Genomic DNA, 49,330 nt, shown 5'->3' with positions numbered 1-49,330 from the left:
CATACCATACTTTTGAGGACCTTGAGAAGGACATCCAGGCATATATTCATTTTTATAACTATGAACGATTACAAGCTAAATTAAACGGCCTTAGTCCAATGGAATTCAGATCTAAGGCCGCCTAATTAATTTTATTTATTTGTACTGTCTACTTGACGGGGTGCAGTTCACCTATTGGGACAGCCCTTTTCCAATTTAGATGTGGTTATCTACGGTGAAGACGGTGCTTCTTTCACGGTAACCTTATACGGTGCAGGAACGTAGGCTTCCGCCGTCGCCTCTGAAATCACCTGAGGATACATTTTGTCTGGATCCGGCGGAGTGACCGAGTAATACACCACCGCTTCCCAATCACTTACGAACTCTATAGAGGATACCATAAGGCCGTAACCAGGATGCGGCATATCGCTTTTCGTAATGACTACCTTGTTCACATTCTCGTCCACCTTGATTACATCGCTGGAGACCTGATCTCCTCCCTCACCAGGCGGAATTTCAACAGGCGGCTTCTCATTCGGAAAGCCATTCAGAAAGTCCCTTGCGGCATGGACCATTTGGGCGGCTTCCATACGCGTTAAGGTTTCCTTCGGCTGAAACTCATCCTTGTCATTCAGATCAGCCATGTTCGTAATGAGCAGAAATTGCACCGCGCCCCGGAATTCTTCGGAGATCTTTTCCTCATCGGCAACCTCTATATGGATCGCGATAATCGGATAATCACCGGTAGACTGTACAGCGGCATGAAGCAATCCGGCAAAGGTCTCCCGGTTGATTGGCTTATTCCACGCCATCTCGTTCGTGACCGGCAGCCCGTGCATCGCTGCAATGTTCACTGCTTCACTGAACCAGGCACCGTCCGGCACTGAGCTGAACGATTGACCGCTGAAATTCGGAAATACCTGAAGCTCTGTCGCATTCACGATCATTTGCACCGCTTGTGCGGCCGTAAGAGACTGGTTCGGAGCAAATCGGTCCTCTGAAATCCCATTAATCACTCCGGCGCGCTGCAGATCCTTCACAATGGCGAGCTGGCTGCTATCCTCCACATCGGAAAAAGCAAACGCAGAAGCTGACATACTGCCCACCAGAGCGGATGACATAAGTAACGCTGAGATCATCTTGGTTGATTTTTTCATAATATGCACCTCCTATACCTTACAGACGCCATTCGGCAGCCAGATGTTTCAGTTTATCGCGTTTTTGTTTCCCGGCTGCAGCTAAGACGGACTTGACTCATCCTGCCGATCCCCGTCCAAACCGAGCTTGATATACATTTCTCCCGAATAGCCTTGAAGCTTCTGCTCCAGAGCCTGCGCCTGATCCTTGAAGGCATTCAGCTCTCGAATCATCCGGGAACGGCCCGCCGGACTAAACGTATCATGAATTCGTTCTTTAAAATAATCATGGACAATATAATTGCGCTGTTTCCATACTTCTTTCAGCTGAACCGTCTCTTCCTCGGAAAAGGGAAAATAGTGCTGTATTTCCTGAACGAGCTGACCTAGCGAGCTACTTAGCTTACGCTGATACAGCTGCGTAAAATCTTCTTCCGAAGGCACCTGACCCTTGGACAGCTTGATGAGCATGAGCAAATTCGCCAGCTGCTGCTCCAGAGCCTGGGAATAATAGACCGCCAAACCGAAATAGGTTAACAGCTCTTTGGAGTGTTCGCTGTCCAGCAAACGTGTCTGATTCATAGAGTCCTCCTATACATCGCTGCTATTTCGTGTTTATCGTGTTCACCTTCTATGGTATAGGAAGATTCCCCCTCCTTCAATCACAAAAAAACCTAAACCCGTCCATTGGCCATGACAAGTTCAGGTTGTGAAGCTTTAGATGATGAAGTTAATTTGTGAATTAGGCGACACAGCACATCTCGCGGCATACCTCCACGCAGCGACGGCAAGCGGCTGCACAGTCCTGGCAATGCTGATGCGGATGCTTCTCACACTCTGCAGCGCAGGCTTCACAAATCTGGATCGTCAGGCTGCAAATGTTCGAGGCAAACGGGCTCATCCGGCTCATGGCATCCGCGGCAAACGAACAAATATCTGAACACTCCCGAGTCAGTTCAATACATTCACGCAGCATGGCAATATCATATTCCTTCAGGCAGGAAACATAGCAGACGTTGCTGGCATTCACGGCTTCAAAACAAGCCTCAATACAATCTTTATACTGTAATTCTTGACTCATGTATGTTTACCTCCCATGATAATGTCTGATGAAAATGTATTAAACGAAAATCCAAGCCGCTGAATCAAGTTGGCTCTGACAGTTTTTGCAGCTGCTGCTTCAATGCTGTACGATCAAACTGTTCCCCGATAAAGACCAGCACATCTCGCAGCTCCACCTCCTGTGGCAGCCGGGTGTAATCCGTCTCGCGGAAGGCATATTGGAACAGGTAACGGCTCGCCGTATCCTGAAACGTCAGGATGCCCTTGGCCCGGTATATATCACGCGGTAGCTCGCGAATCCATGCCTCGAATTTGCGGCTATCCAGCGGACCTTGAAGATGATGGGTATAGGACATGACATGAGCATGAGTGTCATGAGAAGCTGCTCCGGCTTTGAAGCTGCGCCCTGGTGTATTCAATATTTCATCATCCACCGCTCCCTCAGGTACAGCAGCACTTTGTTCTGAACGGCTAACCGCACTCAGCATCGGCTCCAGATCGACATGACATCGAACAGCCTCGAAGGCAGCTGCAGACCGGTTCCACTTCTCCACAATCTCTGTGACCTCTGACAATTCGTCCTGGCTTAGCCGGTCTGCCTTGTTCAGGATTAACACATTGGCGCAGCGAATTTGTTCCTGCATCAGCCGATAGGTTTTGGCCCGCTGCTCCCGGTGAAGGTGAAGAAGATGCGGAGTATCTACAACCGTAATCATCTGCTGAAGCTCAATATTTAAATAGAGGGAAGCCTCGGCGACACCGTCGAGGATCTCCATCGGATTCGCGGCTCCGGTCGCCTCCACCACGATGACATCCGGACGATCGCGCTGCAGCAGCATGCCGAGCTCCGCGGCAAAATCCGCCCGGATGGTACAGCACACACACCCGCTGAGCAGCTCAGAGGTAGGGACGTCTGCCCCGGCCGCCAGGCTGTCGATGTTCACCTCGCCAATCTCATTCATAACGACGGCAGGCTTTAGGCCCTCCTGCTTCCAATGCTGCAGCAGCCGAGTCAGCAGAGTCGTTTTACCGCTCCCTAGAAAACCTGATAATATGTATACAGGAGTCATCTTGTTTCGCATATTGTTCTCTTTCCTTTCCACACGTTCTGTTAGCGAGTGTACTATAAGTGAAAGACGAAGAGCAACCAAGGATTCATATTTTTAATGTTTGATTCAAGAAAGGAGTACATACCATGAACTCAGTAGAAGAACATCGTAAAGAGGCACCGGCCTCGGTCAGCTGTATGGTTATTACCGTCTCGGACACCCGTACATTAGAAACAGATCAGAGCGGTCGGTTGATATGTGAGCTCCTGGAGACTCAAGGTTATATCGTGGCTGGACGAACAATCGTAAAGGATGATTATGAACAAGTCCGCGAGCTGCTATATGACGCTTCCAGCCGTCTTGACATTGACGCCGTCTTGCTTACTGGCGGTACAGGTATCTCCGGAAGAGATACAACGTATGAAGCCGTGGCTTCCATGCTGAGTAAGGAGCTCGCCGGATTCGGGGAGGTTTTTCGTTTCCTCAGCTATCAGGAGATCGGTTCCGCAGCGATTTTGAGCCGCGCTGTGGGTGGGTCGATCGGGGACACGGCTATCTTCTCCATGCCGGGCTCGGTCAATGCCGTTAGACTCGCTATGGACAAGATTTTGCTGCCCGAGCTCAGACACGTTGTGCGAGAGCTGAAAAAGCCGGTATCATAAGCTCATAAGCTGAATACCCAAGCATATCTGCATTCCTGTATTTCTCACTTAACACAACAACGCTCCGGTGCATACCGGAGCGTTGTTGTGGTGTTATTATTTGTTATCATCCGACTCATTCATATGGTCCCCTGCGTGAAGCTCATTGGATTTCAACAGCTCGGACGCAATCCTTTTGATTTGTTCCTCATACTGGCCTTGATTCTCACCGGAAGACAAGTAGACGAAGGCTGAGGATTTCTCTTCGACAAGTACGGCGTCCAAGCCTTCACCGTCTTCTTCCACAGCTCCGCCATACAGCTCCTTCATCTGAGCCATACGTGTCTCTTCATCCGGATAAACGAACAGCTTGATCTGCTGATCCTCTGCATCCTTAATCAGATACTGATACTGGATGCTTCCATCCTGAGCTTCAGTAAACGATTCTTTCGTCAGCTCCATGCCTTCATCCTGAAAGCGCTCCTTCATGATCGTCAGGAACTTCCCATTCAATCCGCGTCCTTCTTGCGCTGCTTCCTGCGTTCCTTCCTCGAAGGCTTGTCCGTTATATTGCTCCACCTCGCGCTCAACAACGTCCTGGCTGCAGCCTGCAATTCCAAAGGCCAATAAACCTGCCGCTGCCGCTTTACCCCAAGATTTCATCATTTTAGGCATCCTCCTTCTATGACATCGAAACCACCGTTCTTCCGACGGCCTGACCCTGCAAAATCTGCCCCAGGGTGGCTGGCAGCTCTGCAAGACCTACTTCGCGAATTCCCTCAGCCAGCACACTTTCCGGCTTCCATGGTCCTGCCAGCAGAGACCAGACATCCTTTCTTACAGACATCGGGCAATAGACCGAGTCAATGCCGAGCAGTCGGATATTTCGAAGGATGAACGGATATACCGTACCGGGGAAATCGGTTCCTCCCGTCAAGCCGGATAATGCTGCAGAGCCTCCATACTTCAGCTGCTTCAAAATATCTGCCAGCCTCTCGCCGCCAACCGGATCAATAGCACCTGCCCATCGTTCAGCGGAAATCGGTCCTGGTTTCTCCGGGGGAAGCTCGTCTCTGGAGATGACCTGATGCGCTCCGAGAGCTTTCAGCCAGGCCTCCTCCTTCTCTTTTTTACCCGTGGATGCCACAATTTCATAACCAAGCCGCGATAGGATAGACACTGCGAAGCTGCCTACTCCCCCGGTTGCACCCGTCACTAGGACCGGACCATGCTCCGGCTTCAGTCCATTATGAATCAGAGCATGAACCGACAGTGCCGCAGTGAAGCCCGCCGTACCGATGCCCATAGCTTCCTTCGCTGACAAGCCGGCCGGCAGCTTCACCAGCCAATCGCCGTTCAGACGCGCATATTCGCTGAAGCCTCCTTCATGGCTGACTCCAAGGTCATAGCCTGTGCAAAGCACATGATCGCCTACTTCATATTCAGGATGACTGGACTGCACCACCGTCCCCGCCAAATCAATGCCTGGAATGAACGGATAGCGCCGCACAATTCTTCCATCTGGTATAGAAGCAAGGCCGTCTTTGTAATTGACGCTGCTGTAGGAAACCTGGATTGATACATCACCCTCCGGCAGCTGCTCCGGACCCAGCTGTGTCACGCCAGCCCGAAATCCTTGTTCATCCTTATTTACCACATACGCTTGAAAAGCTTCAGGTATCCCCATGTCTAATTCCTCCTGACCATTTGCTTTCATTTTTAATATACCCATTGTAGTACAGTTCTTCTCAAGATGGTAATTTAGATGTCATCACTGTATGACTTCGACTGAAAAAACACCCTCAAGTGCAAGCTGGATGCTGGTGCACTTAAGAGTGTTCTCAAATTTTAAGCATATCGTTGAGACTTTTGCAGTATGGCTTGCGCAACGGCCCACCATGTAATGCCAGCAATGAGGGTCAGGAGCAGCTTACGATCCCATGAATAGTCGTCTGGCAATTCTCCTCGAAAATAATAAATATTCAATAAAGGCACCAGGCTTCCTCTAGACAGGATTTGTGTGAAGCAATAGCCCATAATGACGAATAATGCCCACCCTATTTGACGCACAAGGACCATAGACAATAAACCCAATCCGCACATAAAAAAAGTCTGAACGGCAATTTGGATAAAATACGCTAGCAGCTGTTTGTAGTCGGCATACTGTACAATGAAATGAAACGAAATAAATACAATTATGATATATAGGATATAAAAGACAGTTGCTCTGTAAGCACCATAATAAAATCTAGACACAGGGTAGGTAAATAAGGTTTCACTCCCCTCCTCTTCTAAGATATTGTAAAAAATACAAATCGTCCACCAGACTCCCGCTGCAGGAATGATATATTCCATTGCCGGTAAATAATAGGCTTCATTATGGTGAGTTAACACAGCATATATCATAGTTACACAAAGGCAAAAAACAGGGATAACAGCGTTGAACCCTAAAGCCATCACGTCAAAACGAAATAATTTCATCATGTTCATGAGTTTGTTTGTTTTCCCATCAGATAAAGATACCCTTCTTCAAGCCCGGCGTTAACCTGGTAAGCCCCTTCCACAGGTTTGTCTGACAGAAACTTAATGATGAATTTTCCACCTTCAGACTCTGTTGAGATGACTTCAATATGTTCAGATTCACGATAATACGTCTCCTTGTCCAGTTCCTTCTTCCAAACTTTTCCTTGAGCTATAGCTGCAACATTATTAATTTCACCCGTTACGAGAAGCTTACCTTTATGAAGAACCGCGACCTCGTCACATACTGCGACAACATCCTCCACAATATGGGTGGAAATGATCACTATATTATCTTTAGACAATCCTCTTAATAACCTTCTAAACCGGATTCGTTCTTCAGGATCTAATCCTGCTGTCGGTTCATCGACAATTAATATTCGGGGATTTCCTAACAAAGCTTGAGCAATGCCTAATCTCCTGAGCATTCCTCCCGAGAGAGCACCGACCTTCTTGTGGAGCTGCTCTGTAAGATTGACATGCTCACTGATTTCTATTATTTTGCGCTTATAATCCTCAACCTGTTTAAGAATTGCAATATGCTGAAGCAGTTCCATAACCTTCACATTCTTGAACAATGAAAAATGCTGTGGCAAGTATCCGATCAATCTTTGAACCTCGCGTTTATTGCTCCATCTGATCTCATTGTATGACACTGTGCCTTCGCTACAGTCAATTAATGTAGCTAAAATTCGCATGAGTGTAGATTTACCGGCTCCGTTCGGCCCCAGAAGTCCAAACATGCCTGGCTTTATTTGAAGTGAAACATCTGATAATGCCTGATTATTTCCATACTGTTTAGAAATATGCTCAATAGATAACAGCATGCTCACACCTGCCCTTCTTCCATTTTATCCGCGATAAATTGTTTAATTTGTCCTTCGTTGGCTCCTTTTTCGATCATGACGAGCCATTGTCTAAAAAATGTTCTCATCTCTTCCCGATACTCTGAATTTTTCTCTATCCACAATTTAAATTCGGGGTCTATATATCCATAGTCAACAAATCGAGCCAGTGAGCTTTTCTCATCGATATTGTGCTGTAGATAATACCAATGTTCATAAGCCACAAGCATCAAATCCTCATTAGCTGCATTCATAGAGATTTCGGGTGAGCGCAGCAGGCTACTCGTGATTCCTGCCACATTTAAAGCTTCATAGTTTAGAATGTCATGATTTAGATGGCTCTGAGTCGATACAATCCAATAGTCTCCGAGATCCCATGTTGATTTAAATACTTTGGCTGCTTCAATGGGAAGGGGGAGAAAAAATATTTTTGTCAATTGTGGCTTTTGAATACCAAAATCATCTAAAATCTTAGGGCGAATCTGCTGTATAGCATCAATATAATTTCTTATGGACTCTTCTGCTTTATAATTGGATAACGAATCGAATACCGTCATTTGATCCATCCTTTGTGATTTGACCATTCCCGCGACGACGGTTATGCCGCTGCTCGTTTCCCCTTTCCAAATTCCTGGACTGCTCTGGGTCAAATTCGTAAAAATATGTTTATCACCTGAGTATCGCAGCTCATAGCTTATGGGAGTGTCAATCAAACTGCTTGGCACCTGCACTAATCGGTAGCCGTCTTGATTAATCATAGATGGGTAATAACCCGGAGACGGGAGCCAGTTAAAGTATGCAGGAAGTAAAACGGCCTGTTCATTCGCGTAAAAATAAGGAGAGCTTATCCCGCTATATGTTATACGCAGATGAACCGACTCCCCCTTCACAACATTCTTTGCAAGTATAATCTCTAATCTGTCTTGATTCCGGTGAAATTGAAGATTATTTCCTGTCTCGTCTTGTATATGTTCAATATGAAAATTATGGTATAGGCTAAAAGTAAGCTTATCTACATTCTTCCCCATCCGTAAATCTAAATCTGCTTGTACTTGCAATGACCTTTTTACATCCAGTTTCACTTGATACGATTGAACTTGGAATTCAATGGGCTCTTTAGCTTTCTGATCAACAACCATCTCGGAATAAAAATTTTTGTCATAAAGCTCTTTCGAATCCTTCTCGCTTAGTGTATGAATCACTTGGCTGGGCTGCAAAATGATATATTGATTGATAATAATCAAGGCCATGCAAACTATAGCACCTGCAATTGCACTCGGCATTTTGATCTCTTGTTTCATCTTTAATTTAAGAATCATCATGATTACAAGTAAGGCGAGCCACTGCAGCTTTATAAGCCAGCGGTTTAATTCTAATGGAAATCCGTATATGGGATCATATAACAGATGAATATCGGACTGGCCTAAATTGAGGATGGATAGTAATGGATATAGATTGATATTTAGAACAGCCATCAAATTCGTAAGGATTAAGGTATTCATCGGCCCCGCAAAAATATTGAACAGCAATAATCCCAGCAATGAGGCTTTGAACTTCCCACTCCCTCCCAGCAAACATCCTAGCCAGGCAGAGATCCAAAACGGCAGCACATAATAAAGCATGATGTATAATACGGTTTTGATATAAATCTCAAATGGAACTCCAAACCTATTGAAGAATAACAAAATGATAGACAGAGAAAGGAGAGCATAGCCCACAATCAGGAAAACAACACAGACAAATTTGGAAATGAATTTATGTAAGTATCCCATTGAGATCGTATTCACAAGTTCAGACATCTGGTTAGTGTTATCTTGACGGACCATGTAGAACCCGATGATCGAAAAATACAACATAAACAACATACCAATCTGCACGACTGCTGCACTGGAGGTTAATGCTCCCCCTGCGTCACCAGACACTAACCGAAACCACACAATGTACAGTAAACCTATGATTAATAGAATGAAAGAAATCCAGAAAAACCATCTACGCAGTAAAATCATTAGATCAAATTTTATACTGTTCATCACTTTGTTGACCATATCAAGTTTTCTCTCCTAGACTTACGTTTTATTTGCACCCTGTATACTACAATACCAAATTTTCAATATTATGGCATGCCATTTATGATAATTCTTTATTGTGTCTTTTGAGTCTAAGATGTAGAGAACAACTGGAAATAGCCTCCCCTTGTCGAATTGCATGTAAAGCTCCCGAGAAATGACGTCTTCTGCGCTTTCCCGAGAAATAATGATCTACATGCCGCTGCTTTAAAAGCCTTTACGCAAAAAAAAAGACCTGCCTCAGCAGGTCCCTCCTCATCTACCATTAATCCTCATCCTGTTGATCCTGTCCCAGCTCCTCCATATACTCCGCGATCAAGCGCTGCTTCAGCTCCCATACCTGCTCGCTTAAATTAATACGATAGATTTCGGGGTTCAGCTTGCGGAGATATTCTGGCCAGAACTGCTGCAGCTGTCCATTATGATGCTCACGGATCTCCTCCAGTGTCGGCAGCTCATACACGAGCTGGCCTTGGTCAAATATAGGCGTCAGCATCGGCACCGCCTGAAAGTCCCGGACATTCTTGCGCATGTAAGGATGTAGCGGATTAAACAGCTTCAGCTTGCCTCCCTCCGGCGGCATGCTCTCTTCAGGGAAGCAGATGTAATCTGCAATGGCTTTCCCGCTTCCTTTGGAGATAATTCGGTACACTTCCTTTTTGCCAGGGGTGGACACCTTCTCCGGATTGGCAGAAATTTTAATGGTGGCTTTCATGGCTCCATCTACTTCCCGCTCCACCAGTTTGTATACGCCGCCCAGAGCAGGCTGATCCGCTGCCGTTATCAGCTGGGTGCCTACGCCCCAAATATCAATCTTGGCACCTTGTGCCTTCAAATCCAGAATTGTATTCTCATCCAGATCATTGGAGGCGACAATCTTGACATAAGATAGGCCCGCATCATCCAGCATTTGACGCGCCTTGATGGATAGATACGCAAGATCTCCGCTGTCCAGGCGGATAGCGTTCATTCGTTTCCCTTGAGCCTCCAGCTTCTTCGCCGTCCGGATTGCGTTCGGCACACCGCTGGACAAAGTATCGTAGGTATCAACCAGCAGCGTCACCTGATCAGGCATAACCCGGGCAAAAATATCGAATGCCTCCTGCTCATTATGAAACGTCTGCACCCAGGAATGCGCGTGCGTGCCCTTCGTTGGAATGCCGAACTGCTCACCGGCCAGCATATTGGAGGTAGCATGAAATCCCGAAATATATGCAGCCCTGGCTCCCCATACGGCAGCATCTGCTTCCTGCGCACGGCGGGTTCCGAACTCCAGCAGGGTATCCCCGCTCGCAACCTGGCGGATCCGGGAAGCTTTAGTTGCAATCAGCGTCTGAAAATTCATAAAGTTCAAGATGGCTGTCTCCACCAGCTGCGTTTCCATAATGCGTCCCTCTACCCGGATTAAAGGCTCGTTGGCGAAGACCAGTGAGCCTTCCTTCATGGCGTGTATCGTTCCTTGAAACCGGAAATGACGCAGCTCCTCCAGAAAGGCAGGCTCGTACTGCTCCTCCTGCTTGGCTAAGTAAGCGATATCCTCTTCACTGAATTGCAATTGATTAATATAGTTAACAATTCGCTCCAGGCCGGCAAACACAGCATACCCGTTGCCGAAGGGAAGCTTGCGGAAATAAGCCTCGAATACGGCCCGAGTCTCGTGAGAGCCGTTAACCCAATGTGCGTACATCATATTGATCTGATATTTATCCGTATGCAAAGCCAGTCCAGCCTTCATGTGATGCTCCTCCTTCGTCCGCTGCCCGGTGCCTCGTTCAAGAGCCGGTCCCCGGGTTTTAGTTGCTGTTTATTACCCTCGCGCCCAGAGTTCCTTCAAAATGTGTTAAGGCCCAATCATGTCCTGCAGCATTAAAGCTGGCTACTGCATCCTTATATACCGTGATGTTATAGCCCAGATTGTAAGCATCCACAGCCGTGTGCAGCACACAAATGTCTGTACAGACACCGATCAGGCTGATTTCCCGAATGCCTCGCTCTCTCAGCTTGACATCCAGATCCGTTCCGCAAAAAGCACTGTATCGGCTCTTGTCCATCCAGTAAATCTGTTCCTTATTCTCTTTATATGCCGATTCCAGTGCACCAAAGAGATTTCTGCCTTCAGTCCCGCGAAGGTTATGCGGCGGAAACAGCTTGGCTTCAGGGTGGTAGGCTTCGTTCTCTTCATGCAAATCTACGGCCATGACGACAAAATCCTGCTGCTCCACATAGCGGCGGGTTAGCTCAGCCACGGTATGCTGGATCGCGACAGCTGCTTCTCCTACCGGGAGCTTGCCGTTTACGAAATCATGGGTAAAATCAATTACGATTAATGCCTTCATGTCTATACACACTCCTTATTCACCTTATTTCAAAGCACTTTGCTTCTGCGCAGGCTCGCTGCAAGATATAGCGATCCCTCAGCACGTTTCAGTTTCCCGAGATTAAGTGTACATGGATAGCAGTGGTGTATGGTCTGTGAATCGGTACAGCTGTGCCGGACGCTGGGAATACTGATTGGAGCTCACCGGCTTTCCGTCCTCATTCCGCACCTCCTCCAGAATTCCCTGGCGGCTGCGTGTGGATGTGATCTTACGGATAAAATTCGGCTCCTTAAATTCCGGCACGACCGTCTGAATGACCTGATACAGCTCGCTTAACGTAAACTCCTCCGGCAGGAACTGCTTGGCAATCGTCGTCTGCAGCATTTGCTGCTGAATTTGGCGGTAAGCATCCAGAATGATGCGTCGGTGGTCAAAGGCGAGCTCCAGCTCATCCAGAGCCTGGCTCACGGTGAAAAGTCCGACCTCTTCCGCATCATCCGCAGCCTGCCGGTGCTCCAGCATCCATTCCTCGACTAAGGCGTAAAAGGCATGGCTGATAATCCATCCGCGTGGATCCCGCCCAGGGTCACTATATACGCCAAGGTATTCCAGATGGCCGCCATCGACTCCGGTTTCTTCCTTAAGCTCTCGTGTTGCAGCATCATATATAGATTCGCTTTCCCGGCAGAATCCTCCAGGCAGCGCCCACATACCGGCACAAGGCCAGGATTTACGGCGGATCAGCATCACCTTGAGCTCACGAATCGGCAGGGTCTTGGTGACGGTCTTTCGCTCCCGCTTCGTCAGGGTAAACATTACAATATCGGCCGGTACGCCATCGGGAGTCCGGTAGCGCTTCGTAGTAGATTGAGATGGATCTGCATTTTGCGTCATGTGATCACCATTACTTTTAATTTGATAATATCATTATGACATACTAATCTGGACTGTCAAGCCCTTCCTGAGAATTCCTTGCTCCTTACGATACCCTTAGATATTACATTTCATGTTGTTAAGGAAAGACAGAGAAAAGGTGCGGACCCCAGGTCCGCACCTTTTCTAGCCGCAGCTGCTCGGTGGCGCTTCTTTACCTGTCTCGACATTTACCTTCTGCGAGACGGTATCATGAATGACTGACATCACGAGCTGCAGCAAATAGTTAATATCGCTTTGGCTCTGTTGAAACTCCGACACAACAGGAATAGCGTCAATTTCATCCTGAAGCTCATCAATTTCACGTTCGATTTTGGTTACCATGTCCTGGTTCTGGAAGGTTTCAAACGCCACGATTTCCTTCTGCTTCTTCTTGATCGTTTGAATCAGCTTCTGCACATGCTCATGACTGCGGATTTTCTCCTCCGCCTGCTGAAACATTTTGACTTCCTCACTTGTCGAAATGAGCTCTGCCAGCTCTTTCGTTTTCTTCATAATATCTTCCCGGATTACCAGGTCGCGGCTGTCGAAGGAAGCCATTCCGTATTTATTTACACGCTGTTCCTGAGTCACGTTCATCGCTCCAATTCATAGTATTATCAATCCACACTTGCACAACCTAAACCGCATCGCTTGCAGGAATGACAGGCTCCATCATCTCGCCCTTGATATACCAGGTCATTGGATCAGTGATACGAACATGCACCAAACTGCCAATCAGATCCTCGGTGCCTTCAAAATGGACCAGCTTATTGCTGCGCGTTCTCCCGGACAGCATATGATCCTTGTTCTTGCTGACCCCTTCAACCAGAACCTCCACAATGGCATCCTTCATCCGGTCATTGCTCTTGCGGCTGTATTCATGAATTGCATCGTTCAATAGCTGCAGACGCTGCTTCTTGACAGCCATCGGAACATTATCCTCCATAACCGCTGCAGGCGTTCCTTCCCGCGGAGAATAGATAAAGGTATAGGCGAAATCAAAGCCTACTTCACGGACCAGGGAGAGCGTCTCTTCGAACTGCTCATCACTTTCGCCCGGGAAGCCCACAATGATATCCGTAGTCAGAACAACGTCCGGAATGGCTCGCTTAATCTTACCGACCAGCTCCAGATAAACCTCCCGCGAATACTTGCGGCTCATCTTCTTCAGGATCTCACTGCTGCCGGATTGAACCGGGAGATGAATATGCTCCACCAGATTGCCCCGCTTCGCCAGCACCTCAATCAGATGATCGTCAAAGTCCCGCGGATGAGAGGTCGTAAAGCGCACTCGAGGTATATCAATTTTGCGGATTTCATCCATCAGGTCTCCGAAACCGTACTGAATATCCGTAAAATCCTTCCCGTAGGCGTTCACATTCTGGCCCAGCAGCGTAATTTCCTTAAAGCCCTGTCTGGCCAGCTCACGCACCTCGGCAATCACATCATCCGGCCGGCGGCTCCGTTCTTTACCACGGGTGTAAGGCACGATGCAATAGGTACAGAATTTGTCGCAGCCGTACATGATGTTAACCCAGCCGCGCAGACCTTCTCTTTTCTTGGGCAGATTCTCGACGATGTCGCCTTCCTTGGACCATACCTCCACAACGAGCTCTTTGCTGAGCAGAGCCTCCTGAATGAGGTGTGGCAGGCGATGAATATTATGTGTGCCGAAGACCAGATCCACAAAGCCATGCTTTTGCAAAATCCGCTTGACTACGCCTTCCTCCTGCGCCATACAGCCGCAGACACCCAGCAGCAGATCCGGCTTCTCCACCTTCAGATGCTTCATATGCCCCAGCTCACCGAACACCTTATCCTCCGCATTCTCGCGGATCGCACAGGTGTTGAGCAGAATAATATCTGCCTGCTTGCGGTCCTCTGTCGGCATATAGCCCATTTGCTCCAGAAGCCCCTTGATCGTCTCCGAATCGTGTTCGTTCATCTGACAGCCATACGTATATACCAAATAGTACTTGTCTTTGCCGATATGTTTAAACTCTTCAGGCACCTCTGTATTGTACAGTACCTGTACATCTTGTTTCCCGCGCTGCTTCTCTTGTCTATGATCAGGCTCCGATAGTATGTTAATCTCCCGGCCGCGAATGCGGATTCTTTTGCCGCGCTCATCCTCGGAGAGCACTTTCGCATCGGAAAAATCAAAATACTTGGAGTAATCCTTCTTCTCCTTGGACATTCAGCTGGTCACTCCTTAAATCCGTAAAAGTCCCTTAAACGACATTACTGCCAATAAAGGCATTGTCTCTGATTATATCATGATCTTCCCCATCCGGCTACTGCCGGGTCCTTATTCTTGAGCCCCTGACAAACATGCTGCGCCACAGCATCAGCTGCTTATTTACTCCACACGTTAACATGAAAAAGCCGCCCCGGCCTCAGCAAGCCCGAAGGCTTGCTCTAGGTCAAGGCGGCTGCATCGAAGGGAACCGCTAGTCGATGATTTCTGCTGTATCTCCAGTGGACGCACCGGCAGCATTGGCTTCATCGGTATCAATATGCATATCAAGTGCAAAGTCCGGGGATACGCGGGCCACTACATGTTCAAGAACGAGGCCCCGCTCTCCACCCAAGCGAACTTTGAGCAGATCTTTATCCTGTATCCCCCATTTTTCTGCATCTGAGGTGTGAAAATGAATGTGGCGCGCGGCCACGATGACTCCCTGCTCCAGGGTTACCTCACCGGCCGGACCTTTGATTGTAATCCCCGGCGTACCATCAATATAGCCAGATTCGCGAACAGGTGCCTTAACACCGATTGCGAAGGAATCGGTACGGGATATTTCGAGCTGGGATGCCTTGCGGGCAGGACCCAAAATACGAACCTTGTCAAATTGACCCTTGGTGCCGATCACAGCTACAGTTTCATTGGCTGCGAATTGACCCGGCTGCGAGAGCGGCTTGAATTCTGTCAGCTGATAGCCGGCTCCAAATAATGCTTCGATGTGCTCCTGACTCAAATGAATGTGGCGGGCGGAAACCCCCACCGGAACAGTTTTACTCATCTGTCTCACTCCTTGTTTTTCTCTATATGCTGTCATGCCAACGTCCATTATACTCTCTATTACCCAAAAATAAAAAGGCAGCACGGAAGCCGCACTGCCTGTACAAACAATTATCTGAATTCTGCCATTAAATGGTCAAATTGCTCCTCGGTTAACGCCAGGTCCTGTTGGGCCAGAGGCGTCTCTTTGAAGCCTTGAATCTGATTCTCATAGCTTTTGCGTGATTGGTCTTGATAGATCAGACCGGTCAGCAATCCACCCGTTTCCATCAGCTTCGTCATTGCCTGGATCCGGTTGCTCGGATCATAATCCGGGAAAGAGTCCAGATTGACAATATTCTCTTTAAACCACTCGTAGGTATTCACCTTGTTGAAGGTCACACATGGACTGAATACATTAATAATTGAGAAGCCTTCATGCTTGATGCCCTCTTCAATTAATGCCGTTAACTGCTTAATGTCACTGGAAAAGGATTGAGCCACAAACGTAGCGCCCGCCGACAAGGCCAGCTCCAGTGGCGACAAGGTCGTCTCGATCGAGCCGCTAGGCGTGCTCTTGGTCACGAAGCCCTCTGCACTGCGGGGAGAGGTTTGTCCCTTGGTCAGGCCATAAATCTGATTGTCCATTACGATATACGTGATGTTCATATTTCTGCGAATAGCATGAATGGTGTGACCCATCCCGATCGCAAAGCCGTCTCCGTCACCGCCGGAAGCGATAACCGTCAAGTCTCGGTTCGCGAGCTTGACTCCCTGCGCAATCGGGAGTGCACGGCCATGAATACCATGCAGGCCATAGGCATGAATGTAGCCCGAGATCCGTCCGGAGCAGCCAATGCCCGAAATTACCGCCAGCTCCTCCGGTGTTAATTCTGTGTTCGCTGCGGCCCGCTGGATCGCAGCCTGAATGGAGAAATCTCCGCAGCCAGGGCACCAGTTCGGCTTCACATTGTTACGAAATTCCTTAAAGGTTGCCATTATACCAGCTCCTTGCTTGCTGTGCAGATCTGCTTGCACTCATGATAAATAATGGATGGCAGGAACGGATTCCCGTCATATTTCAGTACGCTCTTGATCTTGTCTCCATGTCCGCAATGCAGCTTCACCAGGCCGGCAAGCTGTGCAGTGGCGTTGTTCTCCACCACGATAACCTGTCGGGCTTGTTCCACATAGGGCAGCACTTCCTCCACCGGGAACGGATGCAGCAGGCGTACCGTCAAATGATTGGTGCTGATGCCGTCCTTCTCCAGCAGCTCTCTGCCCTGGTCAATGGTACCTCCCGTCGAACCCATTCCAATAATGAGCAGGTCCGGTGTCTCATAAGGCGCATCTACCAGAACCGGATCTCTGACTTCAAGACCCGACAGCTTGCCAAGACGCTTATCCATCATGTTCTTTCGGTTGATCGCTGATTCGGACGGACGTCCGGTTTCGTCATGCTCGACTCCGGTCACGTGGTGAATGCCGTTCTTCTGTCCTGGCAGTACCCGTGGCGAAATTCCATTCTCAGTCAGCGCATAGCGCGGGAACAGCTCTTTCTCTTCCAGCTCCGGCGCCTGGGCTACTAGGCTTCCTCTATCGATCACAATCCGGCTGTAATCCAGCGGCTCACAGGACTGCTTGCCCAGCGACAGCTGCAGATCTGTTACCAGAATGACCGGCACCTGGTATTTCTCCGACAAATTAAAGGCCTCGATCGTATCATAAAAACACTCTTCAATAGAGCTTGGCGCGAGCACGATCTTCGGAATTTCACCGTGTGTTCCGTGAATCATAGCATTGATATCACTTTGCTCCTGCTTCGTCGGAAGGCCTGTACTCGGTCCGCCGCGCTGGGTATCTACAATAACTACTGGTGTCTCGGTCATGCCTGCAAGACCAATCCCTTCCATCATGAGCGAAAGGCCCGGGCCTGCGGACGCTGTCATCGTCCGGACGCCGGCGTAATTGGCACCGATCGCCATGGTCACCGCAGCAATTTCATCCTCGGTTTGAACGACTGTGCCTCCAAATTTAGGCAGCTGCTTGATCAAATATTCCATGATTTCAGAAGCCGGGGTAATCGGGTATGCGCTCATGAGACGGCAGCCTGCTGCTACCGCGCCAAGTCCAATGGCATCGTTGCCGATCATAAACAGCTTCTGCTTACCATCTGCTGGGAGCAGCTTAAATTCATCCAGCGGGCCTCCGGCCAGCTCCAGGACATAGTCTGAGCCTCGCTTCACAGCCTCCAGGTTCTTCTCTACGACAGACGGGCCCTTTCTGCCAAATTCCTCTTCCACCGCGCGGTTAAATACGTCTAACGGCAGTCCCAGAAGCGCCCACGACGCTCCGGAAGCTACCATGTTCTTCATCAGTGACGTTCCAAGCTCTTCAGCAATGGCCGTAATGGGTACAGAGAACAAGCGGATCTGGGTACCGTCCGGCACGGTCGGGTTGAACTTGGAATCTGCTACCACTACGCCGCCCGGACGCAGCTCATGCGCATTGAGGTCAATACTTTCCTGGTCAAAGGCCACGAGAATATCCAGATCATCCGAGATTGAGCGAATGGGATCCGTGCTGATTCTTATTTTATTATTCGTATGACCGCCTTTAATTCTGGACGAGAAATGACGGTAGCCGTAAAGATAATAGCCCAGACGATTCAAAGCTGTTGAGAAAATCCGATCTGTACTCTCGACACCTTCACCCTGCTGGCCGCCAATTTTCCACGATAACTGGTTAATCAAACAATTCCACTCCTTTTCCAATCCATGCATCATCTCAGCGTCGCAGCTGTTCTGCACTTGTTCTATTATAAGTTCTGAAGCGTCATATCACCATTGCTTTTTTTAATTACGATAAAGTTTATCGGTTTAATGTGAAAATGGCAAGAAATATTTTCTAGCTGTGTTCTGCTATCCATTTTGTGATGGAAGATGCTTCTCCAGGAAGGTCAGCGCGTTGCCAGAAATGAAGTCATTGACAAGCTCCTCCGGATAATGCCTCAGCAGCACGTTGATAAACTCCGGATAGCGAGACGCATTCTCCAGCCCACTTACCCACTCATCAATTCCGTCGAAATCCGACCCGAACATCAGGTGCTTTGCGCCTCCTAAGGAGCAGACATGCTCAATATGCGGAAGCAGATCCTCGGGAGTAACCACCTTGGCCTCATTCCGGATAAACCAGGGCACGAAGGTCAGTCCGATCAAGCCATCCATGGCGATTAACGCTTGAATTTGTTCATTACTCAGATTCCGCGGGTGGCTGCATACCGACATACAGTTGGAGTGAGAGGCAATCAGCGGACGCCGGCTCATCTCAGCCAGCTCCCAGAAGCCGGCAGGGGAAAGGTGAGACACATCCAGTAATATCCCTAGCTGCTGGCACAGCTCAACGAACTCCTGGCCTTTGCGTGTCAGTCCACCGCCCCGCGGTTCCATCACCCCGTCAGCAGCCCAGTTTGCATGGTTCCACGTCAAGCCCATAAACCGCACTCCGAGCTCATAGCACAGCTGCACATAAAACAAATTTCCCTCCAGCCCGTCCAGCCCTTCCAACGAAAGCATGCCAAAGCGCTGCCTGCCGCTTCTGATTTCTGCAATCTGTTCCTTCCACTTCAGCCACTCCAGAGGTCCTGCGGCCAGCTTATTCCGGAATATGTCCAGCTGAGCCAGAACGCGTTCAAAGCTGGGCCTGCCGAACCGCTCGGCTAAAAACACCGCAAACACCTGCAGAGCTACATCGCCCTGCTCCAACGTTTTGAAGGATACATCCAGCTCTTTAGCATCTGAAAAAGCCAATCCGGGCTTCTCCCACAGCTTGCTCAGTGCATCACAGTGAAAATCCACAACCTTTGTCATATGCGCCCCCCTTACAGCTTTTAATCATAGCAAAAAGCCTGTTTACCAAGTTCATGTAAACAGGCTCATCCTCTCAACATTCCGTCCCTTATCTTGGTTCGACGATCAATTTAATCGCGGTCCGGTCTTCTCCATCAATAACAATATCCGTGAAAGCAGGGATACAGATCAGATCCACCCCGCTCGGTGCTACAAATCCCCGGGCAATCGCTACGGCTTTAATGGCTTGATTCAGGGCTCCGGCTCCAATCGCCTGAAGCTCTGCACCTCCACGCTCACGAAGCACACCTGCAAGCGCTCCTGCAACTGAATTTGGATTGGATTTTGCTGAAACTTTTAATACTTCCATGGTAAGTACCTCCCCTGGGAATGTTGAGTGATGGTTTGCTTTCATGGCTTTCATGGCTTCATGGCTTATATAAAATAAAGTTTATTTTATATCCATGTTATTCGCGGATGTCCGAAAAATTCCTTCTTTTTGCCAGTTGCCCTTATTTACTCTTTAACCGCTGGAGAATATTTTAATCCATCTGCCATTCATCTTCGTAACGGCGGATTTTTTCAATTTTTATGGCACGGCCGGTTGCATCGTCAAGCTCTACGAACACACCATGAAGATGCCATTTCCCTTCATCCACCACAAAGCGTGCCGGAAGCTGTGTCTTGAATTTATACAGCACACTGTCCCGCTGCATTCCCAGCACACCTTCCTTGGAGCCAACCATGCCGGTGTCTGTAATATAAGCTGTTCCTTCCGGCAGGATTGTGTCGTCGTTGCTTTGCACATGCGTATGAGTTCCAACGACAATGGATGCCCGTCCATCCAGATGCCAGCCCATAGCAATTTTTTCCGAAGTCGCCTCGGCATGAAAATCCACCAGGATATGCTTGTGCTTCTGCTTCAGTTCATCCACAATCTCATCGGTAGTCCGAAACGGACATTCGATCGCCGGCAGAAAGGTCCTTCCCTGCACGTTGATGATCGCCAGCTCCTTGCCGTTCGCTTTAACGACCGTGTAGCCTCTACCTGGAGTGCCTGCCGGGAAGTTAGCAGGGCGAATCAAACGCGGCTCATCGTCAATAAATTCAAAAATGTCCCGGTTATCCCACGTATGGTTGCCCATCGTAATGCCATGCACGCCCCAATTGAAAAACTCATTCGCAATGGCTGAGGTAATCCCTCTGCCGGATGCTGCATTTTCACCGTTAACGATAATAATATGCGGATTGTACTTGGATTTCAGTGCCGGCAATGTCGCTCGAAGTGCTTTTCGTCCTGTGCTGCCTACAATGTCACCGATAAATAATACGTTGATGCCAATCACTCCTTGTGGGTTCATCTCTTACGTCTCAGCTCAGACATTTAAAAAAGTGGCCGAATTCCTCGGCCACTTCAGGGGTCCATTGCTTATTTAGCGTAATCCACCGCGCGCGTCTCTCGAATGACCGTAACCTTGATATGACCTGGATAATCCAGTTCATTCTCGATCTTCTTCGTGATGTCACGTGCCAGGCGGAATGCTTCCGCATCATCAATCTTCTCTGGTTGAACCATGACGCGAACCTCACGGCCCGCTTGAATCGCGTAGGACTTCTCCACGCCATCAAAGGATTCTGTAATCCCTTCAAGCTTCTCCAGCCGCTTGATGTACGTCTCCAGCGTTTCTCGTCTTGCGCCCGGTCTCGCTGCAGATAAAGCATCTGCTGCTCCGACGAGCATTGCAATCACGGATGTGGCTTCGCAATCACCGTGGTGAGATGCGATACTGTTGATGACCACCGGATGCTCCTTGTACTTCTTCGCGAGCTCGACACCGATTTCCACGTGTGATCCTTCCACCTCGTGATCCAGCGCCTTACCAATGTCATGTAGCAAGCCTGCCCGCTTCGCCAGAGTAATATCTTCTCCCAGCTCGCCAGCCATCAGGCCTGTGAGATACGCGACCTCCATGGAGTGCTTCAGCACGTTCTGGCCGTAGCTTGTACGGAATTTCAGGCGACCGAGAATTTTGATCAGATCTGGATGCAATCCGTGAACGCCAACCTCGAAGGTGGCCTGTTCCCCGTACTCCCGGATACGTTCATCCACTTCCTTCCGGGATTTCTCCACCATCTCTTCGATGCGGGCCGGATGGATACGTCCGTCCGCGACCAGCTTCTCCAAGGCGGTGCGAGCAATTTCGCGCCGGATCGGATCAAAGCCAGACAGAATCACGGCCTCTGGCGTATCATCAATAATAAGATCAATACCCGTCAGCGTTTCCAGTGCTCGAATATTTCGACCTTCACGACCGATAATTCGGCCCTTCATCTCTTCATTCGGCAGTGTGACTACAGAAACGGTTGTCTCTGCAACATGATCGGCAGCACAGCGCTGAATAGCCAGAGTAATAATTTCACGCGATTTCTTATCTGCTTCCTGCTTCGCTTGCTGCTCAATCTCTTTAATCATCTGTGCCGTTTCATGGCGAACTTCCTGTTCTACATTGCTAAGAATAATGCTGCGAGCATCCTCCATCGTCAGATTGGAGATCCGCTCCAGCTCTGTGACTTGATTCTTATAAATCAAATCAATCTGCTGTTGGGTTTCATCGATTCGTTTCTCTTTGTTCGCCACTTGCTCTTCTTTACGTTCCAAAGATTCTAATTTTTTATCCAGCGACTCTTCCTTTTGCAACAATCTCCGTTCCTGCCGCTGTATTTCATTGCGGCGCTCGCGGGTGTCTTTTTCAGCTTCGGCTCGAATCTTGTGCACTTCATCTTTCGCTTCGAGAACCGTTTCTTTCTTCAGCGCTTCCGCTTCCTTCTTCGCATCTTCGACGATCTGGACGGCGGCATGTTCCGCACTGGAAATTTTAGCTTCTGCAAGGGATTTGCGAATAAAATAACCGAACCCAAAGAATATAGCGGCTACCAAGAGAACGAGGATCCAGCCCCATACTGGCATCTGCATCTGTGTCACCTCCTCGTTGGTTCCTCCAAGGCATTCCTTGGGAATGTGCAGTTGTCAAAACACCTTAACTTCATTCATAAAATTGCGGCAGAAGCCTCTGCCGTCCACGCAGCACACGGACGTACCACCGTGCATAGCCTGCCTTGCGGCAGCATTGCACTTCACTATGAATTGGTTGAATATGAATCTTTCATAAAAGTCGCTTTTTGGGAAGGAAAAAGGCTTTATGAATGATAACGATTCACTATTTATTTTAGTATTTAGGAAAAGATATTGTCAAGGGAAAGCACAGGGAAACCTCCAGCTGCCCGAACGGCTGCTCAATGAAAGGACTCGTCCTCCAGTTCTTCATCCTGTCCTTCCTCCTGCACCAGCCGATTCACGGTCTTGCGCACCTGGTCGCCCGTGAAGCCCCGGCGCATCAGAAAGGCTCCAGTCTTCCGTTTGCGCTCAAAGATCTCCCCTTTACTCTGCTGCCACTTCTTTCGTCCGATGATATAGCAGCTCTCCAGCTCTGCTTCTTCATCCACTTCATCCAGGGCCTCCGTAATGATCTCGCTGTCAATGCCCTTTTGTCTTAACTCCTGCTTTACCCACATTTTGCCCTTCTTGTGACCGGATATCCGCTGCTCGGCCCACTGCTTTGCATACCAGGCATCATCAATGAGACCTTCCTGGCTTAGCCGCTGCAGTGATTTCTGAATGGCATCCTCGGTCATTCCTTTCTGCATCAGCCGCTGCTGAATCTCCTTCGCCGTTCTCGGCTTTCGTTCCAGAAATTTTAATGATTCCACATAGGCACGCTGTTCTTCGTCAGCCATTACGATGTCCAATAGCTCTGCTTTATGGAAGACAGCATCCTTCGTCATCACATACTTGATCATCACGTCCTCATGCACAGACATACTATACGGCCCAAACCATATAAGATAGCGATGTCTTGGCTTGCGAAGAGCTTCTACAGCTGTAATGATTAGGTCCTCTCCCTCTGGAAAATCCGATAAATCCGTTCCTTCCAGCTGTTGTTCCTGTTGATAACGATGCATGAGTCCTCTCCTTCCAGCTTTGCTGTACCATGACTCCACGTTACAGATGAAAAAAAACACCGTGTTCTTCAACACGGTGCGGGATTTTCACACGATCTACCATGAAAAGGAGATCAATTATTCTGCCTTGAACAATTCCTGTTCTTCCATATCTTCCTGTGCTTTCTCGCTATCGCTCTGCACCGGAACATTCGTTGTCAGGTTACTGGCCTCACGAATCTTGTTCTCGATCACTTCAGCAATTTCCGGGTGCTCCTTCAGGAACTGCTTCGCATTCTCCCGGCCCTGTCCCAGACGATCACCGGAGAAGGAGTACCATGCACCGCTCTTGTCCACAATGTCCAGTTCCGTGCCGATATCAATGAGGCTGCCCTCTCTGGAAATACCTTCACCGTACATAATATCCAGCTCCGCTTGCTTGAACGGAGGCGCTACCTTGTTCTTGACTACCTTGACACGGGTACGGTTACCCACTACGTCGTTGCCCATCTTGATGCTCTCAATCCGGCGCACGTCCAGACGTACCGTAGAGTAAAACTTCAGAGCTCGTCCGCCCGGCGTCGTTTCCGGGTTACCGAACATGACGCCAACTTTCTCGCGCAGCTGGTTGATAAAGATTGCAATGGTCTTGGATTTGCTGATAGCACCCGAAAGCTTACGCAGAGCCTGTGACATCAGACGCGCCTGCAGACCCACGTGGGAATCACCCATATCGCCTTCGATTTCCGCTTTCGGCACCAGTGCTGCTACAGAGTCAATGACAATAATGTCAACCGCCCCACTGCGAACCAGTGCTTCGGCAATTTCCAAAGCCTGTTCTCCCGTATCCGGCTGGGAAAGCAGCAGTTCGTCAATGTTAACGCCCAGTTTGTTTGCATAAGATGGATCCAGCGCATGCTCCGCATCAATGAATGCAGCCTGTCCGCCCACCTTCTGAACCTCAGCGATGGCGTGCAGTGCCACTGTTGTCTTACCCGAGGATTCCGGTCCGTATACCTCAACAATACGGCCTCTTGGAAGTCCGCCTGTACCTAAAGCTATATCTAACGCCAAGGAGCCGCTTGGCACGATTTCAACTTGCATATGAGTAGACTCACCGAGTTTCATGATGGAGCCTTTACCGAACTGTTTCTCAATCTGGCGGAGCGCCATATCCAGCGCAGCACGACGATCTGACAATTCATCCACAACCCTTCAAATGTTGATAACATAATAATACCTTGTTTTGATACGTTTGCCAAGCTTTTTTTCGAACATACATTCGTTTTTTTGTGTGCCGCTGTTCACCCCCTCAAGGAGCCCCGGCACGTGACAAAAAAATAAGAACCGCGGCTTTCCTCTATAGAATGCCACGGTTCTTCCGTATCTCCATTATACCTGTCTGAGGAGAATGCGGCAAGTGAAATGTTAAAATTTTACTGCTCGGTTGCTTTCAAACGTCTCCACAAACGATACAGCAATGCTTTGGTCGCCCGAACCCGAATCGTCTCCCGATTACCCTTGATGTGCAGCTCGTGAACCTCTGTCTTCTTACCGCGCTCGGCAATTCCGATATATACAAGCCCGATCGGCTTGCGCTCCGCATATCCCGGACCAGCCACCCCTGTGATCGACAAACCGAAATCACTATCTGTAATCATTCGGATTTGCTCACAGAGCACCTCGGCCGTTTCCGCTGAGACCGCTCCTGCCGCGTTCTCCCCTTCCAGCAAATGTAACGGTACGTTTACCAGCTTATGCTTCATTTCGTTCGTGTAGCAGACCACACCTCCGCGCAGCATTGTGGCACTTCCCGGAATGGACGTCAGCGTTTCCATAACGAGCCCCCCGGTACAGCTTTCGGCAGCGCTCAGTGTCAGGCCCTGATCGGCCATCAGGTCTACGATCACCTGCTCGATCGGCACATCCTGGCTGGCATACATGTGATCCGGCACGATAGCTTCAACCTCAGCCTGCAGCTGATCCAGCTTCTCCATCGCCTTCAATTCACTGTCTGCTTTCGTGGAAATACGAACCGTAACCTCTCCATCTTTGGCGTATAACGCAATCGTAGGGTCATTCTGGGCCGTAATCAGGTCTGTAAGATGGTCATCCAATGCCGACTCTCCAATGCCGGCGAATTTCAGCATCTTGGAGTAAATAGGCAGCTCATCGGTCAGAACATGCTGCAGCAGCCACGGCTTGACCTCCTGTTGAAACATTGGGATCAGCTCTTTGGGTGGTCCCGGCAGCAAAATATAATGTCTGCCATCTTTAGACACCGCATTGCCTACTGCAAGCCCGGTTTCATTGTCCAGCGGGGTACCGCCGTCAATGGCCAGCGCTTGGCGCTTGTTGTTCTCCGTCATCGGCTTGCTGCGATCCTGAAAAAAGCGCTCCAGCTTATCCAGCGCAAGACGGTCATAGTGAAGCTTCGTGCCCAAGTATTCGGCCACCGCTTCCTTCGTCAAGTCATCCTGGGTCGGACCCAGTCCACCGGAGAGAATGACAATGTCGGCTCTCGCGCTGGATAGCTGCAGCGCTTCCTTCAGACGTGACAGGTTGTCGCCCACAACAGTCTGATAATACACATCGATCCCCATTCCAGCCAGCTCTCTGGATAAAAATTGTGCGTTCGTGTTCACGATCTGCCCCAGCAGCAGCTCTGTACCTACAGCAATAATTTCAGCCTTCATAGCTCCCAGCCTCTCTGTATGTCGTGATCTCAAATTTAAAAGCTATACGATGGGCACTTTATGGAAGAAAAAAGCAATAGGATTTCTCCTATTGCTATGACGCGCCAACACCGCGCAAAAGATGCTTGTTCTTTACAAAATATTCGACTCCGGAGTAAATCGTTATGATCGCTGCAGCCCAGATGGCAATGCGATCAAACGGAATTCCGACAAATACGAACGGAAAATTGTTGATCAACAGCGCCGAGATCGCCACAATCTGAACAATCGTCTTCAGCTTTCCAGAATTTCCTGCAGCTACTACTGCGCCGTCCAGCAAAGCAATCTGCCTCAGGCCTGTAACCGCAAACTCCCGGCTGATGATGACGACCACGATCCATGATTCTACCTTGCCCATTTCGACCAGAGAAATCAGTACCGCCGCAACGAGCAGCTTGTCAGCCAGCGGATCAAGCAGCTTTCCCAGGTTGGTAATCATATTGTGCTTCCGGGCCAGGTACCCGTCTATCCAGTCCGTGCTTGCAGCCAGAATGAATATCAAGGCTGCGATCAGTTGATTAAAGGGCAGCGAGAAGCCCTCCCACACAATCGGCTCCGGATAAAAATCAAAATCGACGAGCAGAAAAATCATCATAACGGGAATCAAGCAAATTCGCGCGATCGTTATGCGATTCGGTAAATTCATGAAACAGCCTCCCTGCAATGGGGTTCTTCTTCTAACGAGCCGTGCCGTCAGCTTCAAGCGAATCGGCTTCCAGCTCCGTAGTTGTATGTAAATGCATAACCTACTGAATGCCTCAATGCCGAGTTTCAGTATAATATTAAGCACTGCACCGTGTCAAAAAGAGAACGAGTTTCTTCCGTGTGAGCCTACATTATGATTTCAGGTTCGTAAATTGAAGGTCCAGCGGCAGATCGGCCTTACGCAGTAGCTGCATAACGTCCTGCAGATCATCCCGGCTCTTGCCGGTTACACGAATCTGGTCCCCTTGAATCTGGCTCTTTACCTTCAGCTTAGAATCACGGATCAGAATGTTAATTTTCTTCGCATTCTCCTGATCAACTCCTTGCTTCAAGGACAGACGCTGACGCACCGTGCCCATGGAGGCCGGCTCAAGCTTGCCGTATTCGACATTTTTCAGCGACAAGCCGCGCTTGACCATCTTGGTCTGTAAAATATCAATGACCGCATTCAATTTATACTCATCATCCGAAACAATAACCAATGCGTCCTTCTCCAGCTTCAGGCTGCTCTTACTCCCCTTGAAGTCAAAGCGGTTCTCAATCTCCCGCTCCGTTTGAGTGACGGCATTGTTCAGCTCCTGCATGTCCATCTTGGATACAATATCAAACGAATTTTCTGAAGCCATTAGCTGTGACCATTCCTTTCAACGACATAATATTTATCTATTATAAGAGATTCTTAGGCATGAAGTCTAATGCCCCTAAATATATACAGCAGAACGGACAGAGATAAACAGCAGCCCCGTCTCCTTCAACGGAAACAGGGCTGCTGCAGTTTAGGACTTTTCGCCGCTGCGGGCAGGCTGACGGAACATATCCAGAACACCAAGCGCAATATGCGCAAGACCAAAGCCCAGAATGCCGTAGCCCCAATCCGAAGGGATCAGATAATAGCCTAACAGGCTGACAATGAAGCCCAGCCCCGTAACGATCCAGCTCACAGTCATAACAAGGCCATCCTTTTCCAAGAGAGTACAGGCAGGTCTGCATCGCAAACCTTATACCTGTTACTCTTCCCGGTGTATGCCAGCCTTATTCAGGCCCGGTGCCAGCACCATCATCACCGGAGAGATCATTCACCGCTAGCTTCAGCATCCACAGGCTCAAAAAACAGTCTCGAGGTGGACTTGCCGTCAGTAACGACCTGTCCTCCTACCTTAATAACTGTCGCTGGAGAGTAGGCTGACTTGATGTACAGCCCCTGAGCATCCATCTCATCGGTGAAAACATCGCCCGCATTCATGTTGCCATAATATAAATTCTCACCCTGAGAATTATAGCCCCGGTAAATTTCAACCCAGCTCTTTCCGCTGGCTGTAATCACAACCGGTACACCGGCACCCGCAGGGGATGCCACTTTAAAGATCGTATACTTTCCTTCCGAGCGGTCCTGCGTAACAGACACATTCACAGGTTCCTCCTCGGCGGGTTCTTCCTCCGAATTGCCGTCCTCTGCACCGTCTCCGTTGCCCTCAGCATCCTCTCCGGAGCCCTCAGCCGGTTCCTCATCAACAGGCGCATTATCTGTTCCCGCTTCCCCGTTATCCGATGGCTCGGCAGGCTGCTCCCCGCCGCCGCCCTCTCCGGACGCGCCTTCGCCGCTTGGCTGTTCTTGGGCAGGCGGCACAGCTGTATAGCCTTCATTCGGATCACTTTTGTTCGCGAGGAAAGCGTAGTATACGATGACTGCAACGATTAATACCGGAAAAGTCCACATCAATACCGTCGGAAGCCAGCTTGTGTTGCGATCCGAGGAAGCTCGGCTCGAGCGCTTCTGAATAACGGGCTCCATCGTGGCTTCCGGTGCAGCCTTCGGCATATCCTGCTTATGTCCCTCCATCAGCTCATCCGGATTCAGACCCACCGCCTCCGCGTAGGTTTTGATGAAGGCCCGTACATAGAAGCTGCCGGGAAGCACCTTATAATCGCCAGCCTCGATGGCTTCCAGGTAGCGTTTGCGTATTTTCGTTATCTCCTGCACGTCATCCAGACTCATTCCTTTTTGAAGACGCGCTTCTCTCAATTGTTGTCCCAGTTCGGACATGCCATCACCTCCCCTTGGATTTTACGGTGCTAGATCACCCTCTATAGATCATCACTATATGTGCCGGTAAACGTATCATAGAGTATTTCCTCGCCCGGGTTGTTTCGAAGCTCAATAATAATATCAATATCATCATAGCTGTATTCCGATTCCCGAATAAAAATATCCGGATGCTCAATCACCTTCGTGCTCGGGGCGCTCATAATATCCTGAAGCAGCTGATAGTGCCGCTCATTCGAGCGAATCGTGCTCACAATCCCATCAATAATAAAAACATTGGATGGATTCAGCTCTTCCTCCGACAGCTGGCTGCGAACCGTTTGACGCAGCAGCGTAGAGGATACAAAAGTCCAGCGCTTCATCGCGCAGACACTGCCGGCGATAATAGACTCTGTTTTGCCGACACGGGGCATACCCCGAAGTCCAATCACCTGATTGCCTTCTCTCTTAAACAGTTCTCCTAAAAAATCCACCAAAAGTCCTAATTCATCACGTGTAAAACGGAACGTTTTGCGATCGTCCGAATCCCGGTCAATGTAGCGGCCGTGTCGAACCGCCAGAATGTCCACAAGCTTAGGCGGTCTCAGGGCAGTAATTGTAATGTTGCTTACTTTATTCAGCATCTGGCCCATCAGAGAGATTTTCTCATCATCACTTGTCTCGAGCAGCATGCCCCGGGTCTGTCCCTCAACCCCATTAATGGTCAGAATATTGACCTCCAGCATCCCTAGCATGGATGCGATATCACCCAGCAGGCCCGGCCGGTTCTTATGTATCTTGTACTCCATATACCATTGTTTAGGTTCCACAATTACACCTCATCATTGCTTCTTTCCCATCACATTTCGACAAACTTCAAAGGTAAAAAGTCGAGAAACGGGTCACGTTAATGATATATAAAATGAAAATGAAAGGCAAGGACAACTCTGTAACCTGGGATAAAAAAACCCCCTGAAGCAAGGGGGCTTTTCATGACTTTTGCAAAGCACCGGTCTTAGCGGTGATTTAGGCGTTATTTTTGGCCAGCTTGACCATCAGCTTCGCGATCGTGCGGCGCTCTTCCTCGTTGCCCACATCCCAAATTTCCTTCAGAGCGCGGTTGGAATGGTTGCCGGGATCGACCTTTTCGTCCAGAAAATCACCGATTTCATAGGCCAGCTGAGAAATGGTGTTCTCGTCCATGCCTGCTTTTTCGGCCTGAACGACACGCTCGCCGAGAAACTTTTTCCAGGAATCGAAGTTCTTGAGTACGGATGACATGATGTAAGCCTCCTTGTGATTTCGCATTGGGTGTTAGGGATGAACAATACTAATATGTCCGCCCTCTTCCTCAGCTATGCGTGGGTAAATCCGCCACCCGCAGCATCCAAGTCATGCTTCACCTTGATGGATCAGGTCATCCAGCCACCGTTCGGACTAATGACTTGCCCTGTAATATAACCGGATTCCGGCAGGGCCAGAAAGTACACCAGCGAAGAGATTTCATCCGGCTGGGCCAGGCGCCCGACAGGAATTTCCTCCTCCAGCAGCTTCAAATCGTCTCCCTGAAGATGATCCAGCATTGAAGTATCCACCGCGCCCGGGGCCACCGCATTCACGGTAACACCGGAAGGGGCCAGCTCCTTGGCCAGCGCTTTCGTAAATGCATTCACTCCGCCTTTACTGGTGGAGTACAGTACCTCGCAGGCTGCCCCGGACTGTCCCCAGACCGAGGACACATTAATAATGCGTCCATAGCGCTGGGAAACCATGCGGCCCATAAAAGCCTGAGCGCACAGAAACAGCCCTTTCAGATTGACAGCCATCAGCTCATCCCATTCCTCTTCGGAAACGTCTGACAGCAGGCCGTAATGGGCAATGCCGGCATTATTCACTAGAATATCCGGCTCCATCCCGTGGTCCAGCAGCTTCTCCTTCATTCGCAGAATCTGCTCTTTATCCTTTAGGTCGGCAGAGACCGTCAGTACCTTCGCACCGCTCGCCATGCATTTGCGCGCGACCTCATTGGCCGCTTCATGGGAGGCTGAATAATGGATGACGATATTCATGCCGACGGCGGCAAACCGTTCCGCAATTGCAGCCCCGATGCCCCGGCTGGCCCCCGTTACCAGCACCGTCATCTCCCCGATCGGCTTCACCTCTCCCCGTGAGATCATTCCGGGCTGAGTACCAGAGATACGGCCAGCTGATCCCACTGCACATGCTCCTGAAGCCGCTGGTTAACATCTTCAAGTGTAATGGATTCATAGATCGGCAAGACAGTAAACAGGTTTGCGCCCCGGAATTGGTAGCGGGTAAACTCATGCGCAATGTTCTCCGGCGAGTTAAGCATGCGCAGGTACCCGCCCATTTTTTTCTTTTTGGCCCGTTCAAAATCCTCAGCATGAAATCCCTTTGCCTTCAGAGACTCCAGCTCTTGACGAATCCGGCTCAGCAGAAGCTCCGGATCTCTCGTGTCCCCGCCGGCCGCAGAGAATGCATACTGTACCGAGCTGCTGAATTCGTGAGAGAAATTATCCGAAATTAAATCCTCATCATACAGCTTCTGATACAGCTCCGTGCTGGGACTGAATAGTAGATCCAACATCAGCTTGCTGCTCAGATCTCTTCGCAGCTGCTCCTCGGCCCCAAGTCCCGTAACCTTCTCCTTGAAGCCAAACAAGCATTTAGGCAGCGAGACAGCCAGTCTGCTTACCTTCCGCTCCTGGAACGGCGCCTGCGGCTCTTCGTCAAAAATACGTCGAATCTGACCCTGCGGCGGGTACGACTTCCGACTCTGGTTCTCTCTGACCATCGCAATGGTCTGCTCCGGGTCTACCCCGCCCACGACGAATAAGAGCATATTGCTAGGGTGATAAAAGGCATTGTAGCAGGTATACAGATCTTCCTTCGTAATCGTTCCGATCGACTCAATCGTTCCTGCAATATCAATATGAACTGGATGCACCTTGTACATCGCTTCAATTAAACCGAAATATAAACGCCAGTCCGGATTATCCTGATACATATTGATTTCCTGACCAATGATACCTTTCTCCTTCTCTACATTCTCATCCGTAAAGTACGGAGTCTGCACGAAGTCAATCAAGGTCTCCAGATTATCCAGGACATGCTCGGTAGCCGAGAACAGATAAACCGTTTGATCAAAGCTCGTAAACGCATTCGCCGATGCGCCCTTGGATGCGAACTTGGCGAAGACGTCACCGCCTTCCGGCTCTTCAAACATTTTGTGCTCCAGGAAATGTGCAATGCCATCCGGCACCGAATTTTCTTCCTGGCCCTGCACCTGGAATCGGTTATCGACCGATCCGTATTTCGTGGCAAAGGTGGCATAGGTCTTCTGGAAGCCGGGCTTCGGCAGCACATAAACATGCAATCCGTTATCCAGCACTTCGTAATACAGTGTCTCCTGCAGGTTGTCGTATTGTATGCGTTCCACCGGCTACTCCTCCTTTTGACCCTTCAGGAAATATATCGTGTCCAGCTGAAAAGAGCTCGCGGCGCGCTGAACATCATCTGCAGAAATGGACTCAACCTGCTCCAGCAGCTCTTTGGCCGTGCGTTCTTTTCCGGAAATGACCCGGTTAAAATCATAAGCAATCATCTCAAATGCAGAATCCTGCATTTCCTTCACGACATTGCGGATCATCGCCTTGGTTTGCGTCATTTCCATCTCTGTAATTTGCCCGGAGGCCAAATCCTGAAGCTGCTGTTTAATAATTTCCACAGCCTTCTCATAATTCGGAATCTCTATGCCGGACTGAATCGTAGCAATCCCTTTGTGACCGTCGTAACGGGAGGATGCATAGTACGCCAGACTAGCCTTCTCACGGACGTTCACAAACAGCTTGGAATGCGGATAACCGCCTAGTATTCCGTTATACATGAGTGCAGCAGCGTAATCCTCATCGCGGTATGTGATTGTGCTTCGCAGCCCGAGATTCAGCTTGCCCTGGTTGACATCCAGCTTCTCTACCACGGTCTGCGGCTCCCGGGATCTTGTGGTCACGACCGAGGACTCATACTGGGAAGGCTCAGTGCGATTTATCTGAAAATGCTCCGCAACGAGCTTCTCTACTTGCGATAGATCGGTATCGCCAACCACGTATAAATCAAAGACAGCATTCTTCAGCCATTGTGTGTATGCTGCGTATAAGCTCTCCGGTGTGATGCTGTCCAGATCGCTCCGCTGACCCAAAGGATGAAGGCGGTAAGGCTCATCACTGCACATCACTTCCACACAGCGTTCAGCGGCATAACGGATCTTGTCGTTAATAATCGCTTCCAGCTTCTTCCGCACGGTGTCACGCTCTGTCTTCACATAGGAGCTGCGAAACACTCCCTGCTCCAGCACCGGAGAGGACAATGCTTCCCCTAGAAAGGCGAAGGAAGACTCCAGCAGGCCTTCCTCGCTCTGCACGAATGAATCATTAATCGTATCCATCCGAAAATGAACAATCTGATGGTCGCCCCGTTTATAGACGTCAAAGCCGAAGCCGGCTCCGTACAGCTGCTCCAGACGCTCACGGAAAGCCCGGGTTTCCGGATAGCTGACCGTCCCGCGGCGCAGCACGAATGGAGTCAAGGCAGTGGAAGTCACAGTTTCTTCCGATAGGGAAGTACCGGCATACAGCGAGATGGCAAAAGTCTTAAAGCGCCGGGTGGGCAGCACATGGATCCGTATTCCGCCGACCTGGCCGTGTTCAAATCCCGTTATTGTCGTCAACGTCCAAAACTCCCTTACCACGTAGATTTCTTATTTCATTGGCATATCGTTAACTTCCATTCTAACCCACTTCAAAGAGAAGAAGCAACCGAAGACAAGCCTCGGCTGCTCTCACTCAAACCATTACATGCAGAAGATGTGCTGGCCTATGGTTTTTACTTGAGGCCGGGTCCAGATCCACGGTGATGTGGCCGTTTCCGGGTTGAAATAGTAGGTGCAGCCGCCCGTAGGATCCCAGCCGTTCAGCGCCTGGATCACCGCCTTCTTGGCCTGCTCGTTCGGCTCGAGCCAGATTTGTCCGTCTGCTACCGCAGTAAAGGCCCGGGGCTCGAAAATAACGCCGGATGGCGTATTCGGGAAGGTGGGCGATTTGACCCGATTCAGGATTACTGCCGCGACAGCAACCTGTCCCTCAAAGGGCTCGCCGCGGGCTTCTCCATAAACAGCATTCGCCATAATCTTCAGCTCATTGTCTGAAAGGCCCATTGTATTGCCAGAGGCCAAGCTGGCGGCTCCACCCTGCTCCTGCTCACCTGCACTCTTGCCGTCGTTCTCATGCAGCTTCGGCTCAGTCGGACGGAAGTCCTTCGTAGCATTGTACAGCTTCAGCTTGACCTTCGGGCCTACAATGCCATCAACCTTCATGCCGAACCTGGACTGAAACCATTTCACCGATTTCAGGGTGTCAGGCCCAAAGACACTGTCAATCTTGCCGTTATAGAAACCCAGATGCTTTAATCTGCCCTGCAGCTCATAGACATCCTCACCAGTGGAGCCGTATTTCACAGCCTCCTGGCTAAACACAGGCAGTAGCTCCTGCTCTTCCTGCATAGATGGGACCTGCGCTATAGGAGTAGGAGCAGGCTGGTCTGCCGGCTCGGTGCGGAATACGGCGGCGGATACAATGACTGCAATGCCGATCAGCAGCCATACCTTGGTATTGTTCATGCTGCACTCTACCTTTCTATGGTGGTTTGCAATGCTCGCTGACCTTATTATGACAAGGCCGCTGCGTTCCTATGCACCATAAACGGCAAATTCAAGCAGCTCCGCCAAGGAAGCAGGAAGAAGCCGGGCAGCATAAGCCCGGCTTCGTGTTTCGTGTGCAATGATCAATGAATAGACACATCGTTGATCCATGGCGACCAAAATGGTCTGTATTACAAGGTAACTCCGTCCTTGAAGATCGCGATTTCACGGAAGCCGTTATTTTCATTGGCAGCCGCCACTTTGCCGGAACAGAGTGCTGCAATATATTCCTGCAGATCCTGATGAAGCTCATCCATGCTCTGACCTTCCAGGAGCGTGCCTGCATTGAAATCAATCCAGTGCTTTTTGCGCTTGGCCAGCTCGGAATTGGTGGAAATCTTCACCGTTGGCACAGGGCCCCCAAAGGGGGTGCCTCTGCCGGTGGTGAACAGCACGAGGTGAGCCCCGGAAGCGGCCAATGCTGTAACGGATACCAGATCGTTGCCAGGACCCTGAATCAGATTCAAGCCCGGCAGACTCGCACGTTCTCCGTATTTCAGTACCCCGGTAACGGGGGCTTGGCCGCCTTTTTGCGTACATCCAAGCGATTTCTCTTCCAGTGTCGTTATCCCGCCGTCCTTATTGCCGGGTGAAGGATTTTCGTAGATCGGCTGGTTATGATCCACGAAATACTGCTTGAAATCATTTACCAGATGACATACTTGCTGGAACAGCTCTTTATTTACTGCGCGGTTCATAAAGATGGTTTCGGCACCAAACATCTCCGGCACCTCCGTCATCAGAGCGGTTCCTCCCTGATTCGTAATCGTATCCGCGATGCGTCCTGCTAACGGATTGGCTGTAATTCCTGATAATCCGTCCGATCCGCCGCATTTCAGGCCGATTTTCAGCTTGCTGAACGGCAGCGGCTCCCGTTGATAGCGCGAGGCGCGGGACACCAGCTGATCAATCAGCTCAAGTCCGGTCTCAATCTCATCCTCAACCGCCTGTGATTTCAGAAAGCGCACCCGATCGGGATCCAGATCTCCCAGCAGCTCCTTGAAGGACTCGATCTGGTTGTTCTCACACCCGAGACCGACCACGAGCACCCCTCCAGCGTTACCATGCTGAGCCAGAGAGGCCAGCAGAGTCTGCGTGTAGGACAGGTCATCGCCCAGCTGGGAACAGCCGTAAGGATGAGCAAAGTGATACACCCCGTCTACCCCTTGGCCGCGGTAGCGTTCATGCGCCAGCTTGGCCAGCAATTCGCAGGATTTATTAATACAGCCGACCGTATTAATAATCCAGATCTCATTGCGGATGCCGACCTCGCCATTTTCACGTGTGTACCCTTCAAAGTATAGAGGCGCTGCGGGTTCGGCTGAGAATTGTGCAGGTGCTGACGGCTCATATTGATATTCAAGTACGTCGCCCAGTCCCGTCTTTAAATTATGGGAATGAACCCATGTGCCTGCCGGAATATCGCACACAGCAACGCCAATAGAGTATCCATATTTCATTACAGGCTCGCCCGCTTTGATAAGGCGTACAGCCAGCTTATGTCCCTTCGGAATATCATTCAGCACCTCCAGACCATGCTCCTTGCCGTCCAGACGGTAGTTTGCACCACTGCCGGCAGTCAGCGGATGAAGTGCTACTGCAACATTATCGGTGTCCTGTAGTAATATGATATGACTCATGACTGACTCAGCTCCAATTCCTCCAGTTCCGCCCAAACGGCCTCAGGCAGTCCTGAAATCTCATTTAGATCTTCACCCCATAGCTCTTCATTGCCGAGAATACGCTGGATGAGACCGGAGCGGCTGACCGCACCGTTTCGGTATTCGTCCCAGCTGCTCTGCATAAAGCGGAGTGCGCCTTCATCATCCGAAAGCTTAACCCTTGCGCCATCCAGTGTCCGGCCTGACCATCCTCCGTCCTGCTCCTGTGCATCGTACAGAAAGATGAGGCATGCCAGTGCCTTTACAACCTTTTCAGGCAGCTTATCAAATTGCTCGTGATAGGCCTTTAGGGTCGGCAACAGCCGAACACGAAATTTGGATATGCTGTTCAAGCAAATATCGCCCAGCCGGTGCTCTACGAACGGATTCAGGAACCGCTCCCACACTTCGCTTGCATACACCTGCATCTCTTGCGCGGGCAGCGGCACAGCGGGAACCATTTCCTCCAGCATCGCCCTGCGGGCCTCTGCTCCCCATTCGGCATGCTCAGCGATTTCCCGGACACTCTGACAGCCATGCACCAATCCGATGGATGCCATCAAGGTATGGGTACCATTCAGGAGACGCACTTTGCGGAGCTGATAGGGTGCCAGATCCTCTACCCAATGTACATTCAGTCCTGCCCGCTGAAGCGGCAGACGTTCATCCAGAGAAGCAGGTCCCTGAATCACCCACAGATGATACGGCTCAGCCGTATTCAGCATCTGGTCCTGATATCCGAGCTGAGCCTGCCAGCTTGCGGCATCCGAAGGAGCGCCCGGTACAATCCGGTCCACTAGTGAATTCAAGAACAGATTATGCTCCTGCACCCATGCGATAAAGCCTTCCTCCAGCTTCCAGTCGCGGGCGTGCATCAGCACAATTTCCTGCAGCCGCTCTCCATTGCGCTCGATCAGCTCGCAGGGAAGCAGCATCCATCCCTTATCCCCTGCCCCTTCGAAAAACTGATATCTGCAGTACATCAGCAGCGTCAGCTTCGCCGGAAATGACAGCATAGGCTCATTCAGGGAATAAGGAGTCGGTGTGTAAGTCAGTCCCGCTTCTGTCGTGTTGGAGATAATGATATCCAGCTCCGGATGCTCTGCCAGCGCCAGAAAATCATTCCACTCCTCATAAGGATCAATCATACGGCTGATGACCGATATAACCTCCTGCTGATCAACCTGCTCCCCATTCTGTATCCCCCGAGTTAGCAGTGTATACAGCCCGTCCTGGCTTCGCAGCCGCTCAAGCTTCATTCGTCCGGTAGGGCGGGGCTGAGTTACAGCCACCGTGCCCCGGAAATGTCCCTGCTTGAAGGAATGCTGCAGCATCCAGTCTGCAAAGCCCCGCAGGAAGTTTCCTTCGCCGAATTGAAGCACCTTGACCGGCTGTTCTCGCAACGCTTCGGCCTGCTTTTTTTCTGAATCCTGGAGCTGCTCCAGAGATAAGAGGCTTGCCTGCTTCACATTATCCATGCGAAGTCCCTCCCTTGGCTCCCCCGAATTGGAAGTAGCGCTCTGCATTGCCGTAGCAAATATCCTGTACAATTCCTCCAAGCCACTGCATATCAGCCGGTGCTTCGCCCTGCTCTACCCACTCGCCGAGCAGATTACATAGAATTCGGCGGAAGTATTCGTGCCGGGTGTAGGACAAGAAGCTCCGCGAATCCGTCAGCATTCCGACGAAACGGCTCAGTAGTCCCATATTGCCCAGGCTGCTCATCTGCGCAATCATGCCATCCTTCGTATCATTAAACCACCAGGCCGAGCCAAATTGAATTTTGCCTGGAATACCGCCGCCCTGGAAGCTTCCGATCAGCGCCGCAAGAATGTCATTATCATTCGGATTCAAGGAATACAAAATCGTCTTTGGCAAGGCCCCTGCCGTTTCCAGCTCATCCAGCAGGGAAGCCAATGGAGCCGCAACCGGACTGTCACCGATGCTGTCATAGCCCGTATCCGGTCCCAGCTGCTGCATCATTAAAGCATTGTTGTTTCGGCTCGCATTCATATGGAACTGCATCGTCCAGCCCTTCTCGGCATACAGCTTGCCCAGGTACAGCAGTGTATAGGTCTTGTATTGCTGTTCTTCGGTATGGGACACCTTCTCCTGCTTGAGCGCTTTCATAAAGATTGCCGCCGCCTCTTCCCGGGTAGCTTTATGATATGGCACATAATCCAGTGCATGGTCAGACACTCGTCCGCCAGCCTGATGGAAAAATTCCACGCGCTTTTTCAATCCTGTAAGCAAATCCTCATAGCTGCGAATGTCACTTCCACAAACCTGCCCTAATTTATCAAGCCAAGGAAGGAACGTATTTCGGTTAATTTCCAGCGCTTTATCCGGACGGAAGGAAGGGAGCATTTGGAACGGAACGCCCGGCTCCTTCGCCAGAGCAATGTGATCCTCTAAGGTATCCACCGGATCGTCTGTCGTGCACACAACCTCAACGTTGCTGGCTTGAATCAACCCGCGGGTTGTAAAGCTGTCTTCCTTCAGCTTCTCATTGGCCTCCTGCCAGATTTTCTCCGCATTCTGCTCATTGATCAGATGGTGAATCCCGAAAATCCGGCGCAGCTCCAGATGGGACCAGTGAAAGAGCGGATTGCCAATCGTCATAGGCACCGTTCTTGCCCAAGCCAGGAAACGGTCATAATCGCTGACCCCTTCACCGCCGGTAATATAAGCTTCTTCCACACCGTTTGCACGCATCGCGCGCCATTTATAATGATCTCCGTTAATCCAGGCCTCAGTCAGGTTCTGAAACCGGTGATTGCTGCGAATCATTGCCGGGCTCAGGTGACAATGGTAGTCGATAATGGGCATTGGTTTGGCATAGTCATGATACAGCGTTTTAGCACTTTCACTATTGAGCAAGAAATGTTCATCCATAAAAGGTTTCATAAAAGCTCACCGCCAGTTCTGTAGTTTGGTTCTATCATAAAGCATCATTGGTTTATTTTCTTCTCATTTATTGCTCATTTCCATTATAATAGGACATATCTTGCTTTTCGCAGAGGAGGAAGCATCCATGGCTCAACCAGAGGATCTGCCGCTAGCCAGTTACGGGGATGAGGAATCCTCATTCTATTTCGATCATATAAGGCGCCGGCTCCCGTTCGAGCGGAATAACCATTATCACAGCACATATGAGATATATTATCTCATGTCCGGAGAACGGAATTACTTCATCAAGGAGAAGCTGTATCGGATTCAGCCAGGCTGCCTGGTTATGATTAACAGATACGATGTGCATAAAAGCTTTATGAGCGGCGGACCTGAGCATGAGCGGATTGTCATCAACTTTGATGAGTCGTTTGCTCTTTCCGGTGGGCAGACTGCCTTGCCACTGTTCTCGCAGGGCGATCCGGTCGTTCCACTGCAGCCCCAGGAGCAGGCACAGACCCTGCAGATTTTCAATAAAATGTCTCAGGAGGCTACCTTGCAAAAGGACGGCTATCAGGATTATCTCCAGCTGCTGCTGACCGAGCTGCTGCTGCTCATCTCTCGCTTCAAGCAGCGCCCTTCAGCGCCTGCAGCCTATCCGATCAATCCGCTGCATGAGAAGATGATGGACATCGTGCAGTACATTCATCAGCATTTTCAGAACAAAATAACGCTGGAGCTGCTGTCCGATACCTTCTACATCAGTCCTTACTATTTAAGCCGGATGTTCAAGGAAGTGACCGGCTTCACCATCATCTCGTATGTCAATCTCACCCGAATCCGGGAGGCGCAGAGAAGGCTCAGCGAGACTGACACGAAGATCGTTGATATCGCAGAGCAAACCGGCTTTGAGAGCCTGACCCATTTTGACCGCACCTTTAAGAAAACGATCAAGATGACCGCAAGCCAGTACCGCAAGCTGTATCGACTGCCGCAGGAGGAATAACGATGGATCGCGATTCCAGCAAAAACATAAAAGGGCCGTGCTGCACGCACGGCCTTTCTGCATTATGAACTGATCTTGCTTTGCTGATACTGCTCCATAGACATGATGACCTCGCGGGGCTTGCTGCCCTCATATGGACCAATCACGCCTCTCGCCTCCATCGAGTCAATCAATCGTGCCGCACGCGTATATCCAACACGCATTCGCCGCTGCAGCAGAGAGACCGAAGCCTGTTTGGCTTCCAGAATAATCAATACAGCCTGGTCATACAGCTCGTCCAGGGTATCATCCTCTCCTAAGATCGTATCCTCCACTTCTGGCACAAGCGAATCATCATATTCCGCCTGACCCTGATCCCGCACAAAATTGACGATGTTCTCTACTTCCTGATCACTCATAAAAGCTCCCTGAACACGGATGGGCTTCGACGCCCCCATCGGCATAAACAGCATATCTCCGCGTCCCAGCAGCTTCTCCGCGCCGGCCATATCGAGGATCGTCCTTGAATCCACCTGAGACGAAACACCAAACGCAATCCTGGATGGGATATTCGCCTTAATGACGCCGGTAATCACGTCTACAGATGGGCGCTGAGTCGCAATAATCAGATGGATGCCCGCTGCACGGGCCATTTGCGCAAGACGGGTAATCGCCTCTTCCACGTCGTTCGCGGCCACCATCATTAGATCAGCCAGCTCATCCACAATGACTACAATATAGGGCAGTACAGCGGAAGGATTATCCTTTACCAGAGCATTGTAGCCTTCAATATTCCGTGTCCCGGATTTCGAGAACAGCTCATATCGCTTTTCCATTTCCACTACAATTTTCTTCAGGGCCAATGAGGCTCGCTTGGGATCCGTGACTACCGGAGCCATGAGATGAGGAATGCCGTTGTATACGTTAAGCTCCACCATCTTGGGATCGACCATGAGAAACTTGACCTCATCGGGCTTCGCCTTATACAAAATGCTCGTAATAATGCCGTTAATACACACGGATTTACCGGAGCCGGTTGCACCGGCAACGAGCAGATGGGGCATCCGCGCCAAATTTCCAACAATGGATTGACCTGAAATATCTCGGCCAAAGGCAATGGACAGCTTGGACTCCGCATCCTGGAACAGCGGCGTTTCCATCACCTCTCGCATCGTCACGATGGACACCTCGTGATTCGGCACCTCAATGCCGATTGCTGACTTTCCGGGAATGGGAGCCTCCATACGGATATCCTTCGCAGCAAGCGCTAACGCAATATCATCCGTAAGACCGACAATCCGGCTGACCTTTACTCCGATATCCGGCTGGATTTCGTAGCGGGTCACGGAAGGCCCTCTAACGACCTCCAGCACCTTGGCGCGAACGCCAAAGCTCTCCATCGTAGCTTCCAGCTTCCGGGCGGTCTGCTTGTAATCATTCTGATCTCCAGGCTTTCCGCTTCCGGCAGGCTTCGAGAGCAGGCGGAACGGCGGCAGCCTGTAAGGCTTCGGCGGTGGCTTCGGCGGAGCCAGCGGCGCCTCGGGCTGACCCTCTACATCTGCAGACAACGCAGGCCCGGCACCCTCCCCGTTACTCTCCTTATCGGTAGAATCCGCCTTGACATCCATCAGGCTTACGTCCTGGGACTGGCCTTCCGCATGCAGCGGAGTCAATGCGTCTTGGATCGGCAATGAATCATGATCGTGAAGCTCATCCTCTTCCCGGGCATCCTCATACTTCACATGCTCAAAGAAATCCCGGATGATCGGCGCACCGCCGGGCGCCTCTGCGGTCTCGTGTCTGGCTGCCCCATCCTGCAATGCTTCCTGATCGTCAGTATTTAGCGAATCCCCTCCGTACAAAATATCCTGGGGCCCGAAGGCTTCCTCATCCTGCAGCTCTGTCTGTGATCCTTTTCCGGAATGCTGATCCTTGCTCTCCCGATTAAAAAGCTGGAAGAACACGGGCCGCCCCGGACGGGAAGCGAGCTCTGGCTCCTCCAAATCGTCCAGATCATCGTCATCATCAGGAAGCCGAGGATTTCCTTTACGCACGCCGGAGGCTTTGGCAGACTTGTACGACTGCATTCTTTTCTGAAGCAAGCCGCTTGCTCTTACCGCTCTCGTGCGCAGCATTCTCATCAGCTCAACATATGACAAGTTGGTGATCAGCATAAAGCTGATGATAAGCATAACAATCATAATGAGGCGTGCTCCAATGGCTCCGAAGAACAGCAGCAGCGCTGAAAGCTGCAAAGCTCCCACGTAGCCACCTCCGATATCCTTGCCCAGAACCGGATGTTTTCCATCACTCTCTGCATAAAGCAGCTCACCCTGTAAATCACTATGTATTTGAGACAGCACATTGCCGGAAGTAAACTGCCCAATCGGTGCCAGCTTGGCTTCCATAGCGCTGATGGTGCTCATAAGTGTAAGTGCCAGCAGCAGCAGCAGCACGCCCGTTCGGCGGCTGTTCCAGACCTTGGGCCATTTTCGGTGAATCATCACCATTAATCCGTAGTAAATGCCGATCAAGGGTATGACAAAATAATATTTACCAAGCACGTAGCCCGACATCTTGGATAGTGAACGCCCAACCGGTGCTTCTCCCGATAATGCGATAACCGATAAGGTCATAAATATAATTCCATAAATTTCATATTTCAGCACCGAGGCAAATACAGCCCTCTTCTTCCGCTTACGCTTTGCCAATAATGTCACCCCCGAAGCCATATTATAGCATACATTACCATGGCGTACCTATGTTCTGTTTCGCGGGCCCAAATAAATGCGGTGGCGCTAAAAAGCTGTGCACTCTGGCATTCGCCAGGTATTAAAAAAACGGCCCCCCTTATACATGGAGGACCGGAATAAAAGATATTTGGCTGCCAGGCATATAGACCGGATTTAAATAATCCGACAGCTGGCAATCCAGCAGCCTTACGATCCTGGCGCTTTGATGGTCGATGATCTCCGCTTCCAGCAGAACGCCGTTAAGCCGCATTTCGATCACTAGAGGTGAATCCGGTGCGGCAGGCCCTCCTCCAGAGAACACCATCTCCAGTGGCATTACCGTATATAAGGTCATTGTGTAAGCCCTCCTGCACCCAGGGTCTTACGCTCTCCAATCATGCCGTTCAGTCTCGCCAGTGCCTGGCCAATACCGCCAACCTCATCCATCAAGCCGTATTTAACCGCATCGGCTCCCGATACCGAGGTCCCGATGTCCCGGTTCAGCTCTCCCGTCTTGAACATCAGATCCTTGAACTGAGCTTCTGTAATGCCGGAATGCTGAGTTACAAATCGGACGACCCGCTCCTGCATTTTCTCCATATATTCAAAGGTTTGCGGAACACCGATCACCAATCCGCTCATGCGAATGGGATGTATGGTCATGGTCGCACTGCCGGCAATAAAAGAGTAGTCCGCCGCAACAGCGATCGGAACGCCAATACTGTGACCGCCGCCGATCACCACTGTCACCGTCGGCTTGGTCAATGAGGATATCATTTCTGCAATGGCCAGGCCAGCTTCAACGTCACCGCCTACCGTATTAAGGATAATAAGAAGTCCTTCAATTTTGGCGTTTTGCTCCGCCGCCACCAGCTGTGGAATCATATGCTCATATTTGGTCGTTTTATTTTGCGGTGGTAAAACGGTGTGGCCTTCAATCTGGCCGATAATGGTCATACAGAAGATATTGGATTCTCCGGGTGTTGCCACACCCGTCTGGCCAAGTTGCTGTACCGCTTCTAGAGATGCCTGCTTCTTGTGCTCTTCACTTGGCATATCAACCTCCGGCATACTTTCACCCTTGCCAGCTGTTTTGCGTGCAATTTCGTTTTGCTTCATACTCATGCATGTCCCCTGCCCTTCTGCTTGGTTACCTTCCTCCTAGCTATTATGTCAGAAAGCATGCTGAATCATCCTTGGCATCCTTAAACGCAGCAAAAAGCCCTTCTCCTCAAGAACCGTCCAACGTTCTCGCGGAAAAGGGCGACTGTGTGCCTTATGAATGAAACGGTATCGCGGCTATACCTCCATGATGATCGGAAGGATCATCGGTCTGCGGCGAGTCTGCTCGTACAGGAAGCGGCCCAGCGCATCCTTCACGCTGGTCTTCAAGGAAGCCCATTCGTTTACGTTCTCGCTCATGAGCTTCTGCAGCGTACTGGAAACGATGCGGTTGCTTTCTTCCAGCAGCCCTTCGGATTCACGAACATATACAAACCCTCGAGAGATAATGTCCGGTCCAGAAACAATGGAGCCATTCTGCTTGCTCAGAGTTACGACAACGACCAGAATACCGTCCTGAGACAGCAGCTTACGGTCTCTCAGGACAATGTTACCGACGTCACCGACGCCGAGTCCATCGATCAGTACATTGCCAGCTGTCACTTTACCAGCCTTCCGAGCCGAGCCGTTCTGAATCTCAACCACTTCTCCCAAATCCGTGATGAAGATGTTGTCAGGCTCTACACCAACGGTCTCTGCCAGCAGTGCATGCTTGCGCTGCATCCGGTATTCACCATGGATTGGAATAAAGAACTGGGGCTTCATCAGATTCAGCATCAGCTTCAGTTCTTCCTGGCTGCCGTGGCCGGATACGTGTACGCCGGAATTGGAACCGCTGTAGATGACCTCTGCCCCGAGACGGAACAGCTCATCAATGGTCCGGCCGATATACTTCTCATTTCCCGGCACCGGTGTGGCTGCAATAATTACAGTATCGCCTGGCAGAATGTCCACTTTACGGTGAGTCGAGCGGGCCATGCGTGTTAACGCAGACATTGGCTCACCCTGGCTGCCGGTACAGAGCACAACGACCCGGTCTGCTGCCATGCGGTTTACTTCCTCCGGCTCAATCAGCATGCCTTCAGGCACGTGAAGGTATCCGAGCTCCGAAGCGATAGACACAACATTTACCATACTGCGTCCAATTACAGCTACCTTGCGGCCAGTCTCCTCGGCTGCATTCACAACCTGTTGAATACGGTGAACGTTCGAAGCAAAGGTGGCTACTACCACGCGCTGCTCCGCCTTGCGGAAAATATCCTCCAGCACCACGCCTACATTCTTCTCTGATGGCGTGAAGCCTGGCTTCTCTGCGTTGGTGCTGTCCGACAGCAGTGCGAGTACACCCTTGCTGCCGATCTCCGCCATGCGCTGCAGGTCTGCATATTGGTTATTTACCGGAGTGTGGTCAAACTTGAAGTCACCGGTGTGAACCACGCTTCCCTCTGGTGTATCAATACATACGCCGACGGAATCCGGAATACTGTGATTGGTTCTGAAGAAGGTGGCTGTCAGTGTTTCTCCGAGCTTGATCTCGGAATCGGCATGAATCAGCACTCTTTTGGTTTCGCCAAGAAGATTTGCTTCCTTCAGCTTGTTCTCTACCAGCCCAAGCGTTAGCTTGGTACCGTAAACAGGAACGTTCAAGTGCTTCAGCACGTATGGCAGGCCGCCGATGTGATCCTCGTGTCCGTGAGTCAGCACAATGCCTTTCACCTTGTCACGATTCTCTGTCAAATAAGAAATGTCAGGAATGACAATATCAATTCCCAGCATGTCCTCTTCCGGAAACTTCAATCCCGCATCCACGACAACGATGTCGTTAGCATATTGAATGACATACATATTTTTCCCGATTTCACCGACGCCGCCCAGGGCAAAAATCGATAATTTATCGCTGTTATTTTTTTTTGACAAGTGTATCTAACCCTCCTATGGTTTTGGACGTCGACCAATGTTATATTAATTTACTAAAATATACCGCACCCAGTCTCTTGAACCCATTATACATGAAAAAAAACGTTAAACACAAGTCGCCCACCCAGTGAGATATAGGATGCCCTGTTGAGTTCAATTTTTATCGCGTGTGATCATGCAAAATACAAAAAAACAGCCGATGCGCTCTCCAAATGGAGAAGCGCCGGCTGTCTTACACCGTCAGTGCTGTATTTATGAGGACAAGGAAGCCAGCAGACTACGGATGAACTCGGCCTCCTGATCATTCGGGCTCAGCAGCGGGAGCCGCACGGAGCCGACTGGAAATCCTTGCTCCGCAAGCGCAAATTTCACTGCAGACGGATTTGGAAGCGGCTCAGGACACTCAAACAATCCCTTGAACAGCGGGAACAGCTTCTGATGGAGGGCAGCAGCATCGCTGTTGCGCCCTTCCAGATACGCTTGAATCATATCCTTCATGAGTGCTCCGGCAACATGGCTCGCTACGCTGACGATTCCATAGGCTCCTACAGACAATGCCGGCAGCGCTGAGGAATCATCGCCGGAGTATACGGCAAATCCGGCAGGTGCAGCGGATGCAATCTGGGTCAGCTGGTCTAGAGACGCGCAATCCTTCGTTGCGACGATGTTATCCAGCTCTGCGAGACGGAGTGTTGTGGATACTCCCAGGCTGATTCCGGTACGTCCCGGTACATTGTAAAGCATCACAGGTAGGCTTGTGCTCTCGGCGATCGCCCGGAAATGCTGATACAGCCCTTCCTGACTAGGCTTGTTATAATATGGCGCCACCAGCAGAATGCCGTCAACACCGCACTGCTCCGCCTTCTTCGTCAGCTCGATCGAATGATGGGTGTTGTTGCTTCCCGTGCCGGCAATGATCTTGCACCGGCCAGCCGCTTTCTCCACGGCGAAGGAGAACAGCTTCAGCTTCTCATCCTCGGATAATGTCGGGGATTCCCCGGTGGTTCCTGCAATGACTAGGCTGTCGGACAGCTGATCCTCAATCAGGTAATTGATCAGTCTGGCGGTCTCGTCCCAGTGGATATTTCCATCTCCATCAAAGGGCGTGACCATGGCGGTAATTAATCTTCCGAAGTCCACTATCGTTTCCTCCTAACTGTTATCCGGCACAAAAGCTCTAGGCTGACATTACCGGTGAAGCTCAAACTTGCTATGCAGCGAGCGAAGTGCATTTCCCATATCTTCATTCCGGACGAGCAGCCAGATCGTCGTGTTGGAGTCTGCGGATTGAAGAATTGGAATACCATGCTCACTCAGTGCCTCTATAATGCGGGACATGATCCCCGGCACTCCATTGATTCCTCCGCCAATAATGGATACCTTGGCGCAGCCCTTGGAAATGTGAGGATTCAGTCCTAAGTCCTTGAGCGCTTGCTCCGCCTTCTGTGCGTCATCATCAAATACCGTGTAACGCACGCCTTCCGGCGTTACGCTAATAAAGTCTACACTAATGGCGTGCTCCGCCATTCTTCGGAATATACGAAGCGGCGTATCCTGCAGCGAGGCACAGTCCACTGAAATATGCGTGATATGGCTCATGTAGGTTACACCGGTTACATACCGATCCACAATGTCGGCCTCAGCAGCATCCTTGAAGGACTCAGGCCGGGTAACCAATGTGCCCTCATTGTCAGAGAACGTAGAGCGGACACGCAGCGGGACTTGCGACTGCATTGCGATTTCCACAGCCCGTGGATGTATCACCTTCGCTCCCTGCTGAGCCATATTGCAAATCTCGCTATAGCTGACGTATTTTAACGGCCGGGCATCCTCCACAATCCGGGGATCTGCCGTCAAAATTCCGTTTACATCGGTATATATATCGACCATCTCGGCGTGGAGCGCGGCTCCCAGCGCCGTCGCTGAGGTATCACTGCCGCCTCTTCCCAGTGTCGTCAGTTCTCCGGATTTGCTCTGTCCCTGAAACCCGGTTACGATAACAACCCTGGAAGCCTCAAGCTCCTGTAATATACGATCAGGCTTGACCGAAAGAATACGGGCATTGCCATGATTATCATCCGTAATGAAACCGGCCTGGGCGCCGGTGAGCGCCGTTGCAGCAATGCCTTCTCGACATAGCTGGCCGCACAGCACTGCAGCTGATATAAGTTCTCCGCAGCAGAGCAGCAGATCCCTCTCTCTTACGGGAAGCAGGGCATTATTGCTCGAAGCAAGCTCCAGCAAAGTATCTGTAGCGTAGGGATCTCCCTTCCGCCCCATAGCAGATACTACAACTACCAAATGAAGCTGCTGCTCCAGCTCCCGCCTGATGTGCTGAATGACTCTGGATCTTGCTTCCGGAGTCGATAGCGAGGTTCCGCCGAACTTTTGAACCAGGATGCGCATGAAGATTCCTCCGTTTGAGGAACCGCAAGACGATAAACCAGGCGCCGAGCGGCTGAAACGGCCGGCTGTTAAGCCCGGCCGTTTCGGTTGGAAACGATAATTTCTGCAATTTGCACAGCATTCCAGGCCGCGCCCTTCAGCAGATTATCCGATACAATCCACATATTGAGACCGCGGGAATGAGTCAGATCACGGCGCAGACGTCCCACAAAGACATCCGGCTTACCGACCGCATCACTAGCGAGCGGGTAAGCTTGGGATGCAGGATCATCCACCAGCGTAATTCCCGGAGCCTTCTCTAGAAGCGACTTTACTTCCTCCAGCTCATAGTCATTCTTGAATTCCACATATACGGATTCGGAATGGCCGTTAATGACAGGAATGCGGACACAGGTTGCTGACACTTCGATAGATTCGTCGCCCATGATTTTTTTAGTCTCACGGACCATTTTCATTTCTTCCAATGTATATCCATTGTCTGTGAATTTATCGATTTGGGGAATCGCATTAAATGCAATTTGATGCTTGACTGGCAAGGAGCCCACCGGCAAAATATCAGGCTGAACGTCAGCGTTTCCACTGAGAATCTCCTTGCTCTGACGCAGCATTTCCTCAATGGCCTTGTGTCCTGCTCCGGACACGGCCTGATAGGTGGACACGATAATCCGAGCGATGCCAAAGGCATCATGGAGCGGCTTCAGTGCTGCGACCATCTGAATGGTAGAGCAGTTCGGATTCGCAATAATTCCGTTATGCTCCTGAATTTTCTCCGGATTCACCTCTGGCACAACCAGTACCTTGTCAGGGTCCATACGGAATGCATTGGTATTGTCAATACATACGGCACCGTGGGAAACTGCATGTGGAGCCAGCTCCTTGCTCACATCACCGCCGGCACTGAACAAAGCGATATCCACGCCTTTAAAGCTGTCAGGGGTTGCTTCTTCTACAACTACGTCCTGTCCTTTGAATGTAAGAACCTTGCCTGCAGAACGCGCGGAAGACAGAAGCTTCAGCTCTGCTACCGGAAAATCTCTTTTCTCCAGCAGGCTCAGAATCT

General features: G+C 50.3%; 48 protein-coding genes (1 of these 48 running past the window's edge). 3 read left to right on the top strand and 45 right to left on the bottom strand.

Annotated elements, in window-relative coordinates; all coding sequences use genetic code 11:
- Positions 1 to 125 (top strand): IS3 family transposase (locus tag ACH6EH_RS08110; protein WP_397331910.1); only part of this gene is annotated, 125 nt, incomplete at its 5' end.
- A gap of 84 nt (positions 126 to 209) precedes the next feature.
- On the opposite strand, the gene ACH6EH_RS08105 is transcribed toward ACH6EH_RS08110, so the two are convergent.
- The 4 genes from ACH6EH_RS08105 to ACH6EH_RS08090 all read right to left on the bottom strand — a co-directional run bounded on the left by ACH6EH_RS08105 (position 210) and on the right by ACH6EH_RS08090 (position 3,259).
- Positions 210 to 1,136: an S-layer homology domain-containing protein gene (locus tag ACH6EH_RS08105; RefSeq protein WP_397331898.1), complete on the bottom strand. Its 927-nt coding sequence runs from the start codon at positions 1,134 to 1,136 to the stop codon at positions 210 to 212.
- 81 nt (positions 1,137 to 1,217) lie between these two features.
- The gene (locus tag ACH6EH_RS08100; protein WP_138226038.1) at positions 1,218 to 1,697 is read right to left on the bottom strand and encodes a hypothetical protein; all 480 of its coding nucleotides are present in this window, start codon (positions 1,695 to 1,697) and stop codon (positions 1,218 to 1,220) included.
- A 160-nt stretch (positions 1,698 to 1,857) separates the two neighbouring features.
- The gene (locus ACH6EH_RS08095) at positions 1,858 to 2,196 is read right to left on the bottom strand and encodes a four-helix bundle copper-binding protein (RefSeq protein ID WP_397331897.1); all 339 of its coding nucleotides are present in this window, start codon (positions 2,194 to 2,196) and stop codon (positions 1,858 to 1,860) included.
- A gap of 64 nt (positions 2,197 to 2,260) precedes the next feature.
- Positions 2,261 to 3,259, bottom strand: a complete 999-nt coding sequence (locus ACH6EH_RS08090) for a CobW family GTP-binding protein (RefSeq protein ID WP_397331896.1) — start codon at positions 3,257 to 3,259, stop codon at positions 2,261 to 2,263.
- A 113-nt stretch (positions 3,260 to 3,372) separates the two neighbouring features.
- Between ACH6EH_RS08090 and ACH6EH_RS08085 the strand changes: the two genes are divergently transcribed.
- Positions 3,373 to 3,888 (top strand): MogA/MoaB family molybdenum cofactor biosynthesis protein, encoded by a 516-nt coding sequence (locus ACH6EH_RS08085; RefSeq protein ID WP_397331895.1) that lies wholly within the window; start codon positions 3,373 to 3,375, stop codon positions 3,886 to 3,888.
- Positions 3,889 to 3,984: 96 nt separating this feature from the next.
- Here ACH6EH_RS08085 and ACH6EH_RS08080 read toward each other — a convergent pair whose 3' ends face one another.
- The 34 genes from ACH6EH_RS08080 to uxaC all read right to left on the bottom strand — a co-directional run bounded on the left by ACH6EH_RS08080 (position 3,985) and on the right by uxaC (position 39,186).
- Positions 3,985 to 4,533 (bottom strand): hypothetical protein, encoded by a 549-nt coding sequence (locus ACH6EH_RS08080; RefSeq protein ID WP_138226042.1) that lies wholly within the window; start codon positions 4,531 to 4,533, stop codon positions 3,985 to 3,987.
- Positions 4,534 to 4,549: 16 nt separating this feature from the next.
- Positions 4,550 to 5,554 carry an acrylyl-CoA reductase family protein gene (locus ACH6EH_RS08075; RefSeq protein WP_397331893.1) on the bottom strand — a complete coding sequence of 335 codons (1,005 nt, stop codon included), beginning with the start codon at positions 5,552 to 5,554 and terminating at the stop codon, positions 4,550 to 4,552.
- Between the two features lie 161 nt (positions 5,555 to 5,715).
- A complete protein-coding gene (locus ACH6EH_RS08070) occupies positions 5,716 to 6,357 on the bottom strand; it encodes a hypothetical protein (protein WP_397331892.1) in 642 nt (213 codons plus the stop codon).
- Positions 6,354 to 7,214 carry an ABC transporter ATP-binding protein gene (locus ACH6EH_RS08065; protein ID WP_208203472.1) on the bottom strand — a complete coding sequence of 287 codons (861 nt, stop codon included), beginning with the start codon at positions 7,212 to 7,214 and terminating at the stop codon, positions 6,354 to 6,356. Before ACH6EH_RS08065 ends, ACH6EH_RS08070 begins: the two co-directional genes overlap by 4 nt.
- A gap of 2 nt (positions 7,215 to 7,216) precedes the next feature.
- Entirely contained in the window at positions 7,217 to 9,277 is a 2,061-nt protein-coding gene (locus ACH6EH_RS08060) for a hypothetical protein (RefSeq protein ID WP_397331891.1), read from the bottom strand.
- A gap of 286 nt (positions 9,278 to 9,563) precedes the next feature.
- Positions 9,564 to 11,033, bottom strand: coding sequence for a nicotinate phosphoribosyltransferase (locus tag ACH6EH_RS08055; RefSeq protein WP_138226045.1), 1,470 nt, complete (start codon positions 11,031 to 11,033; stop codon positions 9,564 to 9,566).
- Positions 11,034 to 11,091: 58 nt separating this feature from the next.
- A complete protein-coding gene (locus ACH6EH_RS08050) occupies positions 11,092 to 11,634 on the bottom strand; it encodes a cysteine hydrolase family protein (RefSeq protein ID WP_397331890.1) in 543 nt (180 codons plus the stop codon).
- A gap of 102 nt (positions 11,635 to 11,736) precedes the next feature.
- Entirely contained in the window at positions 11,737 to 12,510 is a 774-nt protein-coding gene (locus ACH6EH_RS08045) for an NUDIX hydrolase (protein WP_138226047.1), read from the bottom strand.
- A 165-nt stretch (positions 12,511 to 12,675) separates the two neighbouring features.
- Positions 12,676 to 13,089: a YlbF/YmcA family competence regulator gene (locus tag ACH6EH_RS08040; RefSeq protein WP_138227777.1), complete on the bottom strand. Its 414-nt coding sequence runs from the start codon at positions 13,087 to 13,089 to the stop codon at positions 12,676 to 12,678.
- Between the two features lie 79 nt (positions 13,090 to 13,168).
- A complete protein-coding gene (gene miaB, locus ACH6EH_RS08035) occupies positions 13,169 to 14,728 on the bottom strand; it encodes a tRNA (N6-isopentenyl adenosine(37)-C2)-methylthiotransferase MiaB (protein WP_138226048.1) in 1,560 nt (519 codons plus the stop codon).
- A gap of 253 nt (positions 14,729 to 14,981) precedes the next feature.
- The gene (pduL, locus tag ACH6EH_RS08030) at positions 14,982 to 15,554 is read right to left on the bottom strand and encodes a phosphate propanoyltransferase (RefSeq protein ID WP_138226049.1); all 573 of its coding nucleotides are present in this window, start codon (positions 15,552 to 15,554) and stop codon (positions 14,982 to 14,984) included.
- A 110-nt stretch (positions 15,555 to 15,664) separates the two neighbouring features.
- Positions 15,665 to 16,531: a 2-oxoacid:ferredoxin oxidoreductase subunit beta gene (locus tag ACH6EH_RS08025; protein WP_397331888.1), complete on the bottom strand. Its 867-nt coding sequence runs from the start codon at positions 16,529 to 16,531 to the stop codon at positions 15,665 to 15,667.
- Positions 16,531 to 18,285 carry a 2-oxoacid:acceptor oxidoreductase subunit alpha gene (locus tag ACH6EH_RS08020; RefSeq protein ID WP_397331886.1) on the bottom strand — a complete coding sequence of 585 codons (1,755 nt, stop codon included), beginning with the start codon at positions 18,283 to 18,285 and terminating at the stop codon, positions 16,531 to 16,533. The genes ACH6EH_RS08025 and ACH6EH_RS08020 overlap by 1 nt, the downstream gene beginning before the upstream one ends.
- Before the next feature lie 168 nt (positions 18,286 to 18,453).
- Complete coding sequence (locus ACH6EH_RS08015; RefSeq protein WP_397331885.1) at positions 18,454 to 19,401, bottom strand: dipeptidase; 948 nt, start codon at positions 19,399 to 19,401, stop codon at positions 18,454 to 18,456.
- An 88-nt stretch (positions 19,402 to 19,489) separates the two neighbouring features.
- Positions 19,490 to 19,750, bottom strand: a complete 261-nt coding sequence (locus ACH6EH_RS08010) for a stage V sporulation protein S (RefSeq protein WP_006211249.1) — start codon at positions 19,748 to 19,750, stop codon at positions 19,490 to 19,492.
- Between the two features lie 172 nt (positions 19,751 to 19,922).
- Entirely contained in the window at positions 19,923 to 20,741 is an 819-nt protein-coding gene (locus tag ACH6EH_RS08005; RefSeq protein ID WP_397331883.1) for a TIGR00282 family metallophosphoesterase, read from the bottom strand.
- Positions 20,742 to 20,809: 68 nt separating this feature from the next.
- Complete coding sequence (gene rny / locus ACH6EH_RS08000; RefSeq protein ID WP_138227779.1) at positions 20,810 to 22,348, bottom strand: ribonuclease Y; 1,539 nt, start codon at positions 22,346 to 22,348, stop codon at positions 20,810 to 20,812.
- A 326-nt stretch (positions 22,349 to 22,674) separates the two neighbouring features.
- Positions 22,675 to 23,400: a regulatory protein RecX gene (locus ACH6EH_RS07995; protein WP_397331882.1), complete on the bottom strand. Its 726-nt coding sequence runs from the start codon at positions 23,398 to 23,400 to the stop codon at positions 22,675 to 22,677.
- A 117-nt stretch (positions 23,401 to 23,517) separates the two neighbouring features.
- A complete protein-coding gene (gene recA / locus ACH6EH_RS07990; protein WP_138226054.1) occupies positions 23,518 to 24,579 on the bottom strand; it encodes a recombinase RecA in 1,062 nt (353 codons plus the stop codon).
- 236 nt (positions 24,580 to 24,815) lie between these two features.
- Positions 24,816 to 26,075 (bottom strand): competence/damage-inducible protein A, encoded by a 1,260-nt coding sequence (locus ACH6EH_RS07985; protein ID WP_397331881.1) that lies wholly within the window; start codon positions 26,073 to 26,075, stop codon positions 24,816 to 24,818.
- Positions 26,076 to 26,169: 94 nt separating this feature from the next.
- On the bottom strand, positions 26,170 to 26,760 hold the full coding sequence (pgsA, locus tag ACH6EH_RS07980; protein WP_138226056.1) for a CDP-diacylglycerol--glycerol-3-phosphate 3-phosphatidyltransferase: 591 nt from the start codon (positions 26,758 to 26,760) through the stop codon (positions 26,170 to 26,172).
- 190 nt (positions 26,761 to 26,950) lie between these two features.
- Positions 26,951 to 27,445: a YajQ family cyclic di-GMP-binding protein gene (locus ACH6EH_RS07975; RefSeq protein ID WP_138226057.1), complete on the bottom strand. Its 495-nt coding sequence runs from the start codon at positions 27,443 to 27,445 to the stop codon at positions 26,951 to 26,953.
- A 150-nt stretch (positions 27,446 to 27,595) separates the two neighbouring features.
- On the bottom strand, positions 27,596 to 27,766 hold the full coding sequence (locus ACH6EH_RS07970) for a DUF4175 domain-containing protein (protein WP_138226058.1): 171 nt from the start codon (positions 27,764 to 27,766) through the stop codon (positions 27,596 to 27,598).
- A 125-nt stretch (positions 27,767 to 27,891) separates the two neighbouring features.
- Positions 27,892 to 28,863, bottom strand: coding sequence for a RodZ domain-containing protein (locus tag ACH6EH_RS07965; RefSeq protein WP_397331880.1), 972 nt, complete (start codon positions 28,861 to 28,863; stop codon positions 27,892 to 27,894).
- Positions 28,864 to 28,904: 41 nt separating this feature from the next.
- Complete coding sequence (locus tag ACH6EH_RS07960) at positions 28,905 to 29,672, bottom strand: DUF3388 domain-containing protein (RefSeq protein WP_138226060.1); 768 nt, start codon at positions 29,670 to 29,672, stop codon at positions 28,905 to 28,907.
- Positions 29,673 to 29,868: 196 nt separating this feature from the next.
- Positions 29,869 to 30,123: a DUF3243 domain-containing protein gene (locus tag ACH6EH_RS07955; RefSeq protein WP_138226061.1), complete on the bottom strand. Its 255-nt coding sequence runs from the start codon at positions 30,121 to 30,123 to the stop codon at positions 29,869 to 29,871.
- Positions 30,124 to 30,254: 131 nt separating this feature from the next.
- Positions 30,255 to 31,019 (bottom strand): elongation factor P 5-aminopentanone reductase, encoded by a 765-nt coding sequence (gene ymfI / locus ACH6EH_RS07950; RefSeq protein WP_208203559.1) that lies wholly within the window; start codon positions 31,017 to 31,019, stop codon positions 30,255 to 30,257.
- Complete coding sequence (gene yfmH, locus ACH6EH_RS07945) at positions 31,016 to 32,302, bottom strand: EF-P 5-aminopentanol modification-associated protein YfmH (RefSeq protein WP_397331878.1); 1,287 nt, start codon at positions 32,300 to 32,302, stop codon at positions 31,016 to 31,018. Before yfmH ends, ymfI begins: the two co-directional genes overlap by 4 nt.
- Positions 32,303 to 32,305: 3 nt before the next feature.
- Positions 32,306 to 33,589 carry an EF-P 5-aminopentanol modification-associated protein YfmF gene (gene yfmF, locus ACH6EH_RS07940; protein WP_397331877.1) on the bottom strand — a complete coding sequence of 428 codons (1,284 nt, stop codon included), beginning with the start codon at positions 33,587 to 33,589 and terminating at the stop codon, positions 32,306 to 32,308.
- 123 nt (positions 33,590 to 33,712) lie between these two features.
- Positions 33,713 to 34,537, bottom strand: coding sequence for a spore cortex-lytic enzyme (gene sleB / locus ACH6EH_RS07935; protein ID WP_138226063.1), 825 nt, complete (start codon positions 34,535 to 34,537; stop codon positions 33,713 to 33,715).
- A 69-nt stretch (positions 34,538 to 34,606) separates the two neighbouring features.
- On the bottom strand, positions 34,607 to 34,729 hold the full coding sequence (locus tag ACH6EH_RS07930) for a hypothetical protein (protein WP_397331876.1): 123 nt from the start codon (positions 34,727 to 34,729) through the stop codon (positions 34,607 to 34,609).
- Between the two features lie 20 nt (positions 34,730 to 34,749).
- Positions 34,750 to 36,258: a UxaA family hydrolase gene (locus ACH6EH_RS07925; RefSeq protein ID WP_397331875.1), complete on the bottom strand. Its 1,509-nt coding sequence runs from the start codon at positions 36,256 to 36,258 to the stop codon at positions 34,750 to 34,752.
- Positions 36,255 to 37,757 carry a tagaturonate reductase gene (locus ACH6EH_RS07920; RefSeq protein WP_397331874.1) on the bottom strand — a complete coding sequence of 501 codons (1,503 nt, stop codon included), beginning with the start codon at positions 37,755 to 37,757 and terminating at the stop codon, positions 36,255 to 36,257. Before ACH6EH_RS07920 ends, ACH6EH_RS07925 begins: the two co-directional genes overlap by 4 nt.
- A complete protein-coding gene (uxaC, locus tag ACH6EH_RS07915; RefSeq protein WP_397331873.1) occupies positions 37,750 to 39,186 on the bottom strand; it encodes a glucuronate isomerase in 1,437 nt (478 codons plus the stop codon). Before uxaC ends, ACH6EH_RS07920 begins: the two co-directional genes overlap by 8 nt.
- 127 nt (positions 39,187 to 39,313) lie before the next feature.
- On the opposite strand from uxaC, the gene ACH6EH_RS07910 reads away from it, so the two are divergent.
- Positions 39,314 to 40,174: an AraC family transcriptional regulator gene (locus tag ACH6EH_RS07910; protein ID WP_397331872.1), complete on the top strand. Its 861-nt coding sequence runs from the start codon at positions 39,314 to 39,316 to the stop codon at positions 40,172 to 40,174.
- A gap of 62 nt (positions 40,175 to 40,236) precedes the next feature.
- Here the strand turns inward: ACH6EH_RS07910 and ACH6EH_RS07905 are convergent, their stop codons facing one another.
- From ACH6EH_RS07905 to ACH6EH_RS07875, 7 genes are all read right to left on the bottom strand, one after another.
- Complete coding sequence (locus ACH6EH_RS07905; RefSeq protein ID WP_397331871.1) at positions 40,237 to 42,864, bottom strand: FtsK/SpoIIIE family DNA translocase; 2,628 nt, start codon at positions 42,862 to 42,864, stop codon at positions 40,237 to 40,239.
- A gap of 139 nt (positions 42,865 to 43,003) precedes the next feature.
- Positions 43,004 to 43,240 carry a YlzJ-like family protein gene (locus ACH6EH_RS07900; RefSeq protein ID WP_397331870.1) on the bottom strand — a complete coding sequence of 79 codons (237 nt, stop codon included), beginning with the start codon at positions 43,238 to 43,240 and terminating at the stop codon, positions 43,004 to 43,006.
- Complete coding sequence (locus ACH6EH_RS07895) at positions 43,237 to 43,956, bottom strand: ClpP family protease (RefSeq protein WP_397331909.1); 720 nt, start codon at positions 43,954 to 43,956, stop codon at positions 43,237 to 43,239. Before ACH6EH_RS07895 ends, ACH6EH_RS07900 begins: the two co-directional genes overlap by 4 nt.
- A gap of 228 nt (positions 43,957 to 44,184) precedes the next feature.
- Positions 44,185 to 45,864, bottom strand: coding sequence for a ribonuclease J (locus ACH6EH_RS07890; protein ID WP_138226070.1), 1,680 nt, complete (start codon positions 45,862 to 45,864; stop codon positions 44,185 to 44,187).
- Between the two features lie 252 nt (positions 45,865 to 46,116).
- Entirely contained in the window at positions 46,117 to 47,004 is an 888-nt protein-coding gene (dapA, locus tag ACH6EH_RS07885; RefSeq protein WP_138226071.1) for a 4-hydroxy-tetrahydrodipicolinate synthase, read from the bottom strand.
- Between the two features lie 48 nt (positions 47,005 to 47,052).
- Positions 47,053 to 48,270: an aspartate kinase gene (dapG, locus tag ACH6EH_RS07880; RefSeq protein WP_397331869.1), complete on the bottom strand. Its 1,218-nt coding sequence runs from the start codon at positions 48,268 to 48,270 to the stop codon at positions 47,053 to 47,055.
- A 68-nt stretch (positions 48,271 to 48,338) separates the two neighbouring features.
- A protein-coding gene (locus ACH6EH_RS07875; RefSeq protein ID WP_397331868.1) for an aspartate-semialdehyde dehydrogenase crosses the window boundary here: on the bottom strand, positions 48,339 to 49,330 show its 3' portion. 58 nt of this gene lie beyond the right edge of the window; only the last 992 of its 1,050 coding nucleotides appear in the window; its start codon lies beyond the right edge, outside the window — the gene reads right to left on this strand; the stop codon is at positions 48,339 to 48,341.

Origin of the sequence: Paenibacillus sp. JSM ZJ436 (assembly GCF_044383795.1) — a bacterium.
Lineage (GTDB): Bacteria > Bacillota > Bacilli > Paenibacillales > Paenibacillaceae > Paenibacillus_AQ > Paenibacillus_AQ algicola.
This window is presented reverse-complemented; position numbering and strand designations above follow the sequence as displayed.

Bases quoted from the DNA above. Each gene is read 5' to 3' on its own strand.
- rny (WP_138227779.1), bottom strand. From the start codon at position 22,348: ATGCCAGTATGGGGCTGGATCCTCGTTCTCTTGGTAGCCGCTATATTC.
- ACH6EH_RS07985 (WP_397331881.1), bottom strand. From the start codon at position 26,075: ATGAAGGCTGAAATTATTGCTGTAGGTACAGAGCTGCTGCTGGGGCAG.
- ACH6EH_RS07925 (WP_397331875.1), bottom strand. From the start codon at position 36,258: ATGAGTCATATCATATTACTACAGGACACCGATAATGTTGCAGTAGCA.
- ACH6EH_RS08070 (WP_397331892.1), bottom strand. From the start codon at position 6,357: ATGAACATGATGAAATTATTTCGTTTTGACGTGATGGCTTTAGGGTTC.
- ACH6EH_RS07930 (WP_397331876.1), bottom strand. From the start codon at position 34,729: ATGGATCAACGATGTGTCTATTCATTGATCATTGCACACGAAACACGA.
- ACH6EH_RS07975 (WP_138226057.1), bottom strand. From the start codon at position 27,445: ATGGCTTCAGAAAATTCGTTTGATATTGTATCCAAGATGGACATGCAG.
- ACH6EH_RS07895 (WP_397331909.1), bottom strand. From the start codon at position 43,956: ATGCCGGAGGTTGATATGCCAAGTGAAGAGCACAAGAAGCAGGCATCT.
- ACH6EH_RS08090 (WP_397331896.1), bottom strand. From the start codon at position 3,259: ATGCGAAACAAGATGACTCCTGTATACATATTATCAGGTTTTCTAGGG.
- ACH6EH_RS07900 (WP_397331870.1), bottom strand. From the start codon at position 43,240: ATGACCTTATATACGGTAATGCCACTGGAGATGGTGTTCTCTGGAGGA.
- miaB (WP_138226048.1), bottom strand. From the start codon at position 14,728: ATGTCCAAGGAGAAGAAGGATTACTCCAAGTATTTTGATTTTTCCGAT.
- ymfI (WP_208203559.1), bottom strand. From the start codon at position 31,019: ATGATCTCACGGGGAGAGGTGAAGCCGATCGGGGAGATGACGGTGCTG.
- ACH6EH_RS08040 (WP_138227777.1), bottom strand. From the start codon at position 13,089: ATGGCTTCCTTCGACAGCCGCGACCTGGTAATCCGGGAAGATATTATG.
- ACH6EH_RS08050 (WP_397331890.1), bottom strand. From the start codon at position 11,634: ATGAAGGCATTAATCGTAATTGATTTTACCCATGATTTCGTAAACGGC.
- ACH6EH_RS08100 (WP_138226038.1), bottom strand. From the start codon at position 1,697: ATGAATCAGACACGTTTGCTGGACAGCGAACACTCCAAAGAGCTGTTA.
- ACH6EH_RS08015 (WP_397331885.1), bottom strand. From the start codon at position 19,401: ATGACAAAGGTTGTGGATTTTCACTGTGATGCACTGAGCAAGCTGTGG.
- ACH6EH_RS08005 (WP_397331883.1), bottom strand. From the start codon at position 20,741: ATGAACCCACAAGGAGTGATTGGCATCAACGTATTATTTATCGGTGAC.
- ACH6EH_RS08085 (WP_397331895.1), top strand. From the start codon at position 3,373: ATGAACTCAGTAGAAGAACATCGTAAAGAGGCACCGGCCTCGGTCAGC.
- pgsA (WP_138226056.1), bottom strand. From the start codon at position 26,760: ATGAATTTACCGAATCGCATAACGATCGCGCGAATTTGCTTGATTCCC.
- ACH6EH_RS08025 (WP_397331888.1), bottom strand. From the start codon at position 16,531: ATGGCAACCTTTAAGGAATTTCGTAACAATGTGAAGCCGAACTGGTGC.
- ACH6EH_RS08065 (WP_208203472.1), bottom strand. From the start codon at position 7,214: ATGCTGTTATCTATTGAGCATATTTCTAAACAGTATGGAAATAATCAG.
- ACH6EH_RS07910 (WP_397331872.1), top strand. From the start codon at position 39,314: ATGGCTCAACCAGAGGATCTGCCGCTAGCCAGTTACGGGGATGAGGAA.
- pduL (WP_138226049.1), bottom strand. From the start codon at position 15,554: ATGAGTAAAACTGTTCCGGTGGGGGTTTCCGCCCGCCACATTCATTTG.
- ACH6EH_RS08095 (WP_397331897.1), bottom strand. From the start codon at position 2,196: ATGAGTCAAGAATTACAGTATAAAGATTGTATTGAGGCTTGTTTTGAA.
- ACH6EH_RS07965 (WP_397331880.1), bottom strand. From the start codon at position 28,863: ATGTCCGAACTGGGACAACAATTGAGAGAAGCGCGTCTTCAAAAAGGA.
- ACH6EH_RS08105 (WP_397331898.1), bottom strand. From the start codon at position 1,136: ATGAAAAAATCAACCAAGATGATCTCAGCGTTACTTATGTCATCCGCT.
- ACH6EH_RS08075 (WP_397331893.1), bottom strand. From the start codon at position 5,554: ATGGGGATACCTGAAGCTTTTCAAGCGTATGTGGTAAATAAGGATGAA.
- ACH6EH_RS08045 (WP_138226047.1), bottom strand. From the start codon at position 12,510: ATGACGCAAAATGCAGATCCATCTCAATCTACTACGAAGCGCTACCGG.
- ACH6EH_RS07920 (WP_397331874.1), bottom strand. From the start codon at position 37,757: ATGGATAATGTGAAGCAGGCAAGCCTCTTATCTCTGGAGCAGCTCCAG.
- uxaC (WP_397331873.1), bottom strand. From the start codon at position 39,186: ATGAAACCTTTTATGGATGAACATTTCTTGCTCAATAGTGAAAGTGCT.
- ACH6EH_RS08060 (WP_397331891.1), bottom strand. From the start codon at position 9,277: ATGGTCAACAAAGTGATGAACAGTATAAAATTTGATCTAATGATTTTA.
- ACH6EH_RS07970 (WP_138226058.1), bottom strand. From the start codon at position 27,766: ATGACTGTGAGCTGGATCGTTACGGGGCTGGGCTTCATTGTCAGCCTG.
- sleB (WP_138226063.1), bottom strand. From the start codon at position 34,537: ATGAACAATACCAAGGTATGGCTGCTGATCGGCATTGCAGTCATTGTA.
- ACH6EH_RS08055 (WP_138226045.1), bottom strand. From the start codon at position 11,033: ATGAAGGCTGGACTGGCTTTGCATACGGATAAATATCAGATCAATATG.
- ACH6EH_RS08080 (WP_138226042.1), bottom strand. From the start codon at position 4,533: ATGATGAAATCTTGGGGTAAAGCGGCAGCGGCAGGTTTATTGGCCTTT.
- ACH6EH_RS08010 (WP_006211249.1), bottom strand. From the start codon at position 19,750: ATGGAAGTATTAAAAGTTTCAGCAAAATCCAATCCAAATTCAGTTGCA.
- ACH6EH_RS07995 (WP_397331882.1), bottom strand. From the start codon at position 23,400: ATGCATCGTTATCAACAGGAACAACAGCTGGAAGGAACGGATTTATCG.
- dapG (WP_397331869.1), bottom strand. From the start codon at position 48,270: ATGCGCATCCTGGTTCAAAAGTTCGGCGGAACCTCGCTATCGACTCCG.
- ACH6EH_RS07955 (WP_138226061.1), bottom strand. From the start codon at position 30,123: ATGTCATCCGTACTCAAGAACTTCGATTCCTGGAAAAAGTTTCTCGGC.